The 57,671-nt window shown below is 48.9% G+C and carries 62 protein-coding genes (2 of these 62 running past the window's edge); all 62 read right to left on the bottom strand.

What is annotated here, in order from left to right:
- A protein-coding gene (locus BUA83_RS02270; RefSeq protein ID WP_072934546.1) for a flagellar biosynthesis protein FlhF crosses the window boundary here: on the bottom strand, positions 1-159 show its 5' end (the start). Its footprint begins 1,617 nt before the window's first position; the window shows 159 of its 1,776 coding nt (coding positions 1-159); its start codon is at positions 157-159; its stop codon lies beyond the left edge, outside the window.
- The gene (gene flhA, locus BUA83_RS02265) at positions 160-2,223 is read right to left on the bottom strand and encodes a flagellar biosynthesis protein FlhA (protein WP_072934545.1); all 2,064 of its coding nucleotides are present in this window, start codon (positions 2,221-2,223) and stop codon (positions 160-162) included.
- Between the two features lie 51 nt (positions 2,224-2,274).
- Positions 2,275-3,399 carry a flagellar biosynthesis protein FlhB gene (flhB, locus tag BUA83_RS02260; RefSeq protein ID WP_094756407.1) on the bottom strand — a complete coding sequence of 375 codons (1,125 nt, stop codon included), beginning with the start codon at positions 3,397-3,399 and terminating at the stop codon, positions 2,275-2,277.
- On the bottom strand, positions 3,356-4,138 hold the full coding sequence (gene fliR, locus BUA83_RS02255; RefSeq protein ID WP_072934544.1) for a flagellar biosynthetic protein FliR: 783 nt from the start codon (positions 4,136-4,138) through the stop codon (positions 3,356-3,358). Before fliR ends, flhB begins: the two co-directional genes overlap by 44 nt.
- Positions 4,139-4,153: 15 nt before the next feature.
- Positions 4,154-4,423 carry a flagellar biosynthesis protein FliQ gene (gene fliQ, locus BUA83_RS02250; protein ID WP_072934543.1) on the bottom strand — a complete coding sequence of 90 codons (270 nt, stop codon included), beginning with the start codon at positions 4,421-4,423 and terminating at the stop codon, positions 4,154-4,156.
- 11 nt (positions 4,424-4,434) lie between these two features.
- Positions 4,435-5,136 (bottom strand): flagellar type III secretion system pore protein FliP, encoded by a 702-nt coding sequence (gene fliP / locus BUA83_RS02245; RefSeq protein ID WP_072934701.1) that lies wholly within the window; start codon positions 5,134-5,136, stop codon positions 4,435-4,437.
- Between the two features lie 74 nt (positions 5,137-5,210).
- Positions 5,211-5,747: a flagellar biosynthetic protein FliO gene (gene fliO / locus BUA83_RS02240; protein ID WP_072934542.1), complete on the bottom strand. Its 537-nt coding sequence runs from the start codon at positions 5,745-5,747 to the stop codon at positions 5,211-5,213.
- Positions 5,747-6,109, bottom strand: coding sequence for a response regulator (locus tag BUA83_RS02235; protein ID WP_072934541.1), 363 nt, complete (start codon positions 6,107-6,109; stop codon positions 5,747-5,749). The genes fliO and BUA83_RS02235 overlap by 1 nt, the downstream gene beginning before the upstream one ends.
- A 93-nt stretch (positions 6,110-6,202) precedes the next feature.
- The gene (gene fliY / locus BUA83_RS02230; protein WP_072934540.1) at positions 6,203-7,441 is read right to left on the bottom strand and encodes a flagellar motor switch phosphatase FliY; all 1,239 of its coding nucleotides are present in this window, start codon (positions 7,439-7,441) and stop codon (positions 6,203-6,205) included.
- Positions 7,434-8,438: a flagellar motor switch protein FliM gene (gene fliM / locus BUA83_RS02225; protein WP_072934539.1), complete on the bottom strand. Its 1,005-nt coding sequence runs from the start codon at positions 8,436-8,438 to the stop codon at positions 7,434-7,436. Before fliM ends, fliY begins: the two co-directional genes overlap by 8 nt.
- Positions 8,439-8,474: 36 nt before the next feature.
- Entirely contained in the window at positions 8,475-9,008 is a 534-nt protein-coding gene (locus BUA83_RS02220) for a flagellar basal body-associated FliL family protein (RefSeq protein ID WP_072934538.1), read from the bottom strand.
- A 67-nt stretch (positions 9,009-9,075) separates the two neighbouring features.
- Positions 9,076-9,276 (bottom strand): flagellar FlbD family protein, encoded by a 201-nt coding sequence (locus BUA83_RS02215; protein WP_072934537.1) that lies wholly within the window; start codon positions 9,274-9,276, stop codon positions 9,076-9,078.
- Positions 9,277-9,314: 38 nt separating this feature from the next.
- Positions 9,315-9,953: a MotE family protein gene (locus BUA83_RS02210; protein ID WP_072934536.1), complete on the bottom strand. Its 639-nt coding sequence runs from the start codon at positions 9,951-9,953 to the stop codon at positions 9,315-9,317.
- A gap of 59 nt (positions 9,954-10,012) precedes the next feature.
- Positions 10,013-10,630 (bottom strand): lytic transglycosylase domain-containing protein, encoded by a 618-nt coding sequence (locus BUA83_RS02205; protein ID WP_072934535.1) that lies wholly within the window; start codon positions 10,628-10,630, stop codon positions 10,013-10,015.
- Positions 10,631-11,098 (bottom strand): flagellar export protein FliJ, encoded by a 468-nt coding sequence (gene fliJ / locus BUA83_RS02200; RefSeq protein WP_072934534.1) that lies wholly within the window; start codon positions 11,096-11,098, stop codon positions 10,631-10,633.
- Positions 11,099-11,116: 18 nt separating this feature from the next.
- Positions 11,117-12,427 (bottom strand): flagellar protein export ATPase FliI, encoded by a 1,311-nt coding sequence (gene fliI, locus BUA83_RS02195; RefSeq protein WP_072934533.1) that lies wholly within the window; start codon positions 12,425-12,427, stop codon positions 11,117-11,119.
- Entirely contained in the window at positions 12,424-13,287 is an 864-nt protein-coding gene (locus BUA83_RS02190) for a FliH/SctL family protein (protein WP_094756405.1), read from the bottom strand. The genes fliI and BUA83_RS02190 overlap by 4 nt, the downstream gene beginning before the upstream one ends.
- A complete protein-coding gene (gene fliG / locus BUA83_RS02185; RefSeq protein WP_072934532.1) occupies positions 13,280-14,305 on the bottom strand; it encodes a flagellar motor switch protein FliG in 1,026 nt (341 codons plus the stop codon). Before fliG ends, BUA83_RS02190 begins: the two co-directional genes overlap by 8 nt.
- 6 nt (positions 14,306-14,311) lie before the next feature.
- Entirely contained in the window at positions 14,312-15,937 is a 1,626-nt protein-coding gene (gene fliF, locus BUA83_RS02180; RefSeq protein WP_072934531.1) for a flagellar basal-body MS-ring/collar protein FliF, read from the bottom strand.
- A 43-nt stretch (positions 15,938-15,980) separates the two neighbouring features.
- Positions 15,981-16,292: a flagellar hook-basal body complex protein FliE gene (gene fliE, locus BUA83_RS02175; protein WP_072934530.1), complete on the bottom strand. Its 312-nt coding sequence runs from the start codon at positions 16,290-16,292 to the stop codon at positions 15,981-15,983.
- A gap of 36 nt (positions 16,293-16,328) precedes the next feature.
- Positions 16,329-16,796, bottom strand: a complete 468-nt coding sequence (gene flgC / locus BUA83_RS02170; protein ID WP_072934529.1) for a flagellar basal body rod protein FlgC — start codon at positions 16,794-16,796, stop codon at positions 16,329-16,331.
- A gap of 15 nt (positions 16,797-16,811) precedes the next feature.
- Positions 16,812-17,240 (bottom strand): flagellar basal body rod protein FlgB, encoded by a 429-nt coding sequence (flgB, locus tag BUA83_RS02165; RefSeq protein ID WP_072934528.1) that lies wholly within the window; start codon positions 17,238-17,240, stop codon positions 16,812-16,814.
- 294 nt (positions 17,241-17,534) lie between these two features.
- Positions 17,535-18,323, bottom strand: coding sequence for a GTP-sensing pleiotropic transcriptional regulator CodY (gene codY / locus BUA83_RS02160; protein WP_072934527.1), 789 nt, complete (start codon positions 18,321-18,323; stop codon positions 17,535-17,537).
- A 161-nt stretch (positions 18,324-18,484) separates the two neighbouring features.
- The gene (hslU, locus tag BUA83_RS02155; RefSeq protein WP_072934526.1) at positions 18,485-19,870 is read right to left on the bottom strand and encodes an ATP-dependent protease ATPase subunit HslU; all 1,386 of its coding nucleotides are present in this window, start codon (positions 19,868-19,870) and stop codon (positions 18,485-18,487) included.
- 13 nt (positions 19,871-19,883) lie between these two features.
- The gene (hslV, locus tag BUA83_RS02150; RefSeq protein ID WP_072934699.1) at positions 19,884-20,423 is read right to left on the bottom strand and encodes an ATP-dependent protease subunit HslV; all 540 of its coding nucleotides are present in this window, start codon (positions 20,421-20,423) and stop codon (positions 19,884-19,886) included.
- Between the two features lie 40 nt (positions 20,424-20,463).
- Positions 20,464-21,780, bottom strand: coding sequence for a methylenetetrahydrofolate--tRNA-(uracil(54)-C(5))-methyltransferase (FADH(2)-oxidizing) TrmFO (gene trmFO / locus BUA83_RS02145; protein WP_072934525.1), 1,317 nt, complete (start codon positions 21,778-21,780; stop codon positions 20,464-20,466).
- Positions 21,781-21,796: 16 nt separating this feature from the next.
- Positions 21,797-24,151: a type I DNA topoisomerase gene (gene topA, locus BUA83_RS02140; protein WP_072934524.1), complete on the bottom strand. Its 2,355-nt coding sequence runs from the start codon at positions 24,149-24,151 to the stop codon at positions 21,797-21,799.
- On the bottom strand, positions 24,151-25,257 hold the full coding sequence (gene dprA / locus BUA83_RS02135; protein WP_072934523.1) for a DNA-processing protein DprA: 1,107 nt from the start codon (positions 25,255-25,257) through the stop codon (positions 24,151-24,153). The genes topA and dprA overlap by 1 nt, the downstream gene beginning before the upstream one ends.
- Before the next feature lie 183 nt (positions 25,258-25,440).
- Positions 25,441-25,689, bottom strand: coding sequence for a DUF2442 domain-containing protein (locus BUA83_RS02130; RefSeq protein ID WP_072934522.1), 249 nt, complete (start codon positions 25,687-25,689; stop codon positions 25,441-25,443).
- 12 nt (positions 25,690-25,701) lie between these two features.
- Positions 25,702-25,956, bottom strand: coding sequence for a DUF4160 domain-containing protein (locus BUA83_RS02125; protein WP_072934521.1), 255 nt, complete (start codon positions 25,954-25,956; stop codon positions 25,702-25,704).
- Between the two features lie 165 nt (positions 25,957-26,121).
- Positions 26,122-27,432 (bottom strand): S-layer homology domain-containing protein, encoded by a 1,311-nt coding sequence (locus BUA83_RS02120; protein ID WP_072934520.1) that lies wholly within the window; start codon positions 27,430-27,432, stop codon positions 26,122-26,124.
- Between the two features lie 325 nt (positions 27,433-27,757).
- On the bottom strand, positions 27,758-28,657 hold the full coding sequence (locus tag BUA83_RS02115) for an NAD(P)-dependent oxidoreductase (protein WP_268793922.1): 900 nt from the start codon (positions 28,655-28,657) through the stop codon (positions 27,758-27,760).
- A gap of 50 nt (positions 28,658-28,707) precedes the next feature.
- On the bottom strand, positions 28,708-29,247 hold the full coding sequence (locus tag BUA83_RS02110; protein ID WP_072934518.1) for a hypothetical protein: 540 nt from the start codon (positions 29,245-29,247) through the stop codon (positions 28,708-28,710).
- A 12-nt stretch (positions 29,248-29,259) separates the two neighbouring features.
- On the bottom strand, positions 29,260-30,255 hold the full coding sequence (gene floA / locus BUA83_RS02105) for a flotillin-like protein FloA (protein WP_072934517.1): 996 nt from the start codon (positions 30,253-30,255) through the stop codon (positions 29,260-29,262).
- 45 nt (positions 30,256-30,300) lie between these two features.
- Positions 30,301-30,939 (bottom strand): NfeD family protein, encoded by a 639-nt coding sequence (locus BUA83_RS02100; protein ID WP_094756425.1) that lies wholly within the window; start codon positions 30,937-30,939, stop codon positions 30,301-30,303.
- A 306-nt stretch (positions 30,940-31,245) separates the two neighbouring features.
- On the bottom strand, positions 31,246-31,680 hold the full coding sequence (locus tag BUA83_RS02095; RefSeq protein ID WP_072934515.1) for a hypothetical protein: 435 nt from the start codon (positions 31,678-31,680) through the stop codon (positions 31,246-31,248).
- Positions 31,681-31,762: 82 nt separating this feature from the next.
- A complete protein-coding gene (locus BUA83_RS02090) occupies positions 31,763-32,212 on the bottom strand; it encodes a GatB/YqeY domain-containing protein (RefSeq protein WP_072934514.1) in 450 nt (149 codons plus the stop codon).
- A 152-nt stretch (positions 32,213-32,364) separates the two neighbouring features.
- The gene (gene rpsU / locus BUA83_RS02085) at positions 32,365-32,547 is read right to left on the bottom strand and encodes a 30S ribosomal protein S21 (RefSeq protein ID WP_072934513.1); all 183 of its coding nucleotides are present in this window, start codon (positions 32,545-32,547) and stop codon (positions 32,365-32,367) included.
- Positions 32,548-32,668: 121 nt separating this feature from the next.
- Entirely contained in the window at positions 32,669-33,016 is a 348-nt protein-coding gene (locus tag BUA83_RS02080; protein ID WP_072934512.1) for a histidine triad nucleotide-binding protein, read from the bottom strand.
- A gap of 112 nt (positions 33,017-33,128) precedes the next feature.
- Positions 33,129-34,421 (bottom strand): tRNA (N(6)-L-threonylcarbamoyladenosine(37)-C(2))-methylthiotransferase MtaB, encoded by a 1,293-nt coding sequence (gene mtaB / locus BUA83_RS02075; protein ID WP_407695178.1) that lies wholly within the window; start codon positions 34,419-34,421, stop codon positions 33,129-33,131.
- Between the two features lie 9 nt (positions 34,422-34,430).
- Positions 34,431-35,183: a 16S rRNA (uracil(1498)-N(3))-methyltransferase gene (locus tag BUA83_RS02070; protein ID WP_072934511.1), complete on the bottom strand. Its 753-nt coding sequence runs from the start codon at positions 35,181-35,183 to the stop codon at positions 34,431-34,433.
- Positions 35,183-36,124, bottom strand: coding sequence for a 50S ribosomal protein L11 methyltransferase (gene prmA, locus BUA83_RS02065; protein WP_072934510.1), 942 nt, complete (start codon positions 36,122-36,124; stop codon positions 35,183-35,185). The genes BUA83_RS02070 and prmA overlap by 1 nt, the downstream gene beginning before the upstream one ends.
- 198 nt (positions 36,125-36,322) lie before the next feature.
- A complete protein-coding gene (gene dnaJ, locus BUA83_RS02060; protein ID WP_072934509.1) occupies positions 36,323-37,483 on the bottom strand; it encodes a molecular chaperone DnaJ in 1,161 nt (386 codons plus the stop codon).
- Between the two features lie 116 nt (positions 37,484-37,599).
- Complete coding sequence (gene dnaK, locus BUA83_RS02055; protein WP_072934508.1) at positions 37,600-39,456, bottom strand: molecular chaperone DnaK; 1,857 nt, start codon at positions 39,454-39,456, stop codon at positions 37,600-37,602.
- A 224-nt stretch (positions 39,457-39,680) separates the two neighbouring features.
- The gene (gene grpE / locus BUA83_RS02050; RefSeq protein ID WP_200795956.1) at positions 39,681-40,280 is read right to left on the bottom strand and encodes a nucleotide exchange factor GrpE; all 600 of its coding nucleotides are present in this window, start codon (positions 40,278-40,280) and stop codon (positions 39,681-39,683) included.
- An 18-nt stretch (positions 40,281-40,298) separates the two neighbouring features.
- Complete coding sequence (hrcA, locus tag BUA83_RS02045; protein WP_072934507.1) at positions 40,299-41,321, bottom strand: heat-inducible transcriptional repressor HrcA; 1,023 nt, start codon at positions 41,319-41,321, stop codon at positions 40,299-40,301.
- Between the two features lie 165 nt (positions 41,322-41,486).
- A complete protein-coding gene (locus tag BUA83_RS02040) occupies positions 41,487-42,170 on the bottom strand; it encodes a hypothetical protein (RefSeq protein WP_072934506.1) in 684 nt (227 codons plus the stop codon).
- Positions 42,171-42,182: 12 nt separating this feature from the next.
- Positions 42,183-43,319: a radical SAM family heme chaperone HemW gene (gene hemW / locus BUA83_RS02035; RefSeq protein WP_072934505.1), complete on the bottom strand. Its 1,137-nt coding sequence runs from the start codon at positions 43,317-43,319 to the stop codon at positions 42,183-42,185.
- Positions 43,319-45,115 (bottom strand): translation elongation factor 4, encoded by a 1,797-nt coding sequence (gene lepA, locus BUA83_RS02030; protein WP_072934504.1) that lies wholly within the window; start codon positions 45,113-45,115, stop codon positions 43,319-43,321. The genes hemW and lepA overlap by 1 nt, the downstream gene beginning before the upstream one ends.
- A gap of 136 nt (positions 45,116-45,251) precedes the next feature.
- Positions 45,252-45,998, bottom strand: coding sequence for a hypothetical protein (locus BUA83_RS02025; RefSeq protein WP_072934503.1), 747 nt, complete (start codon positions 45,996-45,998; stop codon positions 45,252-45,254).
- Between the two features lie 78 nt (positions 45,999-46,076).
- Positions 46,077-46,565 carry a CinA family protein gene (locus BUA83_RS02020; protein ID WP_072934502.1) on the bottom strand — a complete coding sequence of 163 codons (489 nt, stop codon included), beginning with the start codon at positions 46,563-46,565 and terminating at the stop codon, positions 46,077-46,079.
- On the bottom strand, positions 46,562-47,899 hold the full coding sequence (rimO, locus tag BUA83_RS02015; protein ID WP_072934501.1) for a 30S ribosomal protein S12 methylthiotransferase RimO: 1,338 nt from the start codon (positions 47,897-47,899) through the stop codon (positions 46,562-46,564). The genes BUA83_RS02020 and rimO overlap by 4 nt, the downstream gene beginning before the upstream one ends.
- A 16-nt stretch (positions 47,900-47,915) precedes the next feature.
- Positions 47,916-48,938 carry an ABC transporter substrate-binding protein gene (locus BUA83_RS02010; RefSeq protein ID WP_072934500.1) on the bottom strand — a complete coding sequence of 341 codons (1,023 nt, stop codon included), beginning with the start codon at positions 48,936-48,938 and terminating at the stop codon, positions 47,916-47,918.
- Between the two features lie 84 nt (positions 48,939-49,022).
- Entirely contained in the window at positions 49,023-50,153 is a 1,131-nt protein-coding gene (ftsZ, locus tag BUA83_RS02005; RefSeq protein WP_072934499.1) for a cell division protein FtsZ, read from the bottom strand.
- 89 nt (positions 50,154-50,242) lie between these two features.
- Positions 50,243-50,575 (bottom strand): small basic family protein, encoded by a 333-nt coding sequence (locus tag BUA83_RS02000; protein WP_072934498.1) that lies wholly within the window; start codon positions 50,573-50,575, stop codon positions 50,243-50,245.
- Positions 50,572-51,279 (bottom strand): DUF881 domain-containing protein, encoded by a 708-nt coding sequence (locus BUA83_RS01995; protein ID WP_072934497.1) that lies wholly within the window; start codon positions 51,277-51,279, stop codon positions 50,572-50,574. The genes BUA83_RS02000 and BUA83_RS01995 overlap by 4 nt, the downstream gene beginning before the upstream one ends.
- A gap of 14 nt (positions 51,280-51,293) precedes the next feature.
- Entirely contained in the window at positions 51,294-52,112 is an 819-nt protein-coding gene (locus tag BUA83_RS01990) for a cell division protein FtsQ/DivIB (RefSeq protein WP_094756403.1), read from the bottom strand.
- 37 nt (positions 52,113-52,149) lie between these two features.
- Entirely contained in the window at positions 52,150-53,082 is a 933-nt protein-coding gene (locus BUA83_RS01985; protein WP_072934496.1) for a D-alanine--D-alanine ligase family protein, read from the bottom strand.
- A gap of 10 nt (positions 53,083-53,092) precedes the next feature.
- Complete coding sequence (murC, locus tag BUA83_RS01980; protein WP_072934495.1) at positions 53,093-54,469, bottom strand: UDP-N-acetylmuramate--L-alanine ligase; 1,377 nt, start codon at positions 54,467-54,469, stop codon at positions 53,093-53,095.
- A 13-nt stretch (positions 54,470-54,482) separates the two neighbouring features.
- A complete protein-coding gene (gene murG, locus BUA83_RS01975; RefSeq protein WP_072934494.1) occupies positions 54,483-55,592 on the bottom strand; it encodes an undecaprenyldiphospho-muramoylpentapeptide beta-N-acetylglucosaminyltransferase in 1,110 nt (369 codons plus the stop codon).
- Between the two features lie 44 nt (positions 55,593-55,636).
- Positions 55,637-57,007, bottom strand: a complete 1,371-nt coding sequence (gene murD, locus BUA83_RS01970; protein ID WP_072934493.1) for a UDP-N-acetylmuramoyl-L-alanine--D-glutamate ligase — start codon at positions 57,005-57,007, stop codon at positions 55,637-55,639.
- A 30-nt stretch (positions 57,008-57,037) separates the two neighbouring features.
- On the bottom strand, positions 57,038-57,671 hold the 3' portion of the coding sequence (gene mraY, locus BUA83_RS01965; protein WP_072934492.1) for a phospho-N-acetylmuramoyl-pentapeptide-transferase. Its footprint extends 332 nt past the window's final position; the window shows 634 of its 966 coding nt (coding positions 333-966); its start codon lies beyond the right edge, outside the window; its stop codon occupies positions 57,038-57,040.

Here is a 57,671-nt window from a genome sequence, read left to right as displayed (position 1 = left end):
CGCTGCAGTCACTTCGACCACTTCTTTACTCTTATATCCCAGAAAACCACCCTGACGGTAGCGTTTAGTATGAAGTATGACGGCATCCCGTCCCATTTCATCTTTTACCATAGCCATTGCCTCTTTAAGGTCAGCGGCCTTAAATACCTTTACACGCAATTATACCTTCACCACCCCAAGAATCTGAAGCTCTACGCTTTGTTCAATCTCTGCATGAGACAAAACTATGATGCCCTGAATTGAGCGTTCAACCAAATTATGGAAATATGGACGAACTGCCGGACTTGTGAGGACAATCGGCTGATACCCCATATTTGTAAGCTTTGTAAGCTCTGTATTAAGCGCCGTAAGCAGACGCTGCATAACATCCGGCTCCATGCTGACATAAGAGCCGCGGTCTGTACGCTGTACAGCACCCGCAATACGGTTCTCTATCGCCGGATCAAGTGTTACGCATGGAATAACATTATTTTGAATATTCTGCTGCGTTATCTGACGTGCCATTGCGTGTCGGACATATTCAGTAAGAATATCTGTATCCTTCGTAGCGCGCCCGTAATCGGCCAGCACCTCAAATATTGTACCCATATCGCGTATGGAAATACGTTCCCGCAGAAGATTTGAAAGCACTTTCTGAATCTCGCCGACATTCATAAGCTCCGGAATAACTTCGTCGACCAGAGATGGATTTGCCTTCTTGAGGTTTTCCACAAGATCCTGAGTCTCTTTACGTCCAAGGATTTCATCAGCATGTGCCTTTATGACCTCAGTAAGATGTGTCGCAAGAACAGACACAGCATCTACAACAGTATAGCCATTAAGCTCAGCCTGCTCACGCTGTGCCTCAGCTATCCAAAGAGCAGGGAGACCGAAAGCAGGCTCCGTTGTCTCAATTCCGGGTACCTCTTCAAAGACAGTTCCTGAATTCATAGCAAGATAGTGATCCAGCATCAACTCGCCCTTCGCTATCTCAATACCCTTAAGCTTTATGATATAAGCGTTCGGCTTTATCTGAATGTTATCCCGAATGCGGATTGTAGGAACAACAAGACCAAGCTCCAGAGCGCACTGACGACGTATCATAACAATACGCTCCAGCAGATCTCCGCCCTGTCCTGTATCGACAAGCGGTATCAGACTGTATCCGATTTCAAGCTCCATCGGGTCAACCTGCAGAAGCGAAACAATATTCTCCGGTTTGGTAGCTTCCTGTTTTTTCTTCTCCTGCTTTGCCGTAGTAGTCGTTTCTTCCGTCTCTGCCTGAGATTTTTTTAAGGAATAACCGATAAATGCGGCAATAAGAGAGAGGCATGTAAACGGTATTCCCGGAAGTCCCGGCACAATCGCCATCAGAATCAAAACGCCGCTGACGATGAAAAATACGCGTGAATTACGAAACAGCTGGGTTACAAGATCGCTTCCGAGATTACCATCAGAAGCAGCACGAGTAACAATAATACCCGTTGCGGTTGAAATCATCAGAGCAGGAATCTGATTGACAAGACCTTCACCGACTGTCAGCAGAGTATAGTTCTGAAGCGCCTGCGTAACCGTCATATTTCTTTGTACCATACCAATGATAAATCCACCGGTAATGTTTATGATAATAATGATGATAGCTGCAATAGCATCACCTTTTACGAACTTCGAAGCACCATCCATTGCGCCGTAAAAATCTGCCTCACGCTGAATCTTTTCACGACGCTTTCTTGCCTCTGCATCTGTAATAGCACCCTGATTTAAGTCAGCATCAATCGACATCTGCTTACCGGGCATAGCATCCAATGTGAAACGCGCCGAAACCTCCGCAACACGCTCAGCGCCCTTCGTGATAACGATAAACTGGATAATGATAAGAATTACGAACACAATAAAACCGACGACAGCATTACCACCGACAACAAAGTTGCCGAATGCCGTAATGACTTCGCCGGCGTATCCTTCCAGCAAAATAAGGCGCGTGGAAGAAACGTTCAGCGCCAGCCGGAAAAGTGTCGTTAAAAGCAAAAGCGACGGGAAAACAGAAAGATCCAGCGCCTCTACGTTATAAATTGTAACAAGTACAATGGTAAGTGCCAAAGTAACATTAAGACACAACAGAAGATCAAGCAGCATTGTAGGAAGCGGGATAATCATCATCAAAACAATGGTGATTATCGCTGCTGCAATGATAACATCACTATATTGTTGTATGATTCCTCCGGCCGTACCTTTCTCTGCCATAACTGTCGAAGTCTCCTCTTTTCGAATCCGTGCAACACAGACTCAAAATCTTTATGCATAACGACGGTGTTTCAGGCGGTAAACATACGCCAGAACCTCCGCCACCGATTTATAAAGCTCCTTTGGAACCGTATCCCCGATTTCCACAGAAGCGTACAGCGCACGAGCCAGAGGGCGGTTCTCAACGATTGTCACCCCAGCCTCCCGTGCTGTGTCTTTAATTTTTTGTGCTACAAAATCCTGGCCCTTTGCAACAACCTGAGGTGCAGGCATACCACGGTCATACTTAAGCGCAACCGCGAAATGCGTCGGGTTTGTTACGACGACATCCGCATTCGGGACCTCCTGCATCATACGCGACATTGCCATCTCACGCTGTTTGGAGCGGATTTTTCCCTTAATCTGCGGATCTCCTTCCATCTGCTTAAACTCTTCCTTGACCTCCTGCTTACTCATCTTCAGAGACTGGAAAGTTGACCATTTCTGAAAAGCGTAATCAAAGACCGACAGAATGAAATACACCCCGATAATCTTAAATGCCAACGAAAAAATAACGTCAGCAATATTCGGAAGACTCGCAGCAAGCTCAAGATATAGCAGCTTAGGTATCTGCAGGATTTCATCCTTCAAAAAGTTGTAGACAAAAGAACCTATGATAAGTATTTTAAATATCGACTTCACAAGCTCCACTAAAGCGCGCTTTGAAAAAATCCTTCCCATACCGTTGATGGGATTAAGATTTTCCAGTTTAAACCCCAATGGCTCCGTTGTAAAATTGATACCCACCTGCATAAAATTGATGAAAAGCCCAACCGCCATAATCATTCCCATAATCGGAAACGCTGTTTTGGCAAGAACAATTATAATTCCTATGAACAGCTGCATGACTGTTTCAGTATCAACCCCCTGACTCATGTGGTTGAATATGTAGGTCATATAATTGCATATCTCCTCATAAACGGAAGAGCCAAGCATTTTCAAGCCCCAAAAGCCGGCCAGCATAACAAACGCGCCGCTGAGCTCAGTACTTTTGGCAATTTGTCCCTTGTTTCGTGCATCCGCCTGTCGCTTAGCAGTAGGATCTTCTGTTTTCTCTCCTGAGAAAAGCTGAAGGTCGAAGACAAACTTCCTGTCAAATTGCCCTGAGGACAAGGGAGATGTTTCCATACACTTCATTAAACAACACATCCAGGAACAAAACATAGAATGGTACAACGATGGACAGCATAAAAAGTCCTATGACAATCTGCAGGGGAACACCAACAACAAAAATATTAAGCTGCGGCATCGTCCTTGCAAGAATACCAAGCCCAACGTTCGTCAAAAGAATGGCAAACGATACAGGCAGAGCAATCTGCATACCCGTCGTAAAAATCCCCACGGTGAACCTTGTGATTATTTCTGCCAAAGAAACATCTGCCGCCAGCATCTGCAAAGGAACTCTTTGAAAGCTGTTGACCAGTGCAGTAATGAGGACATGATGCCCATTCGTCGCCAGAAATACAATCACGCTCAAATTATAAAGAAAACTTCCGATAAGCGGAATCTGCTGACCGGAAGTTGGATCCATAACATTCACGATAGAAAAGCCTACCTGCATATCCATGACCTTGCCGGCCATATGGATCGTCGCGAATGAAATGTAAGCTACAAAACCAATGAGCCAGCCGACGAATAATTCTTTAAGCACCAGAGCCGCGTACCCAATAACCGTGGGAGGTACCGGCAGCATCCCCGACGCCGCGTCAACAGACGGAAACATTACAATCGAAATCGCAATTGCCGTACCAACGCGGACATACTGAGGAATATTGATACTTCCGAGGAACGGTGCCATTATAAAAATGCCACTGATCCTCACCAATACAAGAAGAAACACAGCCGCGTGATTTTGAAGAATCTCATAAAAATCCACGATGCATTCCCCTTACTATCTGAGATAAAGCGGAATATTCACAAACATATTCATGACGTATTCCACCATAATACGGAGCATCCATGGTCCAAAAATCAGTATTGCCACAAAGACCGCAATGATTTTCGGAATAAATGCCAGTGTCTGCTCCTGAATCGAAGTCGTTGCCTGAAACACACTCACGCACAGACCGACAAGGAGACCAAGTCCAAGCATCGGTGCCGAGACCATCAGAACGACCATCAAAGCCTGCTGTCCAATCTGAACAACCACATCTCCAGACATCGTTCCATCTCCTATTTAAAGCTGACAATCAACGACTTAATCAGAAGATGCCAACCGTCAACCATAACGAAAAGCAAAATCTTAAACGGCATCGAAATCATAACAGGCGGCAGCATCATCATACCCATCGACATAAGTGTACTTGCCACAATCATATCGATAACGATAAACGGTATGTAAATCATAAAGCCTATCTGAAACGCCGTTTTAAGCTCGCTGATAACATATGCCGGAATGAGCGTAAACGTCGATACGTCATCCGGTGAATCCGGACGCGGTGCATCCGAAAGGTTAACAAAAAGTGCCAAATCCGATTCGCGTGTCTGCTTAAACATAAACTCACGCATAGGCGCCACCGTATTTTGAAGCGCCTGCTCCTGAGAAATCTGTCCATTCAGATACGGCTGAATTCCCTGCTCGTTCGCCTCGCTCCAGTACGGTGACATGATGTAAAACGTAAGGAACAGCGACAACGCAACAACAACCTGATTCGGCGGGACATTCTGTGTTGAAAGAGCATTTCGCAAAAAACCCAGCACAACAACAATACGAATAAATGCAGTTGTCATCACAATAATTGACGGTGCCAGTGAAAGAATCGTCAACACTGCAATAATCTGCAGGGTAGAAGCGACCTGCTGCGGATTTTCCGCAGTCCCGACATTGACATCCACACTTGGAATCAACGGTGCTGCTTGAACCGCAGGAACCATCAGACAAAAAGAAAGCAGGACTCCCAGGCAAATGAGAGCCCGCTGTTTATTCATCACCGCTGCACAACCCCTTCTCATCTGCGATACGGACCGTTTCTAAACATAGACGGAATCCGTTTTGCAAGCTGTTCCAACGAGCCAATCTGCGATGAAAACAAATCATCAGCGGACGGCAGGTTTCCAAGCTCGCGGCGATGCAGCCGTTCAATCTCATCTTCATCCGTTACTTCGCGGAGAAGTGTTATCGAATGCTCGGTAACTCCCAGCATGAAGACGCGTTCTGCAAGCTCAACGACACAGACGGAGCGGTTCGGGCCCAGAGGAAGATGCGCAAGGATACGCCCTCCCTGTCCTTCCGACGTTCTTGCAAATCGGCCGCTTAAAAAACGCGATGCCATATATGCCATGATTACTACAAAAGCAAACACAGCAAAAAGGCTTAAAAGATACGCAATCGTAGACCACCACGAAACAGCGGTCGGGCGCGGATCCGCCTCAGTGTAACCGGAAAGATAACCGCTTCCGGCGGCATCAGCTGCCGACACAGTTCCCGTCAGCAGGAGTACCAGCAAAAGTGCCGGTCCCAAGCACCGAAGCACACGGGCGTTCATCAACCCACAGCTTTACGAACAGCTTCAAGGACACGGTCTGCCTGGAACGGTTTAACGATAAAGTCACGGGCACCTGCCTGAATTGCCTCAATAACCATTGCCTGCTGACCCATAGCGCTGCACATAACAATCTTTGCATTCGGATCAATCTTCTTAATCTCCTTAACAGCGCTGATACCATCCATCTCAGGCATCGTGATATCCATTGTCGTAAGATCAGGTTTGAGTTCCTGATACTTCTCAACAGCCTTCATACCGTTCTCGGCCTCACCAACAACTTCATATCCGTTCTTGGAAAGAATATCCTTAACCATCATACGCATGAATGCCGCATCATCTACAACTAAGACTCTAACTGCCATGTTTCATCTCTCCTCATCTTTGCATTGTAAAAATGGCCTAATTTAACTTGTTAATATTATATAAAATATAAAGGAATTTCTCAAGAAAAACTATCACTGGAGTCGCGCCGCGCGCTCCTCAGGACTTACGATATCCGTAATTCGGACACCGAAGTTTTCATCAATGACAACGACCTCGCCCTTCGCCAGAAGCTTTCCGTTGACCTGAATGTCGACAGGCTCACCTGCAAGCTTATCCAACTCTACGATGGAACCGTTTGTAAGCTCGAGAATCTCCTTAATTGACTTCTTTGTGCGTCCAAGCTCTACTGTAACCTGAAGCGCAACATCGAGAATCAATCCTATATTTGCATCGTTGACCTGTACCGGAGCCGTAGACAAAGGCGTAAACTGTACCGGTTGTACAGGCACTCCCTGAGCTACCGCCTGACCGTAAGACGGCATCGGGGCCGCCTGCATCATAGGTGCTGCCTGTGGAGCAGGAGCCGCCATCGGAGCAGCCGGTGGTGCCATCGGCGGAGGTGCCGCAACAGGCGCAGGTGCAGGTGCCGGAGCAGGCGCAGGCGCCGGTGCGGGAGGCGGTGGAGCAACCTCTTCTTCAGCCTTGCTGCTGTTCATGAGACTCTCAACCATTTCCTCTGCAATATCCAGCGGAAGAATCTGCATTATCTGGCTGTCAATGAGACCGTCAACCTCCATACGGAATGAAATCTTTGCAACGGTATCATCTCCCCCGACAATCTCCGTGACCTTGTCCTCGGAGCCGAGATCAATCAAATTAACCTTTGGTGGTGAAATATCAATTTTTTTGTTGAACATCGTCGAAAGAGACGTCGAAACAGACCCCATCATCTGATTCATTGCCTCTCCGACTGCACTCATGTGAATCTCATTCAAATCTGTCGGCGGAGCTGTTCCGTCACCGCCCATCATGAGATCCGCAATAATGCATGCATCCGAAGCCTGTATCGCCAAAATATTATTTCCGTCGATACCAACCGTATACCCGACCTCAACAATGAGATAAGGCAGCGGATACGTGTTGCGGATAGAATTCATTGTGTCGACAGAAACCGTCGGCGTAGTAATCGAAACCTTATGACCAAGCAGCACAGAAAGCGTTGTTGCAGCACTGCCCATGGAAATGTTGCCGATCTCGCCGAGCGCGTCCTTCTGCATATCGGACAAGCAATCCTCAATAGCGGAATTACCTGTGTCCGCAGCAGCCTCTCCGGCTGCATCATCTGCAGGCGCGCTTTCTGCCGGGGGAGTTACACCGCCGCCGTTTAGCAACGCGTCAATCTCCTCCTGCGAAATCATATCATCACTCATCTGTATCTTCATCTCCCTCTGGAGCTACGCGTGTAATCTGCACGGCAGCTCTTTTTCCGAATGTACCCGGTCTGCAGAAAAACTTCCTGCGCTTTCCTATCTGGCAGGGCAGCTCATCCTTGACCTTCGTATCAAGCTGAAGCACATCTCCATATCCCAGCGTCAAAAACTCGCGTATGGATATTTCGATGGAGCCGAGCTGTACCACAAAAGGTACACTCGTTCTGGCTATCTTTCTTTGTAATATTTCAACCTGCTCCGGGCGGTTTTCCTTCGATACCGAAGAAGCAACCCAGAAGGTTGTTGTCAGTTTAGACATAATCGGTTCGAGTACAAGATACGGGATACAAATATTCATGAATCCCTCGACCTCACCGATTGTTATCTTCAGAGTGATGATGACAACCATATCACTCGGCGGCACAATCTGAACGAAAGCCGGATTGGCCTCCATGACCTCGAGCCGCGGGGTAATCTTTACCACATTTGCCCACGCCTCACGGAAATTATCAATTGCCTTGGCGAAGGTCCTGCGGATAACCGCCTCTTCAATCTCGGTCAGCGTACGGGGCTTAATGGTGTTTGCCCCTGTACCTCCAAATACGCGGTCAATAATTGAAAACGCTATGCTCGTATTGAGCTCCATGATTATATTGCCCTTTAACGGTGGAACCGCCAAAACTCCGATAACACTCGGATTGCCCAATGATTGGATAAATTCCTGATAGGTAAGCTGTTCTACGGAAGCGACTTCTATATCTACCAGGCTCCGAAGGTTAGTTGACAGATAAGTGTTCAACATACGACCGAAATTTTCATGCAGCATCTGCAGGGTACGAATCTGATCCTTTGAGAACTTATCCGGACGTTTGAAGTCATATGTCTTGACCTTTTTCTGCTGTTCTTCTGCCTTTACCTCATCCGCGGAAACATCACCGCTGGAAATTGCGGACAACAGCTTATCTATCTCGGATTGGGATAGTACGTCATCTGCCAATCTTCACCCTCCTTCCCTCTGATATGAATTCGCTTGTCACTGGAGGACAAAGCTCGTGATATACACATTGTAGATTGAACCCTCTCCCAACGTGTGGTTCACCTCGACCTTGATTTTATCCTTGAGTGCCTCCTGCTTCTGGGCATCAAAACCATCAAGCGGCTCAGACCTCAGAATCTGAAGCACTGTATCAAGCATTTTTGTTTCTGCTACAGGGTTCAGCTTACCTTCTTTGATGTTATCCTGTTTTCCGGGATTCATCTCAAGAACAATGCCAACCTTAAGGAAACGTCCTCCCTTGATACCGCCTACATTTACAAGAAGCCCTTCCTTTGCATCGCCGAGCTTAATAAAGACACCCGGATCATGATAACGAGGTGCTCCTTCCTCCGCAACAGAGTTCGACAAAATCTTCGTTGCTACGAAATAGGAAATGCCTGCAGCCAGTACAAGACCAACCAGGACTAAAACAGCAATAATAATAATGGGAGACTTTTTCTTCCCCTCCGCCGGCTTCTCTTCTTCCTTTGCTTCTTCAGCGCCCTCTGCCGGTTTCTTTTCGTCTGCCATTCTCAATCACTCCTCTGCTCTCTTTTCAAAATTTATGCGATACAGGAAGCCAGGCTTCCGAATCCCCTCAGTACTTCTGAAGTGCACGCCGATACGCCATAACACGGCGGACAACCTCATCCATAGGCTCATCAACTATAAGCTTTTTACCATTGATGAGTGTAACAACCGTATCAGGAGTTTCTTCTATTGTTTCTATTATTTCGGCATTGAGTATGAAAACTCCTTTTTTATTTACCTCAGAATTAAATTTTGTAAGCTTTATCATCAGCTTTTAACCATTCCTTTCTTCCGGCAACCCCAGGCTTACTGCCCTGCCGGAGTTATCTGAGGTTCCGTCTGGGCATTTGCAGCATCACCCGGAGAACTCATATTCGGACGCGTTCCTGCATACATAATCCTCGTCAGCCTTGCTGACTTATCCGGCTCAAACGCCGTAAGAACCTTGGCACACTGCGATTCATCCATTCGCTGCAGAATAGCGATTGTTATATCATCGTTAAGCGCATCCATTATAGCAGCCGCATCAGTCGGCTTCATTTCATTGTATAGGCGCGCAAGCTTAGTAACGCGCTTCTTCTCTGCCGCCTGCTGCTCTTTTCTCTGCTTCTCAATCTCAGCCTTGGTAAGAATCATAGGCTTGGATTCCTCAGGCTTCTGCTGAGCCGCCTTGTCTTTATCCTTATCATTCTGTGCATTATCAGCAGTCTTGGCCTCAGGAGTCTGCTCCGACGACGTTTCCGTCACCTGCCGCTTTACAAAATACTGCCCTATAACAGGCATATCGTAAAGTTTCATGCTCTCATTGATTTTATCAACATCAAAGATTCGGAGATAAATTCCTACGAAGAATCCTGCGCCAATCAATAGAACGAGCAGAAAGAGGATTGCAAGTGCCTTTAAGATACGCCGCTTCTTCGACGGCTGTTCATTTGTCTCTTCCATCTATTCCCCGTCCTTTGTTCTTCGTCATACCTTCACCTGTTTTCTAATGACAAAGTGCCTCATTTATATAAGTCAAGCACAGAGTCCACATAGGCCTCCGTCTCACCATACGGCGGTACCCCGCCGTGATCACGCACAGCCTGCGGCCCCGCGTTATATGCCGCGACCGCCTTTCTGATATCTCCTCCAAAGGTCTGGAGGAGCTGGCTCAGATACTTGGCGCCCCCGTCTATATTCTGATTTGCATCATAAGGATTAATTCCAAGAGATGCTGCCGTATCCGGCATTAGCTGCATAATTCCGACAGCACCTGCATCCGATACCGCATCCTGATGGAATCCCGACTCCACCTCGGCAACCGCCGAAACAAGTGCCGGGTCGATATTATATTTCTTCGCTGATGCAGCGATTACATCATGATAACCTGCATCCAAACCTGTTGTCTGTGAAACTCCGGCCACAGGATTAGACGGATTTGAGCGATAAGCACTGTTTACCGTGGGCGCCGTCTGCCGGGCATTATTCCCATTGGCAGTTTTTCTGGCGTCAGCGGACTTCATCTGCTCCTCCAGCATAGACTGAAAGCTTGTATTTCCTCCCGGTCTGCGCCGCATACCGAGACGATACTCAATATCCGCGACACGCTGCACAACTGCATGAAGTGACGATAGATCCATTTAAGCATGCGCCTCCTGTCTATTATTTCTCATATAAAGCTGCAGTCCAATTTCATCAAGCATCTTGCTCTCCTCAAAAAGGAGCTCATCCTTGTACTCCTGCAGCCGTTTTTCCTTGAGCTGTTCAATACTTTTAAGACGGCTCATGAGCTTCAAAAGTGCCTTCAGACACTGCTGTCTTTCCGACTGCCGCTGCAGAATCACCTGCTGCTGCTGTTCAATCTGCTGTCTTTTCCAGTTAAAAAAGCTGTTGTAGGTGGTAAGGGTGCCGACTGTTATCCGCTTTCCCTCACCGGTAAGCTCCGCATAATCCCGCTGTCCCTTTGCCATTTCCTGCAAAAGCTGCTGCAGATACTCACGGGCTTCATCAAGAAGTCTTGTTGCCTCAGCAAATTTCAGCTCAGCATCTTCCTTCTTTCGCCGCGTGACCTCCAAATATTTTTCAAGCTTAAAGCGGAACTTCTTCATTACCTTCCCCTGCTCTCATCAGATTCCCTCAAGCTGCTGTATGGTCTGTTCGAACGTCGTCTGTTCAAATACACCCTGGCAGAGGAAACCATTGATTGCATCGATTTTCTCGATTGCCTCATCAATCTTCTTGCTGGAGCCCTTTACATAAGCCCCGATATGTATAAGATCCTCAGCTTCCTTATACACTGCCATCAGTGCACGCATGTTGCGGTTTGCCGCCATGTGTTCGTCAACAACGACATCACTCATAACACGGCTGACACTTGCCAGAACATCAATGGCAGGGAAATGATTCTGTGCAGCAATTGCCCTGGAGAGAACTATATGCCCATCCAGTATGCTTCGCACAGCATCGGCAATCGGCTCATTCATATCATCACCGTCAACGAGGACAGTATAGATACCTGTAATAGAACCCTTCTCACTCGTTCCCGCACGCTCAAGAAGGCGTGGCAGAAGAGCAAACACTGAAGGAGTGTACCCTCTGGTTGCAGGCGGCTCGCCGATGGTAAGACCAACCTCACGCTGAGCCATAGCAAAGCGTGTAACAGAGTCCATCATCAGGACGACCTTCTTGCCCTGATCGCGGAAATACTCCGCAATGGCTGTAGCAGTCATTGCCCCCTTGATTCGTACAAGCGCCGGGCGGTCCGATGTCGCGACAACGACAACAGCACGCTTAAGGCCCTCCTCCCCAAGGTCTCTCTCAATAAAGTCGCGCACCTCACGGCCACGCTCTCCGACGAGAGATATAACACTGACGTCAGCCTCTGTGTTTCTGGCAATCATCGACAAGAGCGTTGATTTGCCGACACCGCTTCCTGCCATGATACCGATACGCTGCCCGGACCCGAGGGTAATGAGTCCATCAATGGCACGAACCCCAACGAAAAGAGATTCGTGAATACGCGGACGATGCAGCGGATCCGGCGGTGATGCCTGCAGCGGATATTCAAGCTTGCTCAGAATCGGTCCTTTTCCATCCATAGGGTTGCCCAAACCATCAAGCACGCGTCCTAAAAGCTGCGGTCCCACCTTGACCTGAAGCGTTTTTTGTGCCGAGACTACCTCACATCCCGGCCCGATACCTGCCATATCCCCGACAGGCATCAAAAGAACCTTGCCGTCGCGGAAGCCTACAACCTCCGCAGGAATCGGCTCGACTCCCGGAAATCTTGATTTTATATAACAAAGCTCTCCCATGCTCACGTTCGGTCCTTTGGACTCGATTACAAGCCCTATGACCTGAACGATTTTGCCGCTCATCTTAATCGGCTCACTCTCTTCAATTGCCTGGGAAAACCTTTTGAGGTTCGGTTCAATCATGACATGACATCCTGTATTGCTTTTCTCACAGACTCAAGCTGCGTGGAAACCCTGGCATCAACATCACCGTTCGGTGTCTCCAAAACGACATCTCCCGGTCCAAGATTCTCATCCGAATGCACCTCAAGAACAGCATTGCCCTCAAGAAGATTCTGCATCTCGGAACGTGCCATCAGCACCAGATCAAAGCTGTCAGGCGCAACGCGTACAGTCACAGACGGCTGATCCTTAACCTTCAGAAGTGCCTTCTGAACCAGCGGCAGAATCACCGTCGGTACATCAATAAAATGCTGAGGCAGTATCTTTTCCACAACCTCAAGCGCAAGCTGCGCAATCTGGTTTTCAGCCTGCTGCACATATACCTGTGACTCGCTTTTCGCATCTTCCAGAGTCTTCTCCGCTTTGGAGTTTGCATCAATAAGAATTTGCTTCTGTTCCTCCCGTATTTGGGCGATGCCTTCCTCACGGCCGGCCTGAATACCTTCCTCACGGCCGGTACCGCGGGCATCCTCAAGAATCACCTCGGCCTGCTGATGAGCATCCTCAAGAATAGCATTCTTTTCTTTTTCGGCAGCCGCCTTTATTGCGGCTGCTTTCGAGTGGGCTTCTTCAAGCAGTGACTCGGCTTCCTTCTTTTTTGCGAAGGCATCCTTCATCATAGCCTCACTCGTTGCTTTTTCTTCTTGCGCCGCACGATGGAGACGCTGGGCATCCTCTCGCACTGTCATACGTTTTTCGCCGCTTTTGTGAACAGCAGATTTTTTCTGCTGCGCACCGGCAGTGCCTGCTCCTCCCGGAGCATCAACCTTGACAATGCAGGGAGCCTCGTCCCAGACAGACGCCTTAATAATCTTAGGCAATCATCTCATCGCCCTTTCCGCGGGCAACCACAATCTCGCCCTTATCCTCCAGATTACGGATGACATTGACGATCTTCTGCTGTGCTTCCTCGACATCACGAATCTTGACAGGACCCATGAACTCGATTTCTTCCTTCAGCATGTCAGCTGCACGCGTAGACATATTCTTGAATACCTTCGAGGCAACCTCCTTCGGTGTTGCCTTGAGGGCCAGTGACAAATCTTTTCCGTCGACCTCACGCAGCACCATCTGCAGCGAGCGGTCGTCCAGCATAACGATATCCTCGAATACGAACATGAGTCGTTTGATTTCTTCGGTAAGCTCCGGATTGTCGACCTCGAGAGTTTCGATGATGGTTTTCTCTGTTGTACGGTCGACACGGTTCAACACCTCTACGATAGCCTTTACGCCGCCTGCCGTCGTGAAATCCTGCGTAACAAGAGACGAAAGCTTTCGCTCAAGAACACGCTCAACCTCACGAATGACCTCCGGAGAGGTACGGTCCATTATAGCGATACGCTTAGCAACCTCAGCCTGTCTCTCCTGTGAAAGAGAGGAAAGGATAGTCGCAGCCTGATCAGGATCAAGATATGCCATAATCAGCGCTATCGTCTGCGGATGTTCATTCTGTATAAAGTTCAAAAGCTGTGCAGGATCCGTCTTTCTGAGGAAATCAAACGGACGAACCTGCAGGCTCGTAGTCAGTCGATTGATAATGCTTGCGGCCTTTTCCGAACCAAGCGCCTTCTCAAGAACGTTCTGAGCGTACTCAAGACCGCCGCTGGACAGATAATTCTTAGCCATAGCCATCTGGTAGAACTCACTGAGCACCGCAGCCTTCTGTCGTGGAGTTACCTGCTTTTGGCTTGCAATCTCAAGCGTTATCTTCTCAATTTCATCATCGGCCATGTGCTGGAAAACCTTTGCGGAATTTTCCGGGCCGAGAGTTATGAAAAGAATAGCCGCTTTCTGTTGATTAGTAAGCTCCTGTTCAGTTTCATCATACATATCAGGCATATTGAATCAATCCTCCGAAAGCCAGGTCTTGACAAGCATAGCCACTTCTGCCGGCTTCTCGTTGATAAGTTTCTCGATTGCTTCGCGCTCCGAAAGAGTTCTGAGCTCGTCTTCCGTAAGCTGAGGCTCCTCGTCCACCAGCTGCTCCGGAACCTGTCCGGCAGCGATGAGTTCGGCACGTTCCTGTTCCATACGTCTCTCTTCCTCCAGACGCTCCTGTTCGGCAAGAGCAAGCTGACGCTGCTCCTCCTCGTACGCTTCGCGTTCCAGACGCAGTCTGCGGCGGCGGAGCAGTACAGCACCAATGATAAGAGCCAGAAGCAGTACACCGGCAGCAACGGACATGTAGAAGTTGCGGTCCTGACGAGCACGTTCTGCTGCTTCTTCCGCTGCACGGCGGTCTGCCAGCTCTGTGCTGAACGGCAGAGGCTCAACGGAAACCGTATCACCGCGCTCCGCATTTATGCCGACTGCAGAAGACACAGAACGCAGAATGCTGTCCTGCTGTGCCCGTGTAATATCATCATTGACGAGAACCGCGATATTCACACGGCGGATAGAGCCCGGCGATGCGATAATCTTGGATTTCTCCTCATTGATTTCATAATTCTTTGTAGATTCCTTCTTCTCATACTGCGCGTTGGCAGTTTCTGCCTGCGCAACATAGCCCGGAATATTGGACTGTACACCTGCAGGTCCGCCCGGATTGTTTGAGGTACCGTTGTAGCTCTCGCTCATATCCTGCTGGCTGCGGATAATTCCGGACTCGTCGACAACCGGAGTAAAAATCTGGCGGTCTGTCTGACGCTGATCAAAATCCAGCTCGACATTGACGCGTACGAAGGCACGTCCTTCTCCCAGTGCCTGGTCGAGAAGACTCTGAACATCCTTCTGCATACGCTCCTTAACCTTGCGGGTCATCTCAAGCTGTGAAATTGTCTGGTTGCTTACATTCTTCTCGTCATCCTCATCCGGGTCATTCAGAATCTTGCCCGTATCATCAACGATTGTAATATTCTCAGGTGTAAGCCCCTGTATACTGTGTGCAGTAAGGTTTACAATACCCTTTATTTCCTTCTTGGAAAGCTTTTTGTCCGGACGAAGCTTCAGCATGATGGATGCCGTCGCCGGCTTCTCATTCTTCTTATAAAGGCTGTCCTCCGGAAGTACTATATGCACACGAACCTTGTCCACTGCAGCAATCTGTTCGATTGTACGTGTCAGTTCTCCCTGCAGTGCCTGCAGATAATTAACCTTGTTCTGGAACTCGGTAACACCGAGCTTGCTGTCATCAAATATCTCAAAACCCTTATTGCCACGCGGCAGTCCCTGCGTAGCGAGGTCAAGACGCGCACCATGCACATCCTTGGACGGAACAAGTATTGTAACCCCCTGCTTCGTCTCCTGCACCTCATATTGGATTTTCGATTCCTTCAGCTTTGCAGCAACCTCGCCCGCGTCCTTTGCTTCCATGTTCGTGAACAAAGGCACCAAATCAGGCTTGCTGCCGTAGAAATAACTGCTGCCCAAAATCAACGCAAAAAGCAGTACGACCCCCCCGAGGATCATATACCGTTGTCGTTTGGTCGTCTTATTCCAAAGCTGCAGATATCTTTCTTTCCACTCTGCCATCTTCTCAATCCCTTCGACTGGTCTCACTTACGTCAGCGCGTTATCATACCTGCATGCGCATAAGCTCCTGATACGCAGAAATCGCACGGTTGCGCACCTGCAGTGTGAGGTTCAGCGCAATATCCGCTTTCTGACTTGCGATAACGACCTGTGAAACATCGTCGATTTCACCTGCGGCAAGTGCCGCGTTCAAAGCATCTGATTTTTTCTCTAATGCATTTGTCTCTTTCAATGCGTCGGTCAAAAGTTCCCCAAATGTTTTGACCTCCGGCTGCTGCAGTGTCTCGCCAAGATGGCTTTCAGCGCTCATCCTGACGCTCCGCACGGGGGTCATCTGTAAAGGCTCTATCTCCATGGTCTCCACCCCTTATAGGTTGATTCTCAAACTAAATTATTTGCCGATTTCCATTGCCTTCATAGCCATGCTCTTGGCTGCATTAATTGTCGTTACATTTGCCTCATACGCACGGGATGCGGTAATCATATCGACCATCTCAGAAACCGGATTTACGTTTGGGCGCTCGACATAGCCGTCCGCATTTGCGTCCGGATGCCCGGGATCGTAGACAAGCGGTCCCTGTGTCCTGTCCTCATCAATACGAACAGCACGGACACCATTGCCTCTTCCGACCCGCCGTCCCATTTTACGCTGAACAGCATCGGAAAGATACCCAGCAAACGTCTGATTTTTTTCCCACTGTTCACGGGGTTCAAACACTACATAACGACGGTGGTAAGCGCCGCCCTCTGCTGTGCGGGTAGTATTTGCATTTGCAAGGTTGTTCGAAATAACATCCATGCGGAGCCGCTCTGCCGTAAGGCCTGAAGCAGCCGCGTCAATTCCGCCGAACATACTCATAGCAATTCTCCTTTATCAGCCCTCAGTGCTGGTTATTGATGTCTTTACACGGGAAATATAGCTCCCGATTTCCGTCATAAGGGCATTGTAATAAATCTGATTCTTCGCGAGGCTTGCCATCTCAATATCAATATCGACATTGTTTCGGTCTGTACGCATTATAGTTGTGTTATCCACAACCTCCTTGGCCTGCGCGCGGAACGGCAGATGCCCGATAGGAAGATGATTATCCCTCGTGCGTACGAGCTGCAGCTTGCCTTCCTTGTCCCGGTCGCCGTAAAGCTCCTTGGCAAGCATCTTTTCAAACTCTACCTCACTCCGCTTAAACTGCGGTGTATTAACATTTGCAATATTGTGGGCAATGACTTCATGGCGCATATTCGCTGCGTTGACGCCGCGCTGCATATAATCCATCCCGCCGCCCTGCATAATCTGCTCCAGCATATAACCCCTCCTGCCTGCTTAAACAAAATCTATATGTACAGAGTATCCTTTCGCCAATAATCACAAAAAGATACATCCAACGTATTCAATACAGTTAGTTAACTATTCGACAACGAAACATGAAAACCCTTTTTTCCGTATAATTTTTTTGTATATTCGATTTCATTTTATCATTTTTTCATAATCATGTGTTAGATAATTCGCTATAAATTCAAAAATAGTCTCAATGTCCCAATTAGTCCTACTACTCAAAATTTAGCGCCTGCAAGTCCTATAACCTGCAGGCGCTGTTTACTATCTGTTAAAATTTGCAAGCTCTTCCTCAAGATATTCATTCTTGATTTTAATATGCGTTCCGCGCATACCAAGCGATTTCGATTCCATGATGTCAGCCGACTCAAGCTTTCTGAGCGCGTTGACAATAACTGAGCGTGTAATCTTGGCGCTGTCGGCAATCTTGGATGCCACCAGAGGATCATCCGGCTTGTCAAGCTCCTTAAGTCCCTCGACAATAGCCGAAACAGCCTTAATCTCGGAGAAGGAAAGGTTAGCAAGAGCAATCTGAACTGCTGTACGCTTGCGTGCCTCAATCTCAATCTGCTGAGTTCTGTCTCTGAGCATCTCCATACCAACGACCGTTGCGCCATACTCAGCCAGCAGAAGGTCATCATCAGTAAACTCCTCATTATACTTTGCAATAATCATAGTGCCGATGCGTTCGCCAACTCCGTAAATAGGAACGATGGTCGTGTTCTTTCCGTTGAACATGCATTCCTGCTCCGGAGTTGCAAAAGCGCACATACCGCTTTTTGAACGGAGGTTAGCTGATGTCTCATCAATCTTAAGCATCCATTTTACGTAATTTTTAGGGAACTGTCCCTGATTGATAACCTTATCAATCATCAGCTCACACTCAAAATCATCAACAAATGCATATCCATAAATTTTACCGCTCTTATTGGTAATGTAGACATTTGCTCCGATAACGTTGCACAGAACGCGCGAAATGCTATCAAACTCAACTGTCTCCGACCGCTGCAAAAGACGATTGATTTTCCGTGCTCTTTCCAATAATGTTGGCATATACCACCCCTTCTTTCGTTTACAGTCTAATGCGTTTTTGATAAATATTGTCTATCTATATAAGTAGATTTATGTATTCATATTATATCATAACGATTTTTGAATTGATAGTATTCAATTAAGAATTTTATGAATTTTTTATATTTTCTGTAGTCTTAGAATTACAAAATAAACTGACTTAAGTCCCTGTTCACCGTGATGTCAGAAAGCTTTTCCTCAACGTAGTCAGCGTGAATCTCGACATTTTTATCCTCAAGATCAGGCGCGTCAAAGGAGACTTCCTCCAAAAGCTTCTCCAAAAGCGTATGAAGACGGCGCGCTCCGATATTTTCTGTCTGAGCGTTGACGTCGCATGCCATCTGCGCGATACGGTCAATAGCATCATCCCCGAAGGTGAGCTTTACTCCCTCTGTAGCCAGAAGCGCGGTATACTGCTTTATGAGGGCGCTCCTTGGTTCTGTAAGAATGCGTTTGAAATCATCCTTTTTAAGCGACGTGAGCTCGACGCGAATAGGAAAACGTCCCTGAAGCTCAGGAATGAGATCCGACGGCTTTGCCGTATGAAATGCACCAGCAGCGATAAATAGGACATGATCCGTTTTCAGCGGACCGTACTTAGTCATAACAGTCGAACCTTCAACGATAGGAAGAATATCTCTCTGAACACCCTCACGGGAAACATCAGGTCCCGAGCCCTGACCGTTCTTTGCCGCCACCTTATCAATTTCGTCAAGGAAAACTATTCCGCTTGTTTCAGCAGTTTTTATGGCCTCTGCCGTGACATCATCCATGTCGATAAGCTTTGCGGCTTCCTCCTGGGTGAAAATTTTACGGGCTTCCTTTACCGGAACCTTGCGCTTCTTATGCTTCTTCGGCATAAGCGAAGAAATCATATCCTGCAGTCCGTCCCCCATGTTTTCAAGGGAGGAGCCTGAGAGCATTCCAATCATCGGACGGGAGGTATCCTCTACATCAATCTCGATAAGCTCATCCTCCAGCTCTCCCGCTTCAAGACGTTTTCTGCACCAGTCACGCCCTGCTTTGTACTTCGGTTCCTCGCCGCTTTCTTCTTTCTCCGCGACCTCTGCCGCTGCTCCGAAAAGGCTTCCCAGTGGATTTGAAAATTTCTTGGGCTCCGGAACGAACACATCAAGAATACGTTCCTCCGCCAGCTCCTTGGCCTTGTCCTGCACCTCTTCCATGCGCTGCTGCTTAACCATGCGCACGGCTACCTCGGCAAGCTCACGCACAATCGACTCAACGTCACGGCCAACATATCCGACCTCGGTAAATTTCGTAGCCTCTACCTTTACGAATGGCGCTTTTACAAGCTTTGCAAGGCGGCGTGCGATTTCCGTCTTGCCTACGCCTGTTGAACCAATCATCAAAATATTCTTTGGAATAACATCCTCGCGGATAGACTCGTCAATCCGGCGGCTTCTCCAGCGGTTTCTGAGAGCTATGGCAACAGCGCGTTTGGCCTTGTCCTGTCCGACAATGTATTTATTGAGTTCCTCAACAATCTGTTTTGGTGTCTGTTCGTTCAACGCCGTTTCCTCCTCAGTCAAGTTCTTCCACTTTGATATTATGATTCGTAAAGACACAGATATCCGCTGCTATGGACAGAGATTCCTTTGCAATCTCTCCTGCCGTCATATCCTTGGCATGCTTTACCATTGAGCGTGCAGCCGCAAGCGCGTAAAACCCGCCCGAGCCGATAGCTGCTACATCTCCATCGGGCTCGATGACCTCACCGTTTCCCGAAATCATAAGCAGCATGCTGCTGTCGGCAACAAGCAGCAGCGCCTCAAGCTTGCGGAGAATACGGTCCGTGCGCCATTCCTTTGCAAGCTCCACCGCGGCGCGCATAAGATTGCCGTTGTATTCCTCAAGCTTCGCCTCGAATTTTTCAAAAAGAGTAAAGGCATCAGCCACCGACCCCGCGAAGCCTGCCAGCACGCTGTCATGATAAAGACGGCGAACCTTTCTTGCATTCGCCTTCATGATTGTGTGCTCGCCAAAGGTTACCTGACCGTCACCGGCAATGGCAGTCTTTCCATTATGACGTACCGCAACAATGGTGGTAGCATGAAATGTAATAGAATTATCCATAACAGATTACTCCCTTTCTGTATCAGCCTTATCCAATAACCGTCGGAAGAAAATCATCAAGTGCCGCAAGTGCCGCCTCAGCGATTTTCTGTTTTTTCAGCTTCTTGTCACGAATACGCTCGGCAGGCTTCGGCATGAGACCGAAATTCACATTCATCGGCTGGAATTTTTTCGCATCTGCTGTCGTAATGTAGTGACAGAGCGCGCCGTGTGCCGTCGCCTCGGGGAATACAACAGGCTCCTTCCCCATTACAAGGCGTGCCGCATTGATTCCTGCCACCAGACCCGATGATGCCGACTCAACGTAGCCCTCAACACCTGTCATCTGCCCCGCGAAGAAAAGACACGGCTCATCCTTCAGCTGCATTGTAGGCAGAAGTGCCAATGGAGAATTTATGAAGGTATTCCTGTGCATTACGCCGTAGCGCACAAATTCCGCATTTTCAAGTCCCGGAATCATGGCGAATACGCGGCGCTGCTCAGGCCATTTCAAATGCGTCTGAAACCCGACAATATTATAAAGGGTTCCCTCCGCATTATCCTGACGAAGCTGTACAACCGCGTAGGGACGTTTCCCCGTGCGCGGGTCATCAAGTCCCACAGGCTTCAAAGGTCCAAAAAGAAGAGTATCCTCTCCTCTTGACGCCATAACCTCTACAGGCATACACCCCTCGAAGAAAATCTCCTTCTCAAAATCATGCGTAGGCGCCTTCTCAGCTGTGACAAGAGCGTTCCAGAAGGCAGTATATTCCTCCTTGGTCATCGGGCAGTTGATATACGCCGCCTCACCCTTATCATAACGCGAAGCCCGCCACGCCCGTGTCATATCCACGGACTCAAGAGTTACTATCGGAGCTGCCGCGTCATAGAAATAAAAATATCCCTGTCCGACACGCTTTTTTATATCCTCCGCCAGTGCCCCTGCCGTCAATGGGCCTGTTGCAACAATAGTAACCGCATCATCCTCCATAGGAATCTCCGTAAGTTCCTTGTGAATAACCGTCACATTCGGATGATTGGAAACCTTCTCAGTAATGCGTTGGCTGAATCCGTGACGGTCTACAGCAAGAGCTCCTCCAGCCGGAACCTTCGTCGCGTCAGCCGCCTCCATTACAACAGAGCCAAGGCGGCGCATCTCCTCCTTGAGAACGCCTACAGCATTCTCAAGCCCTGCTCCCCTGAGAGAATTGCTGCATACCAGCTCAGCAAACTCTCCCGTCTTATGAGCCGGTGTCATATGCTCCGGGCGCATTTCATAAAGCTCCACCTTCACACCGCGTTCAGCTGCCTGCCAGGCCGCTTCGCTGCCAGCCAGGCCTGCCCCTGCGATGATGATTTTCTTCACTGCGTCCGCTCCCTTCTTACTTCTTGGAATCTTTCTTGGCCGCAGTCTTTTTCACGGCGGTCTTTTTCGCTGCAGCTTTCTTGGCTGCAGTCTTTTTTGCTGTTGTTTTCTTGGCAGCCGTTTTCTTAACCGAGGCCTTAGCTGCAGTCTTTTTTTCTGTCTTCACACCGGAGGCTGCTTTTTCTGCCTTTTCCCTCAGGCGCTCAAGCTCCTTGTTAATCGGATGGTCCACACGGGAAGCGCACTTATCGTCATAGCAGTAGTTGAGAGCCCTTCCGTTTTTGAAGCGGTGCTTAAGAACAAGACCTCCGCAAACCTTGCATGGCTCCGTGTGCGGAGCGTCCCAGGTTACGAAATCGCATTCCGGATAATTCTTGCACCCATAAAAAACTCTGCCCCTGCGCGTCCTGCGCTCCACAATGCTGCCACCGCATTTCGGGCATTTTGCACCTGTATCCTTGAGATAAGGCTTTGTGTTGCGGCACTCCGGGAAGCCCGGGCAGGCAAGGAATTTGCCGAAACGTCCCTGCTTAACCACCATCATGCGCCCGCAGAGGTCGCACTTCACATCGGATTCCTCTACAGGAAGCTCCACATGACCGATGGCTTCGTCAGCCTTTTCAAGAGTCTCCTCAAAGGGATGATAAAACTCATTCAGGAGCTTGTTCTTTCCAAGCTTGCCCTCTGCAATCTCATCAAGCTCATTTTCAAGGTCAGCCGTAAATTTCACATCAACAATATTCTTAAAATATTCCTCAAGCATATCCACCACGACAAAGCCAAGCTCAGTAGGCTGGAAATGCTTATCCTGCCGAATGACATAACCACGGGCAAGAATAGTCTCTATGATAGGAGCGTAGGTACTCGGACGGCCTATCTCCTTTTCCTCCAGAGTCTTTACCAGCGATGCTTCGTTGTAGCGCGCGGGCGGCTCCGTGAAATGCTGCTCGGGAAGAACTGCCGAAAGGTCTACAACCTCTCCTGCCTCAAGCTCAGGAAGAAGGATATCCTTCTCCTTTTTGCCCTCAACGCCGACGTACACAGCAGTAAAGCCCGCAAACTTCATCTGCGAACCGGAAGCGCGGCACTTGTATTTCTCCCCTGCGGAAAGAGCAACGCTCAGAGTATCATAGACAGCAGGCGTCATCTGACAAGCCGCGAAACGCTGCCATATAAGCGTATATAGCTTCAGCTGGTCATTGGAAAGGAACGGCTCCACTTCCTTAGGCGTGCGGAGAATGCTCGTCGGTCTGATTGCCTCATGAGCATCCTGGGCATTTTTTCCTGCAGAATAAATATTCGGCTTCGCAGGAACATACGCGGTGCCATAGGTATCAGTCAAAAACTGACGCGTCTCAGCCAGCGCCACATCCGAAATACGTGTGGAATCAGTACGCATGTATGTGATAAGACCTACGGGACCTTTTTTACCGAGTGCAAGACCTTCATAAAGCTGCTGAGCCAGCATCATTGTTTTGCGAGAGGTAAACCCAAGCTTTCTCGCTGCGTCCTGCTGGAGACTTGACGTATTAAACGGTGCCGCCGGCTTTCTCTGGCGCTCCCTGCGTTTGACCTCTTCAACCTTAAAGGTCTGTTTCTCAAGGTCATCCGAAACCTTCTGTGCCTCGGCGCGGTTTTTAAGCTCAGGCTTCTTTCCGTCGACAGCAGTGAGCTCGGCTTCGAAAAGCTTTGAGCGCTTCTTGCGGAGCTTCAGCCCGATCGTCCAGTACTCCTCAGAAACGAAATTCTGCACTTCCTTCTCACGGTCGCAGATAAGCTTCACAGTTACTGACTGCACGCGTCCTGCGGAAAGCCCCTTGCGGATTTTTCTCCAGAGCAGCGGAGACAGCTTATATCCAACGATACGGTCAAGCATACGGCGTGCCTGCTGAGCATCAACACGGTCGAGATTTATCGGCTGCGGGTCCTTCACTGCCGCCTGGATGGCCGGCTTCGTAATCTCATTGAAAATAATGCGGCAGTTCTCCTCAGGGTCAATGCCAAGGATATACGCCAAATGCCATGCGATAGCTTCTCCCTCGCGGTCAGGGTCGCTTGCGAGATATATTTTACCTGCGCCCTTTGCTTCCTTCTTGAGGTCCTTGATGAGATCGCCCTTTCCGCGGATATTTATATACTTCGGCTCAAAATCATTTTCCACGTCAATTCCGAACTGACTCTTTGGCAAATCCCGAAGATGTCCCATAGATGCCCGAACGACGAAATTCCTTCCGAGATATTTCTCGATAGTCTTTGCCTTCGCCGGGGACTCCACCACCACCAGCGTTTTCTGCGCCTTCTGCGCCTTTTTCGTCGTCTTTTTTGCTGTAGTTTTCTTCGCAGGCTTCTTTACCGCTGCTGTGCTCATCATTATGCCTCCTTTATCCTGCGGGTGTATGCGTGATTTTCATCTTCCTCTACAAGACCGCGCAGCTCCATCTGCAAAAGCAGAAAAGCGACATTCGCCGCGCCGCTGCCGTGCAGAGCGTATATAATTTCATCGGCTGTCCTCGCCTCATCATGCGAAAGCAGCTCATATATTTTCTTTTCATCGTGAGAAAGCCCTTGGGGAAGGCCCTCCTCCGCATAGCTTGTTTTTCCTTCAGGTGCTGCCGAAAACGCAGGGTACTCAGAAAGAACATCCCGCCCCGAACGAACCAGCTTCGCTCCCTGCTGAATAAGCCTGTTCGTCCCTGCGCTCATGGGAGAATAAATACTTCCCGGAACAGCAAAAACGTCCCGTCCCTCGGAAAGAGCCATCTCTGCCGTTATAAGAGAGCCGCTGTGCTCAGCCGCCTCAACCACCACCGTGCCCATTGAAAGTCCGCTGATAATGCGATTTCTCGCAGGGAAAAAGCCCTGGTTTGGTGGTGTTCCCGGCGGATACTCAGAAATCACCGCTCCATTCTCAGCGATTTCACAAAGGAGCTCTTCATTCTCAGGAGGATAAGTAACATCAATTCCACAGCCAAGAACCGCAACAGTCCGCCCTGTTTTCATTGCTCCCTTATGTGAAAAGGTGTCTATACCACGGGCTGCACCGCTTACAACAGTAAGCCCTGAAGCGGCAAGCTCAGCCGAAAGCTCCTCTGCCGCGTGCCGCCCGTAGGCCGTTGCCTTGCGCGAGCCCACCATAGCTATGCGCTGAACATCGGAGACAAGCGTTCCTCTGCAGAAAAGAATCATCGGAGGCTGCGCAATCTCCTTAAGAATCGAAGGATATTCCGAAGATTCCTCTGTATAAACCTTTATCCCTCTAGCCTCTACATCATTGGCAATCTTTTCGGGAAGACCTGCCTTCTTATTTCTGAAATTCATAAGAGCTGTCTGCTCATTCTCTGTCATGAAGGTCGCAAGCTCCTTCATTGGAGCCTTCCAGACCGCCTCGGCACTTTTCATGCTGCCGAGAAGCCTCCGCACCGTGTTTTGTTTCAGCTTAGGCACTGCCAGCAGTGCCGCGAGATAAAATCTCTCCATAATATTTTGTCGTTTCCTTCTATTATATAGCATCTATTCTGCAATGCTTCTTGATAGTTCATTATCATAAAACGAATTGATTATCATGTCAATTCCAATAGACAAAAAATTGGGGCGAATGGCTGAAAATGGACATAAAAAAGCCCCGGTATATACCGAGGCTTTATGGATACAAAATAGGCGTCAGCACTGTATACCATATTCGTATATGGTATCGCTTGGTAAATCTATCTCGTCATTCCAATACACGCAGGTACGGCTTTCATCAACCTGAAAATTTTGAAAAAGTCCTTGTTCAGTCATTAGGCTGCGGTAGGTTGGAAGTGTGCAGATATCGTCTTTTACGTCGTAAAGAACACTTTTGCCGTCATCGAATATAACGTGCAGGATATAATCAGCACGCGGTTCAATATGCTTAATACGTGGAATCATTATAGACACCTCCTATTTCAACGGCGGAAGTTTATGGATAAGCTGTGTCTCCCACATTTTTTGCAGTTCATCTTGATAGGTATGCAACCATTCAGTCACTAATTCCTGTGCCTTAGGTGGAAGATCTCCTTGTATCATTTCGCATGTCAATATATTAAACTCACCTATATATTCACCATAGAGAGCATGGATATGACTTGGTTCATGTTCTTTAGGTTTGAAAAACATCTTTATTATAATTCCGTAGAACCTGGTTATTTCTGGCACAGCGCTTCATCTCCTCTATTTATATTTTATATAATACCATGTTGTGTTGCAAGTAGATAAAAAAATGGAAAAACAAAAAAGCGCACAAAAAAGCCCCGGCTTTCGCCGAGGCTTTTGTTGTTGCATTTCTGCGTATAGAGTTTTCTTCTGTTATTCCTAAGGGAATTAGAACAGGAAGGAAAGCTCTGTCCAAAGTGCATGGACTTTGTTGTTGTCATCAATTGCAATCTTCTTGCCCCAGAAGTACTGAGCTTTACCAACGATGTTCTTATCGAAGGTGTAGGAAGCACCTACCTCGAAGCCCTTCTGTCCAGCCTCAATGCCGCCGTTCTCGGAGTATGTGGAACGAACCGTAGAGAGGTTGCCAAGGTGACGATATCCGAGGAAGAGACCGAAGGAACCCTTCTGGGAAGCCTTTGCGCCCTTATAGTTGAGCTGAATGTTGTAAGATGTCTTATTCTTGCTCTCCGTACCCTCGAATGCATGCGTGTTGCGAGCGTAAGCAGCCGTAACGTTGAAGGTCGGTGTGAACTTGTAGCCGAGACCTACATTCCAGATACGCGGATTCTTGTCACGGAAATCCTGTTTGTTAGCAACCTGGGTGTAGCCAACGCCCCATGTGAATTTCTTAGCGCGGTCATTGTAAACTTCAACATTCAGGACGCTTGCTGTTACCTCATCATCAGCAACCGGAGTAGTCGTACCGTCTGCTTTACGACCCCAGACACCAAATCCTTTAGCATCGTTAAGGTTCAAACGACCAGCAGCGAGGCCAACCTTGATGTCTTTACCGAATACAACCTTACCACCGGCCATACGATAGTCGAAAATCATACCGTAGTCAGCCTGTGTCTGCTCGGGGAATTTACCGAGGTTAATCTGTGTGTTGCCATATGTACCAACAACATAGATACGGTCAACCGTTGCTTTCGTATCGTTCTTTGCAGAGTCCATGTTGTCAGACTGGCCATAGTCGATACGAGCTTTACCTACCCAATGCTTGTTAATCTGCATGGTCGGCTCGAGACGGAGAAGAACCTGGTTCGTATTCTTGTGCGGATCGTTAGCCTTGTTCTCTTCACGTTTGTTGATATAACGATAACGTACACGGCCCGTCCATTTAACGTTGTCGACTTTCTTCTCGAGAGCAGCAACGCGGACACCAAGAGCGTTCAGCTCATCAGCGAACTCAGCAGCGAGTTTGTCGATCATAGCCTTGTCAGCTGCGGAAACGCCGCTCTTTGCCATAGCGCGAGCAACCATCTGAGCCATCTCATAACGAGTGATTTCCTGGTCGCCACGATATGTGCCATCGCCATAGCCTTCGATGACGCCGTCAGCAGCGAGCTGAGCAACAGCATCATAAGCCCAATGGTCTGCAGCAACATCCTCGAACGGATTAGCTGCTGCAAAAGTTGTGGATGCAGCGCCGACTACGAGTGCAGTCGTCAGTGCGGATACGAGAGTCTTTTTCATAAGAAACTCCTCCTTTGAATAAAATAGATGTGAATGTGTGTGGTCATCATCTATCAGGAGAAGCGTGTGTGAGTGTCCATGTTTCCTCAACCATCTCCAAGACAGAATTCAACCAAAGGCATTATAGCATACATCGGATAATTATGCAAACGTTTTTTTGAATAATATCATTATCAGGAAAATTTTAAGGAATTTTTATACATGAAAAAGCTGCGGCAAGAGGTTTAAAGCCTTGCCACAGCTGGTTTTCAGAATTTCCTTATGCGTATTTTAATGCGTGGATTTTCGCAGCACATCAATCCGTTATTATCGGTAAATGTCCACCTCATTTTGCGTACCATTGGTATATGGTCTGCGTTCCGCAGTCTTCCATACCTCTTGCCGAGAGTTCGTCATAGAGGCGCTTTGCCAGCTTCAGCCCCGGAAGCTCCAGATGCATTTCTTCTGCGCTTTCGATAGCTATGCGCATATCTTTGATGAAATGCTTGATGTAAAATCCCGGTGCAGTATCGCCTTTCAGCATTCTCGGACCAAGGTTTGAAAGAGACCAGGAGCCGGCAGCGCCGCCGCTGATGGTTTCGAGGACAGCCTCAGGGTTAAGTCCTGCTTTCTTCGCGTAGGACAAGGATTCTGCCACTCCCAGCATACCTGCGGCAATCGCTATCTGGTTCGCCATTTTCGTGTACTGTCCCGAGCCTGCCGCGCCGAAATATCTGACAGTCTTTCCGAGAGCATTAAAAATCGGTGCAAGGGCGTGGAATGCTTTTTCGTCTCCTCCTACCATGATTACAAGAGTGGCATTTCGTGCGCCTATATCGCCGCCTGAAACAGGAGCATCGACAGAGGCTATGCCTTTTTTCGCTGCTGCGTCGTAGATTTTTTTTGCCAGTTTCGGGCTTGAGGTGGTCATATCTATGACATATCCGCCTGTTTTTGCCTCAAGTATTCCGTCCTTGCCAAGGTATACTTCCTCAACATCCTCCGGGTAGCCTACCATTGTGATTACGACATCCGAATTCTTCGCCGCGGCTGCAGGTGTATCCGCCCATTTTGCGCCTTTTGACAGAAGTGTTTCTGCCTTTTTCTTCGTGCGATTATATACAGTAAGCTCGAAGCCTGCTTCCAAGAGGTGCTCCGCCATGGCTCCGCCCATGACGCCAAGTCCGATAAACCCGATTTTTTTACCCATTCTGCGTTCCTCCTTGTTTTGCGTTCTTTCCTGTATTCTACAATAAATTACGCGCAAAACAAAGTGTTCTGCGCGTGTGTAATGAATTAGAATTTTCTTTTACGCAGGGCTTTGGGCTTTCCGAGAATTTCTTCGTAGATGATACCCGTTGCGAGTGCCTGAGGAGTTACAGGCGGAAGTTCAAGAGGCTTACGTGCTTCCGCAGAAAGCTTCGCCTGGGCGCGGTAGGTTTTTTCTTCTTCCTCCCGCATGATTTTTTCCTGCTCGGTCTTTTCTTTGAGGTATTTCATGTAGCGGTTCTGCTCGTCTGCCAGCTCCTCCGCCTCGATAGCAAGACTGTCCGCACTCTGCTGTTCACGATAGACTCCGTCCTGAGGCTTTGCTTCAGGAGCACGTTTCAGCTCCGGTATTTCAAAGCCGATGTCCCTTGGGTCCGACGGTGCAGGCTGCGCCTTGGGCTGAGGCTTTTTTATTGGGGGGAATTTTTTCCGTGTTTTGTTTTTCTGCGTATAGTTCATGAATATCATGAATATGAGCGCTGCTATCATCGGAAGATGGCTGAAAATCCAGCCAACTGCCTCAAAAAAGATTTCTTCTATCATGAATACATAGTATATGTAATCCATAGCTTTTCCCCGTTATTTCGTCAGAGGTCCCTGGGGCATATCAGGCGTGCCTGCCTTGCTGATGGCGCCCCGCATATCTGTGTCCGCCTGTATGTTTTTGAGATTGTAATAGTCCATGACTCCGAGATTGCCGTTTCTGAATGCTTCCGCGATAGCGTGAGGTACTTCGGACTGGGCTTCGACAACCTTTGCTTCCATTTCCTGAGTATATGCCTTCATTTCCTGTTCTTTTGCTACAGCCATTGCGCGGCGTTCCTCAGCTTTTGCCTGTGCAATACGCTTATCAGCCTCCGCCTGATCTGTCATAAGCTCTGCTCCGATGTTGCGTCCTACATCTACATCAGCTATATCAATGGAGAGAATTTCAAATGCAGTACCTGCGTCAAGGCCCTTTCCGAGGACAGTCTTTGAGATTTCATCCGGGCTTTCGAGGACGTCAGTATGTTTTTCCGAGGAACCTACTGTAGTAACAATACCTTCACCGACACGTGCAATAATGGTAGGCTCTCCCGCACCGCCTACGAGACGGTCAATGTTTGCGCGGACGGTGACACGGGCTTTGATTTTAAGCTCTATACCATTCTTCGCGACTGCGGATACAACCGGGGTCTCGATAACCTTAGGATTGACGCTCATCTGAACAGCCTCGAGAACGTCACGTCCTGCGAGGTCGATGGCCGCAGAGCGTTCAAAGGGCAGAGGTATTTCAGCACGGTGTGCAGCGATAAGGGCATCTACAACGCGGTCAACGTTACCGCCTGCGAGATAATGCGCCTCAAGCTGATTAACCGATACTGTAAGTCCTGCCTTGTTTGCTTTTATGAGGGGGAGTACGATTTTCTGCGGTACAACGCGGCGAAGACGCATACCGACGAGCTGGAAAATACCAACATTTACGTTCGCGGCAATCGCCGATACCCAAAGTCCCAGGGGCACAAAATGAAGAAATACTGCTAATGCGATAATGATGATGACAAGCATGAATCCGGAACCAAGTAATGCTCCCATAAAGTTTCCTCCTGTTTTTCAGCCTTCCCCTTCAGGGTAGGCATATTATTCTACTTTTCTTACTATCACGCGGCTGCCTTCGACAGCTGCCACGATAATGCTACTTCCTTTTACGATATAGGCTCCATCAGCTACTATATCCTGCGAAACTCCGTCAAAGCTCCCACGCCCCGAGGGCCTGAGGTCTGTCTCCGCGATACCGGTGCGCCCGACGAGTTCCTGCTTCGGTGGTGCGCTGACGTAGCCGCGTTCCTTTGTGGACGCATCGCTGAGAACAAGCTTTTTCCAGAGGCGGCTTGAAGGCATACGTTTTACAAATACCGCGAATACAAGAACCGCAATTGCAAGGGATGCCAGCAGTGCATAAACCGCATCTACATCTCCTCCCAATGTCAGGACTACGCTGTAAAGCATTGCAGCAACGCCGAGTCCCGCCAAAAGTCCGACTGTGGGAGTGAGGATTTCGATGATGATGCAGAGGACCCCTCCAAGGAACATCGCTATCTGATACATTGCGACGAGTCCCTTCATATACTGACTGCCGAAGAAAACCCCTGCGGCCACTATTCCCAGAAGAGCACCTACACCAAGTCCCCCGGTTTTTATTTCAACGAGAACGCCGAAGAAAACGACAGCCAAAAGAAGCACTTCCACCCATGCTGCTCCGACAATCTCCAAACGCATCTCCTCCTTCCCTGTTTTCATATTGTATCATCTAATAGAAATGTGGAAAAAGTCTGCAAAAGAACATTTCTTTGATACGGTATAAAAAAGGGGCTGTGAAAAAAGCAACAAGAACGCCTTCTCCTTTAGGAGAAGGTGGGCCCGCAGGGCTCGGATGAGGTGCTCCCCAAAGTGCCTACTATGTACATAAATAGCGGCTCTCCTTGGTGTACCTCATCCACCACTACGTGGTCCCCCTTCCCCAATGGGGAAGGCAAGAAATGCTTTTTTCACAGCTCCAAAAAAGGATTTTACGCGTAGTATTTTTCATGCCCAGATTGCGTGCATGATTTCCTTGTAGGATTCGTTCAAATGGTTGATGATTACGTCAAACATCGCATAGATGAGGTCGCCAAGCCTCTCTCCTTCCGCGGAGAGAATGCAGATATCGAGAACAAGAGACCCTTTGTCATCAAAGTAGTATTTGAAGGATTTATACTTTTTGTTGTATTCATTCACAACGCGGAGTACAGCAAGCTCATTTTCATCCGTGCGGGCATTCGGTGCGATAAGAATACGAATCATTCCGTAGATGCTGTTGTCAAGGATGACTCCAACAGGAAGCTTGTTTCCGCCGATGTCAATGTTCGAGCGGAAAATAGAGGATTCCCAGTCATCGTTAGGCATTTCTTCGATGGCAAATACGTTCTCAATCTTTTTTTCATCAAGGTAGTTCAAAAAAATTTCTGCTTTTTTGTTCATGATCTTACCTCCCGAATGTAGTATATATCGATTATAACATAAAAAATCTGCCGCACATAAAATATGCGGCAGATTTTATACGTTATTTCAAAAATTCGCGGACGATATTGTTTACCATTTTACCGTCAGCTTTGCCTTTGACCTTCGGCATGAGCTCCTTCATTACCTTGCCCATGTCCTTCGCAGTCTCGGCCCCGGTTGCTTTCACTGCTTCCTCTACGAGAGCACGGACTTCGTCCTCGCCCAGCTGCTTCGGAAGATAGCTCATGAGGATCCCGATTTCCTGCTCTGCGGCCTCTACCAGATCAGCGCGGCTTCCTTTTTTGAATTCTTCGATGGAGTCTCTGCGCTGCTTAACTTCTTTGCTGATGATTGCGAGTACATCATCATCACCAAGCTCGCATTTCCCGTCAATTTCCTTTTGGCGGATTGCACCGCGCACGAGGCGGATTACGCTCAGGCGCATTTTGCCGTCCTCACGTGCCTTCATGGCTTCCTTCATATCGACCGTCAGCTGTTCTTTAAGTGACATCATAATCCCTCCGTTCAGAAATAACCGAAAAGTCTCTCTACATAAACACGACTTGCCTTAATCATTGATTTCTTTTTACAAAATAAATTTGCTCCTGCCGTAATAAGACAGGAGCAAAATTTCGTCCAAATAAAAGAACGCAGATGAAACTCTTACGCTCTGAATTTGCGTTTACGCGCAGCTTCCGACTTCTTCTTACGGCGGACGCTCGGTTTTTCATAATGTTCACGTTTGCGAACCTCAGCCAACGTACCCGCTTTCTGGCATGTACGTTTGAAACGGCGGAGAGCACTGTCGATGCTTTCGTTCTTGCCAACCTTAACTTCGTTTGCCATTTATATTCCCCCCCTCCAGATTTGTTGGGAGTGTAGTATGCTTTATTCTTTGACGCAATTACACCCTGCTATTATACGCGATACAAGGGGCTTTGTCAATAAAAATTGTTTCATCTTAACATCAGCCCGGCGGCCACTGCATGGACCGTCCTCCCAAAATATGGAAATGCAGATGCTTTACAGTCTGTCCGCCTTCCTCGCCTGTGTTTGCAACTACGCGGAAGCCTTTCTCCGTAAGTCCCTGTTCTTCCGCAATCTGCGGAATGACATCACACAGGATATGAGCCGCGAGTTCCTTGTCCTCAGCCTTGAGTGCAGCAATGCTTTCGACGTGCTTTTTCGGAATAACAAGTGCATGAAATGGTGCCTGAGGCTCAAGGTCTTTGAACGCAGCAACGAGTTCATCTTCATAAACAAGCGTCGAAGGAATTTCCTTCTGCGCGATTTTGCAGAAAATACAATCAGCCATGATTCGTACCCCCTCTCCGTTGTGGAGCAACAACTACTATCTTGATTTATTCGTCATAAAATTCAAAATCCCTGCATATTTTTTGAAAATTATGCAGGGAGTTTAAAAAATTTTAGACAGGCACGCCCCAGACGCCGTCTTTGTAAAGCTTTGTCAGCTTCATCTGCGCTATTTCACCCAGCGGCAGCCTTGCATCTGTATATACGCGGATGTACGTATCTGTGAGTCCATCTATGATGCCGTCTGTTTCCGTCTCAAAAAGCACATCTGCTGTTTCGCCCAAAAAGCTCTCGTGGAATTTTTCAGCCATTGAGTCTGCAAGAGTCTGCATACGATGAACTCTGTCCTTTTTCTCCGTCTGAGATATCTGGTTGGACATTTTCGCCGCGGGAGTTCCGGGACGTCTCGAGTACGGGAATACATGCATACGGGCAAAGCCCTGCTTCGCTGAGAAGGCCAGTCCTTCCTCGAAAAGCTCTTCTGTTTCCCCGGGAAAACCCACAATTATATCTGTGGTTATTGCGACTCCCGTCACCTCAGCCCTGACCTTTTCAAGGAGCTTTGAAAATTCCTCCGCAGTGTAGTGACGGTTCATTGTCTTCAGTATGGCATCCGAGCCTGCCTGCAGCGGAAGATGCAAATGACGTGCAAAACGCTTATCGCTCCTTATGAGCGCGAAAAGCTCAGGAGAAAGCTCAATAGACTCCAGAGAACCGAGGCGCAGGCGCTTTAGCTCAGGGAACTCCAGCACCGCCGCAGCGGCATCTGCCAGAGTAACATTTTCTTCAAGGTCTCTGCCATACGCGCCGAGATGGATACCCGTGAGAACAATTTCCCTGAAGCCTGCCTTCAATAGCTTTTCTGCTTCTCTTCTTATGCTTTCAATCGGTCTTGACCTCAGAGGCCCTCTTGTATATGGGATAATGCAGTAGGTGCAGAAATTCTGACAGCCCTCCTGTATCTTCAGAAAAGCACGGGTTCTTTCCGGCGCGGAAAAAAGCGGAATATCCTCAAAGGTATCCGCGTGCATGATGTCTCCAACCTCACGCACAACACCGTCAGCCTTCGCGGCTTCCTCCACCAGCTCCACTATGCGGGCGCGGTCCTTCGTGCCTACCACAAGACGTACTCCCGGAAGCTGAGCTATAATTTCCGGAGCAAGCTGAGCGTAGCAGCCTGTAACGGCAATAAGCGCGTCCTCGTTTTCACGCCGGGCACGGCGTATGAGCTGTCGTGATTTTTTCTCCCCCAGCATTGTTACGGAGCAGGTATTTATAATATAGACGTCCGCACGCTCCGTGAAGGGAACTATCTCATAGCCTGCCTTGCGGAAAAGTCCTTCCATTGTTTCTGTTTCAAACTGGTTGACCTTGCAGCCCAAGGTCATAAATGCAGCCGTTGTCAATCTTGTCTTTCACCTTTCTATCTGAATACGATTCCCTAAATCGCCTTTTTCGTACTGCACACAAGAAAGCACGGCAAGTGCCGCGGTCTCAGCGCGCAGTATGCGTGGGCCCAATGTTACCACAGCAGCACCTGCCTTCTTTGCGGCGGCTGCCTCATCAGGTGAGAAGCCTCCCTCAGGGCCTATCAGGGCCGTATATTGCTTCTGATTTTTTTCGTTCAGCCACGTGCCGAGAGAAAGCTTTTCCTCATTTTCGTAGCAGAGAAATAATCCGTCCGCTTCAGTGCGTTCAGCGAGCCATTCCTTTATATCACGAATGGGCTCAACCACAGGTATAAGTGTCCGTCCGCACTGCTTCGCGGCTTCGTTTGCTATGCGCTGCCATTTCACACGGCGCGCTTCGCTTTTTTTCTCGTCGTATTTCACAACGCAGTTGGCGCTCTTTATGGGCTGAATAGCCGATACTCCAAGCTCTACAGCCTTCTGAACTATGAACTCCATTTTATCTGCTTTCGGCAGACACATGGCCAGGGTAAGCGCAATAGGAGATTCAGTATCCGCCTCGATTTCTTCAATAAGCTTCAGCGTAACTGTGTCTGATGTGAATCCCGTGATTTCCATTACGGCGGTTTTTCCGTCCCTGTCTGCGGCGATTACACGGTCGCCCTCTTTTGCGCGCAGAGCATAGCCCAGATGATGGGCATCACTTCCCGTCACAGTGACTTCCTCGGACAAGACGCCCTGCAGAAAAAGGCGGCGCATCAGCGGTCCTCCTCACGGATTATTTCAAGAGCAAGCCACTCTTTTTCTTCATGGCGCTGTACTATAAAAAGTCCGTGCAGCTTAGCCGCCGCAACCACATCCTCCTCGCGGCTCAGTATGATTCCGCTGGCGAGAAGTCGTCCTCCCTTTTCGAGGTGGTCATCCAGCTCGTCAAAAAGACGGATGACCAGGTCGGCAATAAGGTTTGCAGTAATGAGCTTTGCCTTTCCGGAAAATTCCTTAAGAAGGTCGCTTTGTTTTATTTCTATTATTGACTCAGTTCCGTTTTCTGCGCTGTTAAATTTCGCGGATTTTACTGCCGTTGCGTCATAGTCCGCGGCCACAACCTTCGATGCGCCAAGCTTTGCAGCAGCTATGGCAAGCACGCCTGAACCCGTACCTACATCGAATACCGTCATATCCGGCTTTACAAGCTCCTCAAGAGCGCGGAGACACATTGATGTCGTCGGGTGAGTTCCCGTGCCAAAGGCCGCCCCCGGGTCAAGACGAAGCACTATATCATCCGGCTGCGCCTCGTATTCCTCCCATGACGGCTGAATCACAAGATTTTTACCGACCTTATCCGTGTGGAAATATTTTTTCCAGTTATCCACCCAGTCTTCGTCGTTGCGGATATTTGTTGAAACCTTTGCAGTTCCCAGGTCAGCACCGCGCCCTTTCATGTACTCAAGGGATGCTTTGAGAGTCCTGACCTTTCCATCAAGCTCTTCATCATTCGCAAGATAGGAGCGTACTACCACCATACCTGTTTCAGGCTTTCGCTCCATGTCGCGGTAATCCCATCTTCCTTCGTCAATATACGCGTTTATGAGAGCAGGATCGTCGATTTCGACGCCGCCTGCTCCTATATCCGTAAATGCGGCTGTCACAAGGTCAGCAGCCTCGGTTTTTGTCTCTACGCTGACTTCAACCCATTCCATCTATTATGCTCCTCTCGTTTGCAGATAGTGATAAGGCATGGTGCACCTCATCCACCGCTTACGCGGTCCCCCTTCTCCCAAGGGAGAAGGCTGTTTAAACATTTATTCATGCGTCATAAATATCTACTACTATATCAAAAAGAATCATAAATAGCAAAGTACAAAAATATGCCGCGGGATTTCTCCCACGGCATATCTTTACTTCGAAAACATTTTGCGAATCGTATCCATGAAGCTTTTCTGCTCCGGATTTACACTTTCGCCGGATATTTCTCCGAATTTTTGCAAAAGATCCTTCTGCTCCTTCGAGAGCTTCTTCGGCGTCAGTACCTTTACACGGACATGCTGGTTGCCACGTCCGCTGCCGCGGAGGAACGGAATACCCCGTCCTTTAAGCCGCAGAACCGTGCCCGACTGGATGCCCTCAGGTATCTTCATCTCTACCTTGCCGTCGAGAGTCGGCACCTCGATGGTATCACCCAATGCCGCCTGCACAAAGGAGATAGGTACTTCACAGATAACATCGTTGCCGCTTCTCTGGAAAAGCTTGTGCTCACGGACGTAGATGTATACGTAAAGATCTCCGCTCGGACCTCCGCGGCGCCCTGCATCTCCTCCGCCTGAAATACGGATTCTGGAGCCTTCATCAACACCTGCCGGAACCTTTACACGAATTGTATGCGAGCCTTTTACATGACCTGAACCATTGCAGGTTTTGCACGGATTTTTGATAATCTTGCCTGTACCGCCGCAGCGTCCGCAGGTACGGGAGCTCATCATACGGCCAAGGGGTGTATTGACTGCATGCTGTACCTGCCCTGTACCATGGCAGTCCGGGCAGGTCTCAGGAGATGAGCCTTCTGCCGCGCCGGAGCCGTGGCAGGATTTGCATTCCTCGGTACGTGGAACACGGATTTCTTTTTCCACGCCAAAGGCTGCCTCCTCGAATTCAATTTCGAGGTCATATCTGAGGTCATCACCCTTTTCAGGTCCCTGACGACGCTGACGGCTTCCTCCGCCTCCAAAAAAGGCATCGAATATATCGTCAAAGCCGCCGCCTCCGCCAAAGCCTCCGAATCCGCCGAAGCCGCCAAAGCCGCCTGCACCGCCGCCTCCGCCCATACCGCCTTCAAAGGCAGCGTGGCCGAACTGGTCGTACTGCTGTTTTTTCTGCGGGTCAGAAAGAACGCTGTAAGCTTCGTTGACCTCTTTGAATTTTTCCTCAGCTTCCTTCGGGTTGTCACGGTTCAAATCCGGATGATATTTTCTTGCCAGCTTCTTGAAGGCTTTCTTTATATCCGCATCCGAGGCACCCTTTTCAACGCCGAGGACTTCGTAATAATCGCGTTTTTCGCTCACGTTATACCACCTTCGTAAAGAAGAAGAGTGAGCAGTTTTGAGCCCACTCTTCATACCCTATGACTTACACAGACGCATTTTCACAGCACCCGCGTAAATCCTGCTTCTTCATATAATTACTTTTTGTCGTCTTTGACTTCGGTATATTCCGCATCTACGACATTGTCGTCGTCCTTCTTTGCGTCCTGCTGCGGTGCCGCGCCCTCAGGGCCTGCCTGTGCGCCGTCTGCTGCCTGCTGAGCCTGCTGATATGCAGCCGCGCTCATTTCATAGAGCGGTTTCTGGAGTTCTTCGGAAGCCTTCTTGATTGCTTCATTGTCTCCGCCCTTCAGCGCTTCCTTAACCTTCTCTACAGCAGCCTGAACCTTTTCGACCTGTGCTTTGTCAGCTTTGTCGCCGAGGTCCTTGATTGCTTTCTCTGCCTGATATACAAGGTTGTCAGCCGTATTCTTGATTTCGATTGTTTCCTTCTGTTTCTTGTCCTCTGCTGCGTGAGCCTCAGCTTCCTTGACCATGCGGTCAATATCTTCCTTGCTCATGCCGCTGTCGGACTGAATCGTGATTTTCTGCTCCTTGCCTGTGCCAAGGTCTTTTGCAGATACATGAACGATACCGTTTGCGTCGATATCAAATTTGACCTCAATACGTGGTACTCCGCGCGGAGCCGGCGGAATATCGGAGAGCTCGAAGCGGCCCAGTGTCTTGTTGCCTGCTGCCATTTCACGCTCGCCCTGCAGAACATGGATATCAACAGAGGGCTGGTTGTCCGCAGCCGTGGAGAATACCTGGCTCTTGGATGTCGGAATTGTAGTGTTGCGGTCGATAATCTTCGTGCATACACCGCCGAGTGTCTCAATACCAAGGGACAGCGGTGTAACATCAAGAAGAAGAACGTCTTTTACTTCACCGACGAGAACGCCGCCCTGTACAGCAGCACCGACGGATACGCACTCATCCGGATTTACGCCGTGGTTCGGCTCTTTGTTCAGGTACTGCTTGATTGCTTCCTGAACAGCCGGAATACGGGAAGAACCGCCGACGAGAATGACTTTGTTGATATCGGACGGAGAAAGCTCTGCGTCTGCCATTGCCTTGCGTGTCGGCTCCATAGTTGCTTCAACAAGGTCTCTCGTGAGTTCGTCGAACTTAGCACGGGAAAGTGTAAGGTCGAGATGGAGCGGGCCGTTTGCGCCTGCCGTAATGAACGGAAGGTTGATGTTCGTGGAGAGCATGCTCGAAAGCTCGATTTTTGCCTTCTCAGCAGCTTCAACGAGGCGCTGTGCGCTCATTTTATCAGCCTTGAGGTCGATGCCGTTTTCTTTCTTGAACTCGTCAGCCATCCAGTCAACGATACGGGCATCGAAGTCATCACCGCCGAGGTGTGTGTTACCGTTTGTAGCCTTAACCTCGAATACGCCGTCGCCAAGCTCAAGGATGGATACATCGAATGTACCGCCGCCAAGGTCGAAAACGAGGATTGTTTCGTCGCTGTCCTTATCAAGTCCATAAGCCAGGGCTGCTGCCGTCGGCTCGTTGATAATACGGAGAACCTCAAGACCTGCAATCTTGCCTGCGTCCTTAGTTGCCTGACGCTGGCTGTCGTTGAAGTATGCAGGAACTGTGATAACAGCCTGGGAAACAGTCTCGCCGAGGTAAGCCTCCGCATCTGCTTTCAGCTTCTGGAGAATCATTGCGGAGATTTCCGGCGGTGTGTAGCCTTTTCCGTCGATATCTACCTTGTAGTCGTTCTCGCCCATGTGGCGCTTGATGGAACGGATTGTGCGGTCCGGATTTGATACAGCCTGACGTTTTGCAAGCTGACCGATAAGACGCTGTCCGTCTTTCGTAAAACCTACAACAGACGGTGTCAGACGACTGCCCTCAGGGTTCGTAATGACAGTCGGCTCGCCGCCTTCCATAACGGATACAACAGAGTTCGTCGTACCCAGATCAATACCAATTACTTTTGCCATTTTTATTTCCTCCTGTAAAAAAACATATGTAAATTATCTATTTGATTCACTGGTCTTTCGACCAGCGTACTGACACGATGACAATCGAACAACGCCACCGCCTATGCCGCCATCTGCTTCGTTGTCGTCAGTCGGCATAGCCACCGCTATTCCTCCCTCCTCCGCCTGGCATATGCCAACATATGCGACGTCGTTTATTGTTCAAAAATCATCATGCCAGTACACTAATTGGAAACAACCTGTACCATACTCGGGCGAACAACACGTCCCTTGACAATGTAGCCCTTCTGCAGCTCTGCCGCAATGATTTCATCCTCAAGGTCAGGGTTCTGCACCCTCATGACAGCCTGATGGAAATTCGGATCGAATTTCTTTCCCTCGGTCTCGATATATTCAAGACCGTTCTTTTTCAGGGCCTCGGCGAACTGATTATAAATCATCTCAACGCCCTTGTGGAAGCCCTCGCTGTCCTTGTTATCAGATGCCAGCGCGCGCTCGAAGTTGTCAAGAAGAGGAAGCATATCCTTAAGGATTGTCTGTGTTACCACATTTCCAAGCTCCTCTTTCTCCTGTCTTGTGCGGCGTCGGAAATTTTCAAAATCAGCCTGCAGGCGCAGGTACTGGTTTTTCTTTTCTTCTATTTCTGCCTTGAGCTTTTCAGTTTCATCAACTGCCTGCTCCTGTGTCTCAGCGGACTCCTCCACAGCTTCCTCAGCAGCCGGCTTTACTTCCTCCTGCTGCGTTTCCGCTTCGTTAATCTGCTCCTGCATATCTTCCAAATTCACTTCATCCTTTTTCTTCATTTTATCCTTCATGAATGGCATATTTCTCACCTCGTGCCGCTACCAGCGGAATTTTTTTACCACGTCGGCCAGATGGCCGTTCATGTAGTTCAAAAGTGTCATCGCCTTCCCGTATTCCATGCGTGTAGGTCCGAGAACCGCGATTGTCCCAAGAAGCTCACCGTCAAGATGGTAGGTGGCAGTCATAAGGCTGCAGTCCTGCATTCCCCTGACCTCGTTCTCCTTGCCGATTGTAACCTTCAGCCCTTCTCCCAGGTGCGCGTGGAGGATATCCTTCAAAAGCTGCTCCTCTTCAAACATGAGGAGGATTTCCTTTACCTTTTCCACATCATGGAATTCCGGCTGGGAAAGTATTTCGCTGGTGCCTCCGAGATAAAGTCTTTCATGCTTCCCCGTATCAAGTGAACGGTGGATAACCTCCTGGGCCGCTTCGAAAAGGCTTTCGTCGCCAATCTCCTCACGGATATTTTTCATAACCGCCGGAGATATCGCATCAAGGGTATGTCCTGCAAGGCATCCGTTTATGACGAGAGCCATGCGCTGGAAATCCTCAAATGCCGCACCGTCAGGCATATCGACAATCTTATTTTCGATGAAGCCTGCATCTGTCATCAAAACAGCAATTGCCCGACGGTCATCAAGCGGCAGAAACTGCAGACACCTGAAGGCTGCCTGAGTCATCTGCGGAGCAAGTACCAGCGAAACATTCTTAGTGACGTGGGATATGATTCGCGCAGTTTCCTGAAAAACTTCATCTATGCGCCGAACCCGCTCCATATACCATTTGTCGATAAGTGCCTTTTCCTCCTCGTCAAGCGGCTTTGACGGAAGAAGGTCATCAACATAAAAGCGGTAACCCTTTGAGGACGGAATGCGTCCGGATGAAGTGTGGATATGCTCAAGATACCCCAGCATCTCAAGGTCAGCCATTTCGTTCCGGATAGTCGCGGGACTCACGCCAAGGTCATGCCTGCGCGCTATCGTACGGGAGCCGACCGGTTCCGCAGACTCGATATAGTCCTGCACGATTGCCTGCAGTATTCTCTGTTTGCGTTCGTCCATCCTTTCTTCCTCCTCATTTGTTAGCACTCCATCACGTTGAGTGCTAACGTCTATAAAGACTATACCCCTTATACATCAAAAAGTCAATAAGTCAAATCAAAAAATTTAATCATAAAAAAAGACAGCAAAAGGATTTCTCCCTTCGCTGTCTCATCTTATCATTCATCAAAGTTTGCTGTGCAGAGGATACCACTGGAACTTATGATTTTTTGTATCATAACTGTCATACTCTGCATTGTTTTCAAAAGTCGGGAAAATAATCGGAGTATTGCCGTTGGCTTTGATTATAACCTCAAGGGGGATTTTGTCCTCCACGTCATCTGCCGCAAAGTCCACAACAAGTCCGACCTTGTTCCAGGTAATGCGGCGGACCAGCTCCGTCTCTACCGCTCTCTGGAGATTCGTATAACGCACACGCATCGGCACAAGCTCACGTTTTCCCTGTTTTACAATTATTTCCGCATCACGAATTGCGTCCACATCCAGTCGTCGTGATGCAATCATAACGCGAAGCTGGTATTCCTTTCCTGCCTCGGGAATAGCCTTGAAGTCACGATTGCCCGTCCGTGTCTGTGTAATCTGCTCGTTCATAACGTGACAGTAGGGAGTAATCCAGTACGCATCCGCTGTTGTCCTGATATCATCACGCATGAAGTCTCCTTCCTCTGCGTGATAGTCCTTCCATTCAGCAAAAACAAAGTTGACCTTTTTGTCCGGCACAATTTTGTTTCCCTTAATCTGTGCCTCACTTACCTGCTCAGAGGTAAGCTCAGGCGCTGCCATGGCAGGCACTGTTCCCACAAGAAGCAGGGCTGCTGCTGCCGAAGCGAAAATTTTCTTCATATTCATACTTTATCCTCCTCAAAGCAGAAATGCGCGGAAAGCGACGTTTCCAAGCTTCATGCCCTTTGGAGTCAGACGTATATATTTTTCATCAGAGGTAAGAAGCTCCTTTAATTTCAAATCGTCGATAACCTTTTGATATACGCTTTCCACAGTGCAGCCGAAGCGCTTTTCGAACTGTTCCCTGTCTATGCCGCGTACCGTCCGAAGCTCAAGGAAACAGAACTCCGCCATCTGAATCTCGGGAGTAGAGGGTTCCTCAGGCCGTGCAGGAGATTCGCCGCGCTCAATGCTTGCGATGTATTCCTCAGGTGTTCTGAGGTTTTCCGTGCGCCGTCCGCCCCAATAGGAATGAGCTGCCGCGCCGAAGCCGATATACGGCTTGTCACTCCAGTAGCCGAGATTGTGGCGGCTCTCAAAGCCGTCGCGTGCAAAATTGGATATCTCATATCGTGCAAAGCCGTAAGGCGGCAGATTGTTCACAACATAGTCGTACATGGCTTCCGTTTCTTCATCCGTAGGAAGAGTAATCTCCCCCGCTTCAATCTTTGCCTTCAGCGGTGTACCGTCCTCGACCTGAAGCCCATAGACGGAAATATGCGTCACGGCAAGATCCATGGCCGAGCCTATGCTGTCAACGAGATTCTTCATTGTCTGCCCCGGAAGTCCGTACATAAGGTCCATGCTGACATTGGTGAATCCCGCAGCGCGTGCCCAGCGCACCGCATCCTTGATATCCTGCGCTGTATGTATGCGTCCGATACGCTCAAGAATATCGTTTTCAAAGGTCTGCGCTCCGATGGAAAGCCTTGTAACACCCATGGTATAGAGCGCCGTCATATGTTCAAGCGTTACCGTTCCCGGATTTGCCTCAACGGTGAACTCCGCCTCAGGATCAAGGGGAATATTCTCACGCACGGCATCAATTATGCGCTCCAGCTGCGTTATGGGAATGACTGTCGGTGTTCCGCCCCCGATAAATACGCTGGACGCGGGACCCGCCTTTGCCAGGAAGGGCTCCTGGGCTTCAATTTCCTTGACGATTGCCTGCGTATATGCAGACATGAGGTCTTCCTTTCCTTCCCATGAAGGAAAATCACAATACTGGCATTTCTTCTTGCAGAATGGGATGTGAATGTAGACTCCGTAGCTCATCAGTGAATTTTCAAGACCGCCATAAAGGCTTCCTGTGGTATCTCGACACTGCCTACCGCCTTCATGCGCTTCTTGCCCTCCTTTTGTTTTTCTAACAGCTTACGCTTACGCGATATATCGCCGCCGTAGCATTTTGCAAGGACATCCTTGCGGAATGCGCGTACGTTTTCACGGGCGATAATTTTGCTTCCGACCGCTGCCTGAATCGGAATCTCGAACATCTGCTTCGGGATGATTTCCTTGAGCTTCGCCGCAAGCTGACGCCCACGGTAAGCCGCATGATCCGCGAAAACAATTGTTGAAAGAGCATCGACGGGCTCTCCGTTGAGGAGGATGTCGAGTTTCACGAGCTTGGCCGGCTGGTAATCGGCAAGCTCATAGTCCAGCGATGCGTATCCACGTGTCGTTGATTTCAATATATCAAAATAATCGTAAATAATCTCGCTCAGCGGAATATGATACGTCAGCATGACACGGTTCACGTCAAGATAATCCATACTCTTGTATTCTCCGCGTTTGTCCTGAGATACCTGCATTACCGCACCGACATAATCATTTGGAACAATAACTGTCGCCTTTACAAAAGGCTCTTCCATAAAGTCTATTTCCTGCGGCGTCGGGAGCTTTGCAGGATTATCAATGGCAATCATCGTGCCGTCCGTTTTATGCACATGATAGATAACGCTTGGAGCTGTAGTGATGAGCTTCAGCTTGTATTCGCGCTCAAGGCGTTCCTGAATGACATCCATGTGAAGAAGTCCCAGAAATCCGCATCGGAAACCAAAACCAAGCGCCAGGGATGTTTCTGCCTCAAACACAAGCGCAGCATCGTTGAGCTGCAGCTTTTCCAAAGCATCCTTAAGGCTGTCGTAATCCGCGCTGTCTACAGGATAAAGTCCGCAATACACCATCGGCGTAACACCCCGGTATCCAGGGAGCGGCTCGGGAGTCGGGTTCTCCTCCGTGGTTATTGTATCGCCGACACGCACGTCACGGACATTTTTCAGGCTTCCTGCCACATATCCGACATCACCTGATGCCAGCTCAGATACCTCTACAGGAGCGGGGCGGAAGCAGCCCACCTCGGTGACATCAAAAACCTTGCCTGTAGCCATCATTTTGAGCTTTGTACCCTTTTTCATTTTTCCGTCCATGAGGCGGACATGGGCTATAACACCCTTGTACGCATCAAAGTAGGAGTCGAAAATGAGCGCCTTAAGAGGCTTGTCATCATCACCATGTGGGGCAGGGATACGCTCCACTATTGCCTCAAGAATATCTTCAATGCCTATGCCTGTCTTCGCCGATGCCAGAATAGCATCAGATGCGTCAAGGCCTATGACATCCTCTATTTCTTTTTTAACTTTTTCAGGGTCTGCACTCGGCAGATCTACTTTGTTTATAACAGGAATAATTTCCAGGTCGTGCTCAAGAGCCATGTAGACGTTTGCAAGCGTCTGTGCCTCGACCCCCTGCGTCGCGTCAACAACAAGAAGCGCTCCCTCGCAGGCTGCAAGGCTTCTTGATACTTCATATGTGAAGTCAACATGCCCCGGTGTATCAATGAGGTTAAGCTCGTAGGTTTCTCCATTTTTTGCCTTGTAGTTCAGGCGGACAGTCTGTGCCTTTATCGTAATTCCACGCTCGCGCTCAAGGTCCATGGAGTCCAGTACCTGCGCCTCCATCTCGCGCTGGGAGAGTGTTCCCGTATTCTCAATCAGACGGTCGGCCAATGTTGATTTGCCGTGGTCGATATGCGCTATGATTGAAAAGTTTCGGATATTTTTTGTCTGCATGTAATTCTTTTTCCCCTTCTGTTTCTTCTATAACAATTACGAATCTAGTATATCATAAGCTTTTCATTGAGTTCAATCATGCGCAAAAAACAGCACCCTGCCTCAATACAAATGAAACAGAGTGCTGCAGTAAATTTTATTTCTTTTTCTTGTCGGATTTCTTTTCGATAGCAGCGTCGTTGTTTACTGCCGGAATTTCCTGGAAGGTCATCAGACCAAGACGGTAGGTTGCAGTATGCGCAGCCGTGATGTCAGGATTGTCGAGAAGCTCAACAGCGAAATGACCGCCCAGCTGTCCACGGAAGAACGTACGGACTGTCTGGGTATCGGAATGAAGTGTTCCGTCCGGTTTACCGTCACCGTTCTCATCAACCTCCCAGTCCTTTGCAGTAACCGCATAAAGACCGAGTCTGCCGTCACCAAGAACATCTGCAAGGCGTACGAATTCATAAGGCATGGTCTTCATGAGATTATCAAGATATGCCTGCTGCTCCTTTTCTGATTTCTGCGCGAGATTGTCAGGAATCGAAGCATCCTCAAATGCCTTGCACTGAATCGTCCATGCGTGCTTTATATCAAAACCTTCGCTCTCAAAAATAAGAACCTCGCCATAAGCCTGCTCATCAATCATGCTTGCAGGAACTACCGCAACAGGTTTTGTCGGGCAGACGATGGAAAAGCCATAGCGCTGGCTCGTGTAAAGATAACCGCTCTGTTTGTAAAGCTCAAGCGCCTCCTCTGCCGAAAGCTCTCTCGGCTCCTCAGATGCAGAAGCTGTCTCTGCTGCCGGAGCTTCCGCAGCAAAGGCTGCCATCGGAGCTGCGAGAGAAAACGCCGTCATGCCTGCCGCGATTGTCATCATTACCGTTTTTTTCAGATTCATAAGGAAAACCTCCTTGATAATTTTCTGATTTCAACTTTTTGTATTATATCAGCTTAATTTTGTATTTTAGCTGAAAACTCACTTTTCCAATTCTTCATTCAGCAGCTTCATTGCTTCATGCACCGCTGTTTTTTTTATTTCAATTCGCGTTCCGCTGAAGTTGAATTTCTTTGCGAACGCTGATGTTTCCGAAGCAAAGCCTATGAATACCAGACCTACGGGCTTTCCCTCTGAGGCTCCCGGTCCGGCATTCCCCGTCACACTCAGCGCGTAATCAGAGCACAGCTTTTTTCTGACACCCTCTGCCATTTCAACTGCTGTTTTCTCAGATACAGCTCCGAGCGAATCAAGTGTCTCCTGCTTAACACCGAGAACACCTGCTTTGACCTCGTTAGTATATGAAACGACAGCGCCCTTCACGTAAGCAGAGCTTCCGGGGGTATCAGTAAGGCAGCTCGTCAAAAGACCACCCGTGCATGATTCAGCGCAGGCAACTGTCCTTCCTTGCACTAAAAGCTTTTCTCCAATCAAAGCTCCAAGAGACTTTTCATCCTGTCCTGATATCATTTCTTTTTCTCCACCGGCTCACCTACAACATCATAGGTAAAGCCCTGTGTAACGCGGACACGTACAATATCACCCGGCTTGCTGTCAGTATCTCCTTCAATGTAGACCTGACCGTCTACCTCGGGTGCTTCCCGATAAGAACGTCCGACAGCGATTGTCTGCTGCTCCTCATCGCGGCCTTCTACGAGAATATCAAGCTCCTTTCCTTCAAGAGCCTGGTTGGTCTCCTCGGAAATTTTGCTCTGAATGCTCATGAGTTCATGGTAACGCTCCTGCATTACATCCTCTGCGACCTGTCCGTCCATGCTGTATGCCGGTGTATCCTCTTCCTTGGAATATGTGAAAATTCCCACCTTATCAAAGCGCTGCTTCAGCAAAAATTCTCTGAGAGCCTGATAATGTGCATCGGTTTCTCCGGGGAATCCCACGATAAAGGTTGAACGTACCGTAACCCCGGGTATGCGCTCACGAATCTTTTCCAGCAGCTTTTCAATGCTCTCACGTGTATCCGCACGATGCATACGTCTGAGAATCGCATCATGAGCATGCTGAAGCGGAAGGTCAACATATTTCGCAATCTTCGGCTCGGAAGCAATCACGTCTATAAGCTCATCCGTAAAGAAGCGCGGATAGGAATAAAGCGTGCGAATCCACTGTATTCCATCGATTTTGCAAAGCTCCTTCAAAAGCTCCGCAAGACGTGGCTTTCCGTAAAGGTCGCGGCCATAATTGGTCGTATCCTGGGCAATAAGGTTAATTTCCTTTACACCATCAGCGGCAAGACGTTTTACTTCCTCGACAACATCTTCAAATTTGCGGCTGCGGTAGTGACCTCGGATCATTGGAATTGCGCAGAAGGCACAGTTGTTGTCACAGCCCTCTGCAATCTTGACATACGCCGTATAGCCGGGTGTCGTCATAATGCGCGGCATACGGGCATCATATATAATCTCGGACTCTCCCGAAATGACAACACGATTTCCCTTCAGTGTTTCATCCACAGCCTCCATAATCCGCTGCCATGCGCCGGTGCCTATTATGGCATCAGCCTCAGGCATTTCATCCAACAGCTGCTGTCCGTAGCGCTGTCCGAGGCAGCCTGCCACGATAAGGGAACGGCAGCACCCGCTGTTTTTGTAATCAGCCATGTTAAGCACGGTTGTAATAGACTCTTCCTTTGCCGATTCAATAAAGGCGCAGGTGTTCACTATAAGCACCTCTGCCTCAGACGGCTCATTTGTAAGCTCTATTCCGTTCTTTTGAAGAATACCAAGCATAACCTCAGTATCCACTAAATTCTTTGCACAGCCAAGGCTGACAAATCCTGCTTTCAATTTACTTCCTCCTGCCTTACTGGAACCGGACTTCCTTGAGCCAGCGGTCCAGCATAGCTTTCCGCTGCTCTTTTGTATACTCCGGCTGCTTTTCAAACAATATAAGATTTTTTCCGGTCAGCATCTTGTAGGCCAGTGTTGCCTGATTCGCCGGAATATAAAACTGATTCTCACGCTGCAGTGCAAGCTGCGCTTCATCAGAAAGAAGCCAGTCCATAAAAGCACGTGCCTCCGGACTTTTTTCGTTAAGGAGTCCCATTCCCGTCAAAAGATACGCTGTTCCGTCAGACGGATAGACAATTTTCAATGGGTAGCCCTGATTAATGTAACGAAGCGTCTCACTTTGCACAGCAATAGAGAGATCTACCTCTCCCATACCTGCCATACGCACCGGTGTCGAAAGATATTTTACATACTGGACAACTTTCGGGTGCAGTCCCGCAAGGATACGGAACGCTGCCGGTTCTCCGTACTCGGCAGCCAGTGTAAACATAAGCTGCTGAGGCGCGTCTGCCGCAAGGAAATCCGTCATTCCGATACGTATTCCAGGATAAGCCGCAAGCTCCTCCCACGTTGAAGGAATACGTGTCATCAAAGCCAGATAATCACTGTTGACGCAGAACACAATCGGGTCATACCAGACGCCAACCCAGGCATCATCTTCCGATTTAAGGGCATCAGATACCGAATCGGCTGCCTCAGAACCGTAAGGCACAAAGGCTCCGGCGGCCGCAGCAGGCTCAAGCACCTGACGGCTTGCCAGCACGAGGTCAGCCCCTGATTTATTTACTTCTTTTTTCAGACGCGACGAAAGCTCCTCCGTCCCCATAGCCTTAAAAGCTATTCGTACGTTGGCGCTTTTTTCGTATTCCTGAGCAAGCATTTCCGCCTGCTCAACAGGCAGAGTGGTATACACGGTTATAGTTTTTCCCGGCTGCAGTCCTTTTTTATCTGCAAAGGTTCCGAGATATACCGTACACAATACCGCCAAAAAAGCGGCTACAAATGCCGTTAAAAGAAGCGGTGTATATCGTCTCATACATTTTCTCCTAACAAACAGGCGGGCCACGTCAGCGGCCCGCCTGTGAGGTTCATACTAAATGCCGGCAAAACGCCAAAAGCATTATTCGCTGTGGCGCAGCCATGTCGGAATATCAATCGTCGTCATATTCGGGATGACCGGCTGCTGCGGCTGTGGTTCCATGTTCTGCGGAGCCATTGGCTGCATCTGCGGCATACGCGGCTGCATCGGCTGTGCTGCCGGCTGCTGTGCAGGAACTCCCACAACATCATCCGAATCATCGAACCGTGTGGCAATAACCGTAACCCTGACAGTGTCACCAAGTGTATCATCAATAGCAGCACCGAAGATAATCTCCGCATCAACATGTGCCGCTTCCTGTATGGTCGTCATTGCTTCGTTGACGTCAAAAATGCTGAGCTTTTCAGTCGCGCCCGTAACATTCAGCAGGATACCCCGCGCGCCCTGAATAGATTCCTCAAGCAACGGCGACGAAATAGCATTCTGCGCTGCCAGAACAGCAGCATTCTCGCCGGAGCCCTCACCGATACCCATAAGTGCTGAGCCTGCATCAGACATAATGGTCTTCACATCAGCGAAGTCAAGGTTAATCAGGCCGTCAACTGCAATGAGGTCAGAAATACCCTGTACGCCCTGATGAAGAACATTATCCGCGATACGGAAGGCCTCCATCATCGGTGTCTTTTTGTCAACAATCTGCAAAAGCTGATCGTTTGGAATCGTAATAATAGTATCTACATGCTGCTTGAGATTGGTAATACCGCCCTCAGCATTAATCATGCGGCGGCGTCCCTCAAACTTAAACGGCTTTGTTACAACAGCAACCGCGAGAGCTCCGCACTCACGTGCACACTGTGCCACAACAGGAGCAGCACCGGTACCTGTACCGCCGCCCATACCTGCCGTTACAAATACCATATCGGCACCTGTCAGAGCGTCAAGAATATCGTCACGGCTTTCCTCAGCCGCCTTGCCTCCGACCTCAGGTTTAGCGCCGGCTCCAAGTCCGCGCGTCAGTTTTTCGCCAATCTGTATGCGTTTGGGTGCCAGTGAATGCAGCAGTGCCTGCGCATCCGTGTTAACAGCTATGAACTCTACACCCTTGAGTCCGGAAGAAATCATGCGGTCGATGGCATTTCCGCCGCCGCCGCCTACACCTACTACCTTTATTTTAGCTACGTCATTTCGTGCTGTATCGTCAAATTCAATCACGATATTGCCCTCCCAGCATATGGTTCGCTATGATATACGTATTTATTTTATCATCTATTGGCATGTTTCGCTACAAAAATTTCACAAAATCAATGCTTCTTCAAAAAATACCGTCTGATGATGGCAAGGTTTTGGAAGATTCGGAAACCAAAGGTCAGCAGAGCAACGTAATACAAATCGATACTGAGATGATCTCCGACGTAAACCAGAAATGCTGCCAGCAGTGCGTTCGTGAAGAAACCTGAAATAAAAATTGTATTATCAAATTTGTCTTCAAGGACGGAACGGTATCCGCCAAAGACAGAATCAAGGCATGCGAGAAGCGCAACCGAGAACAGCTTTGAATACGCAACAGGAATAATCAGCGGACAGAACGCGCCAAGCACAAGTCCGATGATAAGTCCGCAGACCGCACTTATCATGACGCACCACCCCCTGCCGGTTTCGCATACTGATACTGTGTCGTTCCTTTATATGCGGGCACCTCTACATTTTCCGACGCCTGAATCTCAAGTTGTATTCCCCACACGGCAAGAGTTTCCATAACTCCCCCGCGCATCTTCAGAGCATTTTCCAATGTCGCGGCATCTCCGATGGCATGAATTTCGTACGGAGGTGCAGAGCGTACATTATTAACTGAAAGTGTCGGACCGGCACACCGGATTTCAGAGGTTGCGATTATACGCTGTCCGTTTATTGATATGACCTCAGCTCCCGCCGCGCGAAGCTCATTCACCACACGGAGCAGATCATCATCATGAATGATATACAGATTTTGATTGTCGCCTGCTTTGGACTTCAGCCTGCTGTCATCAATCAGTACAATGACACCCGGACCTTCCATCGCGACAAGCCCGGCCCTCTGGCGCAGAATCTCAGACGCTTTCTGGTCTGACAGACTGTTGGCTTCTCCTTTTTCAGCCGCTTCCTCAAGAGCAGACAGCTTTTCCTGCAGTTTATCACGCTCACGCTCCACGTCCAAAAGACGCGATGACAGCTCCTCAAGGCGCTGATACGGAAGCGAGGCCTTCTGCTCCATGGATATCCTGAACTGCAGGGAAATCATAAAGCCCAGGACGGCACAAACGACCGCCACAGATATATGGCCTTTTTTGAATCTATTCATAACCTTATCCTTTACTACTGACGAAATCTGACAAAGGGCTTTGAAAAGCTCAGGTCTATATACTCCATCTGATGCTTTGTCACTCTGAGTTCATCCAAAAAGTCCTGTGTGAGCTTCGCTTTATTCTCCAAATCCTTAAGCTCTCCGATACGAACCTCTACAGCATTCGTAGTATAAGCGATTACATGCGACGGGTCCCTGAGGTTTACCTCCGTGAGTCCCGAAAGAGCGTTTTCGCTGATTTCCGAAAGATATTTGAGGGTATCAAGCACCATCGGGTCCTTCACATGGTCTCCGATGTAAAGATTTTGTATTTTTATCCCTTCCAGAAAGGGGATTGTCTGAAAATGCTTTTTACGGTATGCATTAAGAACCATTCCCTGTCTGTCCAGGTCGAGATAACCGTACTCGCAGGCTATATTCGCAACAGGTCTGCGCTCCTCAACTTCTATAAAAATACCGTTTGGGAAAACACGGCGTACGGAGGCCTTTTCAATCCGCAGATCCTTGACAAGCGTCTTTGATGATGCCGCTGTCTCAACCTCAAGAAGATGCTGCCCTTTATATATCCCGGCAATACGGCATATATCCTCAGTGGAAATATATTTATTACCAACAACAGCAATAGAATTTACCTTGAAAAAAGGAAGGTAAAATAAAGCTGCGGCGCAGGCGGCACAGACGGAGACCAGGATAATTATATCCAGAAGCCAATGTCCCTTTTTTGATACGGCTTTTTTCTTCGGCTTCACCGTGCTGCTCTTTTCCCCGTAACTCTCCAAAAGAGCAGCACGTTCCTCGTCCGTAAGATTCATATCCTCTCTGTCCATCATAACCGCCTCCCTTCATCAAAAACAGGTTCCCTTTTTCTTATTTTTCCAAAGCCATGGCGACAAGTTTTTTGCAGAGCTCTCCGAAGGAAATCCCAACGGCTCTTGCCGCATCCGGCACAAGTGATGTTTCAGTCATTCCCGGAACAGTATTTATATCAATGACAAATGGTGTTCCATCAGCTGACAGCATCATGTCGAAGCGCGCGACGCCACGGCATGAGCATGCGCAGAAGCATGCCTTTGCGGCCTCCTCTGCCTTCTTTTTCTCTTCCCCGGAAATACGTGCGGGTATTATATGCTCGGATGCACCCTTTGTATACTTGCTTTCGTAGTCATAACGTCCCGATGTCGTTGTAATCTCAATAATCGGCAAAATTGTCTGTTCCTTGTCATCACCAAGTACAGCAACAGTAATTTCTTTGCCGCTTATGAATTCTTCTACGAGAATGTCATCTCCGTAACGGAAGCATTCCTCAAGCGCGGACTCAATAGCATCCTTTTCCTCAACGATAACTACTCCGATACTCGAACCCTGGGAAGCCGCTTTTACAACAACAGGAAAGGAAAATTCTCCTGCAATCTCTCCTGCGATATCTCTTGCCCTGTCCACTGTACGGTATATATGGGAACGGGGTGTTGAAATACCTTCGCCCAGCATAAGCCGCTTTGCTGCGGTTTTATCCATCGTAACCGCAGAGGCCAAAACGCCCGAACCCGTATACGGGATTCCCAGAAGCTCCAGCACTGCCTGAATCCTGCCATCCTCACCGAAAGCGCCGTGTACAGCATTAAAAACCACGTCCGGAGCACATGTCTTTATATCTTCCGCAAAATTTTTGGGATCAAACTCAAGTCCGACCGCATTACAGCCTTCTGATGTCAGCGCGTCCAGCACAGCCTTGCCTGTCCGCCTTGAAACCTCAGCCTCAGAAGAAGGACCGCCCATTACAACAACTATTTTCTGATTCATATATTTCCCCTTATTCTTTAAGAAGCTCCGCAAGCTCCTCACCTGTTTTCCAAATATCACCGGCGCCCATCGTTATGATGAGGTCTCCCGGCTGCGCGATTGTTTTCAGATACGGCGCAACATCTTCCCTTTTTTCGATATACGAAACCTTCTGTCCTGTAAGCTCAACTACCTCAGCAAAAATCGTCTCTCCTGATACACCGGGAATTGGCGCTTCACCTGCGGCATACACATCCGTAAGAATCAAAAGGTCCGCCCCGGCAAATGCCGCACCGAATTCCTTTGCAAGCAGCTTCGTTCTGGAATAACGGTGAGGCTGGAAGGCACATATAAGACGTTTCGGCTCTGTCTGCCGTGCAGCACGAAGCGTTGTCGCTATCTCTGTCGGATGATGTGCGTAATCATCTACAATCCATACATCTTTTATCCGTGCCTTGGTATCAAAACGTCTCTTGGCTCCGTGGAAGCGTGCAAGACCTTTTGCCGCTTTTTCCACGTCAAGGCCGCAGGTTATGCCTGTAACGACTGCCGCAAGAGCATCAAGGACATTGTGACGGCCGGGAATATTAAGCTTGATTCTTCCGAGCACAGAACCGTCCTTCACAACATCAAAAGACGTTCCTGCACCTTCTGCCTTTATGTTCGCTGCCTTATAGTCGGCGTCATGGTCTATGGCGTAGGATATAATGTGACGGTCTGTCTCAGCTGCAATGTTTCTGATATTTTCATTATCAAAGCAGACGATAGCACAGCCGGTTTCTTTATCAACATTTTCAATAAACTGACGGAAAGCCTTCCGTATGTTTTCCATCGTACCGTAGTGGTCAAGATGGTCATCCTCAACATTTGTAACCACCGCAATCCGCGGATGAAGCTTCAAAAAGGAGCCGTCGCTCTCGTCCGCCTCAGATACAAGCCAGCCGCCCTTTTCTCCAAGGCATGCATTTCCCTCCAGATAATCGACCTCGCCTCCGATGACAATCGTCGGGTTTACTCCCCCATCCTTCAGAATTATTCCTGTCATCGAAGTCGTTGTTGTCTTTCCGTGTGCCCCCGCGACAGCAATTCCCTTGGAGGAGTTTACAAGGGCTGCATTTATATCGGAGCGGTGAAGCTTTTTTATCCCAAGTGCCTTTGCAGCCACAACCTCCGGGTTGTTGTCCGGAATAGCCGATGACACTACGATGGCGTCAACTCCGTTCACATTTTCCGCCTTATGTCCGAACATAACCTTTGCGCCGTGTGCAATCAGCTTCTGCGCTATCGGTGAATCCTTAAGGTCAGAGCCCGATACTTCATATCCCTGCTCAACGAGGATATGAGCCAAAGCACTCATACCCGCGCCTCCGATTCCTATGAAATGAATTTTATGAATTCCCTGAAGCATTACTGCCCCTCCTTTATTTCTTTGTAAGCGCCAGAATCATAGATGCAATTTCGTCAGCCGCCTGCGGACGTCCCAGTCTGCGGCTGGCTTCCGACATAGCAATAAGCTTTTCATCCTCAGTCAAAAGCTCCTCCATTACAGAAAGAAGCCTTTGCTCTGTAAGCTCACGGTCAAGTATCATCCGTGCCGCACCTGCCTGCTCAATAGCACGGGCATTGTGCTCCTGATGGTTTGCCGCCGCGTAGGGATACGGTATCAGCACGGCAGGAATACCTCTTGCAGTGAGTTCCGCTATTCCGATAGCTCCGGCACGAAAGACAGCAAGGTCCGTGCACGCCATTGCCAGCGGCATATTATACAGATAAGGCTTGACGAAAAGATTTCCTGCCTTTACCAAATCAATACCGGCTTCGCGAATCAGCTTTACGGTATCTTCATACCCGGCCGAACCGGTCACATGAATAATCTGCACGCGCGGATGTCCTGCATATCTGCGAAGGACTCCTATCATCGCACGGTTCATGCTGCGTGCCCCACGGCTTCCCCCTGATACGAGCACCGTCTTTTTCGCGGGATCAAGGCCGAAGGCCTCAATTCCATCCTCTCTGCGCGCATCCATGACCTCACGTCGTATAGGGTTGCCGGTAAATACTACCTTGTCCGAGGGAAAATACGGTGCGGCCTCTTTTGTTCCGATAGCCACACGGGAAACAAACTTCGATAGAAGCTTATTTGTTATTCCCGGAACAACATTCTGCTCCTGAATCAACGACGGAACACCCATGAGACTTGCAGCGAGAAGTATAGGTCCGCAGACATATCCTCCAGTCCCGACCGCAGCATCAGGCTTAAAGCGGCGCACAATCCCCATTGCCTTCAGAACTCCTCCAAAGGCTTTCGCTCCCCTCAGGAGATTTTCGGGTGACAGACTGCGCTTAAATCCACGAATATTTACAGTATCAAAGGGGATTCCTTCCTTCGGAATGATATCAGCTTCAAGTCCTTCCTCTGTTCCGACATAAAGGAACTCCGCATCAGGGACCTGTCTCTGTATCGCCCTTATAAGCGTGACGGCCGGATAAATATGTCCTCCGGTACCGCCTCCGGAAACAATAATACGCAAAATCAAAACTCCAATACTTCAAATCTATTGCAAATGCCGCAGAATTACTTTTTCAGGCGGCGTACCAGCTCCTTGAACACCCTTCCGCGTTCCTCGAAGCCTGTAAACATATCAAAGCTGGCGCAGGCAGGAGAAAGAAGAACTGTCTGCGGCGGGCGAGCGATTTTATGCGCGATATCAACCGCTTTTTCCATGGAATATCCAGCTTCATAGAGCTTTTCAGCTTCAATGCCGTTTGAAAGTGCAGCTTCCTTAAACCGCGCAGCGGCATCTCCGACCAAAATTACCGCGTCACAGTTTTTCTTTACAAGCTGCATGAACTCCGTAAGGTCAGTCATCTTGTCATCGCCGCCCGCGATAAGAATCACGTGCCCGTCAGGGAAGCTTTCCAGTGCCTTGATGGCCGAATCCGTATTTGTAGCCTTGGAATCATTGTAATACATGACCTCATCAACCTCTGTTACAGGTTCGATGCGGTGCTCCACGCCCTCAAAGCTTCTGAGAACCTCAGCCATGCGCTCAGGCTTTGCCCCTGCCAGGAAAGCAACGGCACATGCCGCCAAAGCATTCTCGACATTGTGTCCGCCTTTGATTTTCAGCTCGTTTACCGGGAGAATCCTGTGCGTTACACCGTTCCAACGCATAACGAGCTCTCCGTTCTCCACAAAAGCTCCCTGTTCAAGCTTTTCAAGACGGCTGAAGAAACATACAGTTGAAGGAGCACGGTCTGCCATCGACCGTGTCGGCTCATTATCATAATTAAGCACAACAAAATCATCCTTTGTCTGCTGTGCAAAAATTTTCTCTTTCATCTGCTGATAGACCTCAAGAGAACCATGACGCACTACATGGTCAGGTGTCACATTGAGGATAGCAGCAGCCTTCGGGCGGAAATGCTCTGTTGCCTCAAGCTGATAGCTGGAAATCTCGGCAACAGTACAGCCCTTCTTTCCTGCACGGAGAACCTCTTCGCAGAAGGGCACGCCAATATTTCCTCCAACACCAACAACAGGATATACTGTCTCCATCAGGAGTCCGAGAAGTGTTGTTGTCGTTGTTTTTCCGTTTGTCCCCGTCACCGCGTAAATCGGAGCCTCTGCCAGCTCATAGGCAAATTCAATCTCACTCTCCACGCGTATGCCGCGCTTATACGCAGCCTGTATCAATGGAATCTTTACAGGGACTGCAGGGGAAACAAGAACCCTTGTAACTCCCTCCAGCAGCGCCTCCGTCTGAGGTCCAAGTTCAAGTCCGACGCCGGCCTTCTCCAATTCAGCAAGGTCAAAGCTTATATCCTCTCTTTTTTTTGCATCACTTAAGGAAACCTCGGCACCGAATTTTTTCAAAAGCTTTGCCGCTGCTATTCCGCTGATACCGGCACCCACAACAAGTACACGTTCTTTCTTCCAATCCATCACAAAAGACTCCTTCGTTCACAAATCTCATCAATGTACAGACAGTATAAAAAGTGCCAAAGCGCTGCAGAGAACTCCGGCAAGCCAAAATACATGAACAACCTTCGTTTCCTTCCAGCCCTTAAGCTCGAAATGATGATGCACCGGGCTCATGAGGAATACTCTTTTACCTGTTGTCTGGAAAGAAATCACCTGAATAATAACAGAAAGGGCTTCCGCGACAAATACGCCGCCAATCAAAATGAGAAGCAGTTCTGTTTTTGTAAGAATCGCCGCGGCGGCAAGAGCACCACCCAGTGCCAGGGAACCCGTATCTCCCATAAAAACCTTCGCAGGATGCGCATTAAAGCGCAGGAAGCCCACGCAGGCAGCTGTAACAGCCGCGCAGAATGCCGCAAGCTCCACCTTTCCGAACCAAAGGCAGACAGCAGCATAGGCAGCCGCTGCCACGGCCACCGTTCCTGCAGCGAGTCCGTCAAGACCGTCGGTGAGATTCACCGCATTCGTTGTTCCAACAAGAACAAAGAAAACAAGAACATAGTATCCAACACTCAAATCAACGGTATGGGAAAGAAACGGAATCCAGAGATCCGTTGTCATACCGAGCCAGTTCGTGCCTATGTACGTGACGACTACCGCCATTATAATCTGTCCAAGGAGCTTC

It is taken from the genome of Schwartzia succinivorans DSM 10502, assembly GCF_900129225.1.
Taxonomy (GTDB): Bacteria; Bacillota; Negativicutes; order Selenomonadales; family Selenomonadaceae; genus Schwartzia; species Schwartzia succinivorans.
Note: the sequence above shows the minus strand (reverse complement) of the source record. Positions and strands in the feature narration are given on the sequence as shown.

What these genes read in the sequence shown, in the direction of transcription:
- flhA (WP_072934545.1), bottom strand. Translation starts at nt 2,223, where the DNA reads ATGGCAGAGAAAGGTACGGCCGGAGGAATCATACAACAATATAGTGAT.
- flhB (WP_094756407.1), bottom strand. Translation starts at nt 3,399, where the DNA reads ATGAAGTGTATGGAAACATCTCCCTTGTCCTCAGGGCAATTTGACAGG.
- fliQ (WP_072934543.1), bottom strand. Translation starts at nt 4,423, where the DNA reads ATGTCTGGAGATGTGGTTGTTCAGATTGGACAGCAGGCTTTGATGGTC.
- fliP (WP_072934701.1), bottom strand. Translation starts at nt 5,136, where the DNA reads ATGGTTCCTGCGGTTCAAGCAGCACCGTTGATTCCAAGTGTGGATGTC.
- fliO (WP_072934542.1), bottom strand. Translation starts at nt 5,747, where the DNA reads ATGAACGCCCGTGTGCTTCGGTGCTTGGGACCGGCACTTTTGCTGGTA.
- BUA83_RS02235 (WP_072934541.1), bottom strand. Translation starts at nt 6,109, where the DNA reads ATGGCAGTTAGAGTCTTAGTTGTAGATGATGCGGCATTCATGCGTATG.
- fliY (WP_072934540.1), bottom strand. Translation starts at nt 7,441, where the DNA reads ATGAGTGATGATATGATTTCGCAGGAGGAGATTGACGCGTTGCTAAAC.
- BUA83_RS02220 (WP_072934538.1), bottom strand. Translation starts at nt 9,008, where the DNA reads ATGGCAGACGAAAAGAAACCGGCAGAGGGCGCTGAAGAAGCAAAGGAA.
- BUA83_RS02215 (WP_072934537.1), bottom strand. Translation starts at nt 9,276, where the DNA reads ATGATAAAGCTTACAAAATTTAATTCTGAGGTAAATAAAAAAGGAGTT.
- BUA83_RS02210 (WP_072934536.1), bottom strand. Translation starts at nt 9,953, where the DNA reads ATGGAAGAGACAAATGAACAGCCGTCGAAGAAGCGGCGTATCTTAAAG.
- BUA83_RS02205 (WP_072934535.1), bottom strand. Translation starts at nt 10,630, where the DNA reads ATGGATCTATCGTCACTTCATGCAGTTGTGCAGCGTGTCGCGGATATT.
- fliJ (WP_072934534.1), bottom strand. Translation starts at nt 11,098, where the DNA reads ATGAAGAAGTTCCGCTTTAAGCTTGAAAAATATTTGGAGGTCACGCGG.
- fliI (WP_072934533.1), bottom strand. Translation starts at nt 12,427, where the DNA reads ATGATTGAACCGAACCTCAAAAGGTTTTCCCAGGCAATTGAAGAGAGT.
- fliG (WP_072934532.1), bottom strand. Translation starts at nt 14,305, where the DNA reads ATGCCTGATATGTATGATGAAACTGAACAGGAGCTTACTAATCAACAG.
- fliF (WP_072934531.1), bottom strand. Translation starts at nt 15,937, where the DNA reads ATGGCAGAGTGGAAAGAAAGATATCTGCAGCTTTGGAATAAGACGACC.
- fliE (WP_072934530.1), bottom strand. Translation starts at nt 16,292, where the DNA reads ATGGAGATAGAGCCTTTACAGATGACCCCCGTGCGGAGCGTCAGGATG.
- flgC (WP_072934529.1), bottom strand. Translation starts at nt 16,796, where the DNA reads ATGAGTATGTTCGGCGGAATTGACGCGGCTGCTTCAGGCCTTACGGCA.
- flgB (WP_072934528.1), bottom strand. Translation starts at nt 17,240, where the DNA reads ATGCTGGAGCAGATTATGCAGGGCGGCGGGATGGATTATATGCAGCGC.
- codY (WP_072934527.1), bottom strand. Translation starts at nt 18,323, where the DNA reads ATGCCAACATTATTGGAAAGAGCACGGAAAATCAATCGTCTTTTGCAG.
- topA (WP_072934524.1), bottom strand. Translation starts at nt 24,151, where the DNA reads ATGATGAGCACAGCAGCGGTAAAGAAGCCTGCGAAGAAAACTACAGCA.
- dprA (WP_072934523.1), bottom strand. Translation starts at nt 25,257, where the DNA reads ATGGAGAGATTTTATCTCGCGGCACTGCTGGCAGTGCCTAAGCTGAAA.
- BUA83_RS02130 (WP_072934522.1), bottom strand. Translation starts at nt 25,689, where the DNA reads ATGATTCCACGTATTAAGCATATTGAACCGCGTGCTGATTATATCCTG.
- BUA83_RS02120 (WP_072934520.1), bottom strand. Translation starts at nt 27,432, where the DNA reads ATGAAAAAGACTCTCGTATCCGCACTGACGACTGCACTCGTAGTCGGC.
- BUA83_RS02110 (WP_072934518.1), bottom strand. Translation starts at nt 29,247, where the DNA reads ATGGATTACATATACTATGTATTCATGATAGAAGAAATCTTTTTTGAG.
- floA (WP_072934517.1), bottom strand. Translation starts at nt 30,255, where the DNA reads ATGGGAGCATTACTTGGTTCCGGATTCATGCTTGTCATCATCATTATC.
- BUA83_RS02100 (WP_094756425.1), bottom strand. Translation starts at nt 30,939, where the DNA reads ATGCGTTTGGAGATTGTCGGAGCAGCATGGGTGGAAGTGCTTCTTTTG.
- BUA83_RS02095 (WP_072934515.1), bottom strand. Translation starts at nt 31,680, where the DNA reads ATGAACAAAAAAGCAGAAATTTTTTTGAACTACCTTGATGAAAAAAAG.
- BUA83_RS02090 (WP_072934514.1), bottom strand. Translation starts at nt 32,212, where the DNA reads ATGTCACTTAAAGAACAGCTGACGGTCGATATGAAGGAAGCCATGAAG.
- rpsU (WP_072934513.1), bottom strand. Translation starts at nt 32,547, where the DNA reads ATGGCAAACGAAGTTAAGGTTGGCAAGAACGAAAGCATCGACAGTGCT.
- BUA83_RS02080 (WP_072934512.1), bottom strand. Translation starts at nt 33,016, where the DNA reads ATGGCTGATTGTATTTTCTGCAAAATCGCGCAGAAGGAAATTCCTTCG.
- BUA83_RS02070 (WP_072934511.1), bottom strand. Translation starts at nt 35,183, where the DNA reads ATGCGCCGCCTTTTTCTGCAGGGCGTCTTGTCCGAGGAAGTCACTGTG.
- prmA (WP_072934510.1), bottom strand. Translation starts at nt 36,124, where the DNA reads ATGGAATGGGTTGAAGTCAGCGTAGAGACAAAAACCGAGGCTGCTGAC.
- dnaK (WP_072934508.1), bottom strand. Translation starts at nt 39,456, where the DNA reads ATGGCAAAAGTAATTGGTATTGATCTGGGTACGACGAACTCTGTTGTA.
- grpE (WP_200795956.1), bottom strand. Translation starts at nt 40,280, where the DNA reads ATGCCATTCATGAAGGATAAAATGAAGAAAAAGGATGAAGTGAATTTG.
- hrcA (WP_072934507.1), bottom strand. Translation starts at nt 41,321, where the DNA reads ATGGACGAACGCAAACAGAGAATACTGCAGGCAATCGTGCAGGACTAT.
- BUA83_RS02040 (WP_072934506.1), bottom strand. Translation starts at nt 42,170, where the DNA reads ATGAATATGAAGAAAATTTTCGCTTCGGCAGCAGCAGCCCTGCTTCTT.
- hemW (WP_072934505.1), bottom strand. Translation starts at nt 43,319, where the DNA reads ATGAGCTACGGAGTCTACATTCACATCCCATTCTGCAAGAAGAAATGC.
- lepA (WP_072934504.1), bottom strand. Translation starts at nt 45,115, where the DNA reads ATGCAGACAAAAAATATCCGAAACTTTTCAATCATAGCGCATATCGAC.
- BUA83_RS02025 (WP_072934503.1), bottom strand. Translation starts at nt 45,998, where the DNA reads ATGAATCTGAAAAAAACGGTAATGATGACAATCGCGGCAGGCATGACG.
- BUA83_RS02020 (WP_072934502.1), bottom strand. Translation starts at nt 46,565, where the DNA reads ATGATATCAGGACAGGATGAAAAGTCTCTTGGAGCTTTGATTGGAGAA.
- BUA83_RS02010 (WP_072934500.1), bottom strand. Translation starts at nt 48,938, where the DNA reads ATGAGACGATATACACCGCTTCTTTTAACGGCATTTGTAGCCGCTTTT.
- BUA83_RS02000 (WP_072934498.1), bottom strand. Translation starts at nt 50,575, where the DNA reads ATGATAAGTGCGGTCTGCGGACTTATCATCGGACTTGTGCTTGGCGCG.
- BUA83_RS01995 (WP_072934497.1), bottom strand. Translation starts at nt 51,279, where the DNA reads ATGAATAGATTCAAAAAAGGCCATATATCTGTGGCGGTCGTTTGTGCC.
- BUA83_RS01990 (WP_094756403.1), bottom strand. Translation starts at nt 52,112, where the DNA reads ATGATGGACAGAGAGGATATGAATCTTACGGACGAGGAACGTGCTGCT.
- BUA83_RS01985 (WP_072934496.1), bottom strand. Translation starts at nt 53,082, where the DNA reads ATGAATCAGAAAATAGTTGTTGTAATGGGCGGTCCTTCTTCTGAGGCT.
- murC (WP_072934495.1), bottom strand. Translation starts at nt 54,469, where the DNA reads ATGCTTCAGGGAATTCATAAAATTCATTTCATAGGAATCGGAGGCGCG.
- murD (WP_072934493.1), bottom strand. Translation starts at nt 57,007, where the DNA reads ATGGATTGGAAGAAAGAACGTGTACTTGTTGTGGGTGCCGGTATCAGC.